Genomic DNA, 57,671 nt, shown 5'->3' on the forward strand with positions numbered 1-57,671 from the left:
CACCGCGGTGGGCGTCGACTGTGATCTGGCCTTGGGCGAGCAGACCGCGCACATCGTCGGAACCGTGGCCACCAGCGCCGTCCTGTCCGGCGGCCGCGTACTGCAATCCACCGCGTGCACCCGGGTGGTGCGCGCGGCAGGCCGGCGCAGACAGACCTGGTCGCACTACCTCAGTCAGAAGGGGATGACCGAGGTCATCAGCCGCATCCCCGAAAGAGCCACCGCCGGTGCGGCTCTGGCCGAGGGGTTCCTCACCGGCCGGGCCGACGTCGACACACTGGATCTGGCCTCGATCAGCGAACGCCTGCTGACACGCCTGCGCGCCGACCCCAGGCTCGACCAGACGCCGCCGGTGCGGGCGGGAACCACCCGGCTGCGCTGGACGGCCCGGATCGGGGGCAGCGCGGGCCCCGACGCCGCCCTGCACCTGGACGACGCCACCCTCCGCACCGTCCGGTTGATCGTGCGCGACGAGGCGGATCTGGACGCTGCGCAACGGTTCTGTGAGGATCTGGCCGCCCACGACTGGCTGCTGACCGTCGTCACCGCCGCGCTGGCGGAGGCGCAGCGCTTCCCCTCGCACAGCCGGGAACGCACCGACATCCTGGCCCCGGTGCTCGAGGATCTCGCCGGGCTGTGGATGCCCGGAGCCCACACCCCGGCGTCGATGCGCGCGTTGTGGCGCGAGCTCCAGGTCGATCCCGGATTGTCCCGTCAGTGGAACGCGCTCGTCGCCCAGCTACAGAACCGGATCGCCGTCGCGACACTGAACGCGTTGCGGCACAAGGAACTCGACACCGAATGGTAGCGATCGCTCCGGCTACATCCGGAACCATTTGCGCACCAGCAGCGCGAAGAACACCGACATCGATACCGTGCCCGCCCACGCTTCGACGGCGAACAGCGGCCGGGCGGCCGGGCGCAGATTCTCCGTGTCACCGGGTCCGAGCGGATTGATGAATCCGGTCACGCACGTGTAGACGGTGGCAGCCGGTGAGGAATTGCCACTCAGCAGCAGAGCGGCGACGGTGAACAGCACCAGCTGCACGGCCACCCAGCCTAGCAGCCAGAACGGCCGGTAACCGTAGCCGCACAGGACGTAGGACAGTCGCCCCGGCCAGCGCCGTGGGCCCCGCGGCAACGCGAGGGTGCGGGCCAGGGCCAACCGCAGACCGCAGCGGTCCTGCGCCTCGTCGTCCTCGTTCATCCGGTACAGCGCGGCCCCTCTCCGGTAGGCCAGCGCCGCATGAGCGGGCAATCCGGCCGCCGAGAGTTGGGCACCCAGCCGTTCGTACTCCTCGGCCAGCATGGTGTTCTGCCGGCTGCTCAGCCGCAACGGACCACGGAATTCGACCTCGGCGGCCAGCAGCGCCGCCGGGATCGCGCTCGGCACCCGCCAGTCCGCCTCGTCGGGCGCCGGTTGCCGCGCGGCCGTGTACAGGTGCCGGAAGACCAGCGAGTCGGAATGCCGCCGCGCACTGGGCGGGTCGTAGTCGGCGAGGATCGCCTCGGCATGCGCGGTGAACCGCTCCAGCTCGGCCTGCTCCGGGCGCTCACCCCGATCGATCTCGGCGGTGTATTCGTCCGCGCGCCTTGTGATCCGGGTCGAGACGGATGCGACGAAGGGCGAAATCTCCCCCATCTCACGAGTCTAGCGGGCGGCCCTTCAGCCGGTACTCGAAAACGTCTCGCGGCTCGCCCGGCCCGAAGTACCGGTCGTCGTGCTCGACGAATTCGAATCCCGCGCGCTGGAACAGGTTGCCGGCCAGCCGGTTGTCCGGCCGCACGGTCAGATACACCACCTCGGCGCCGATCTTCCGGCAGGTCTGCAAGGTGCGGGTCAGCAGGGCGTGGCCATATCCTTCGCCCTGGTACCTCTTGGCCACCGCGAAGGTGAACAGCAGTGCCCGGCCGGACTTCTCCAGCGTCAGCGCGTAACCGATCACAGCGCCCTCCACCTCGGCCACCAGCCATTCGGATCCGTGCAGGTCGAACAGCTGGCGCAGCATCAGGTACAGGTACGGCTCGGCGAACACCTCGGCCTCGATGGCCGCGATGTCCTCGATATCGGCGAAGCAGGCCTGCCGGTATTCCACCTGAGGCGCTTTGGCGATGTTCATCCGCTCCCTACTGCCAGGGCATAGGCCGTCGATTCCAGCTTAGAACACCCATTCCGCAGCGAATCCGCCACAAAAGTGGGTTCATAGTGCGTTACCCTACCGTGCCGGTCTCACCGGCCTTGCGCCATCCGCTGGACGACAGTGGGTGTCGCGTGCTGATGGGAAGCAGGGGGTGGGCTTCGCCGGTCAAGGCGACGAGCGCCTCGACGACGTCGAGCAGGCTGGCTTTGGTGTAGGTGAGGGTGGTAGGGCCTGACCCGGGCCTGTCTTGGTGGCCGGCGTAGGCGCTGGAGACCGCCATTCCGAACTCTCGTTCGACGAAAGTAAGCGTCGTGTGGCGGACCCAATGCGCGGAGACTCCAACCGACGAAGCCCACGGAAGGAATTTCCTGATGCGCTCGAAGAGGTTGTCGATGCGCGCTACTCCGACCGGTCTTCCGTCCCGGTACCGAAGGACATGCTGGTTCGCTTCCGCACCACCACGGGCTTCGATGTGCTCAAGAATCCTCTTCATCAAGGTTGGAGAGACGGGTTGCCATCTAACAGTTCCACCCTTCTCCCGAAGGCGGACAAGGCAGTCGTGCGAGTTGAGGTCATCGATGGTCAAGCCGAGGAGTCCTCCGCGGCGACACGCTGTTTCGATCAGGATGCGCACAATCAGCGCGTCCAGCGGTCGGTCATTGCCAGTCGTTGCGGCAACGTGGCCGATGTCGCGGATATGGTCGAGAGAAAGGGCGTGTCTGGGGCTTCTGGGCTGGCGTGCTCTTCTGACTCTCGCGGCCGGGTTGTCGAGTGGGTGGATCAACCTGTCGAGTTCGGCGTGGCGGTAGAGTTTGCGGATTGCTGATACCAAGGTCGCCGCGGCGCCGACGCCGCCGCGTGAATTCGATCGTCCGGCAGCTCCCGCGCGTACCCGGTGTTCGCTGACGAGTTGTTCGATCTCGGTGTACGTCGGCTCGGAGATGGGTCTATCACCCCACCTCTGCTCGAGGACCTTCCAATAGGATCCGTAGTTCTTGAGAGTTTGTTCTGATGCCGAAGCCGAGACCTGTGCAATGTACTGTGCGAAAGTTGGTGCGGGCCCATGTCGTGTCGACTCGTCGAGCAGGTCTTCGACTTTCAATCCCAGTCTGGAGATCAAGTGCAGCGCTGTACTGACGTCTTCGGAAGTCATTGAGGCTCCCATAGATTGGGCCGGAACTGTGAGATAGCGGTGGCCACCAGTGGCGTTGTGTACACGACGAGCCGCTGGAGAGTAAGGGACGCTACGAGTAGGAGCCGGTCACCAGGCTGCATGCCGCAGGCGTGACGGACGTTCGCCGGAAGGTGGATGTATCCGCTCGGGCCGACGGCCCAGCGACCGTCGCCGGCAGGGTCCACGACTGCGAGTTGGTCTTGGTGCTGGATTGTTACTGGCTGGCCGGGATGCCAGTCGAGCTTCCTGATGGCTGATCTGTCGCTGACGCGGCCGCGTTGGTCGATGGTCGCTGTTGCGCAGTGTGCCAGCCCGATCGGTGTCTCGATGATCGTGGTGGGGTAGTGAAAGGGGATGCCAGGAAACTGGACGATCCGCGGACGTGCACTGTAGAGGTCGTCGAAACCCACGACTGATTCATCGTGAGGCCGCAGCATCGGTCGACTATGTCTGGCCGAATTCAATGCTGGTTTCTCGCAATGCGGTGTCCGGGCGGTTGATGGGGCGGTTGCGGGATGCTCTGGCTGTGCTTGGCTCATCGGTCATCACTCGCTGGCGAGCTCGACTCCGTGCCTCATCGGTGCGAGTGGCGGCGCGCTTGGCCGCCATCGCGCATGCGGGGAGGAGCGGAGCAGGTTCCGATCGGATGACACTGAGAAGAGGCGAAGGTGGCTGGCGGGTCCAATAGGACCGATCCGGCCGTGGACGCGATCGGTTTCCTCTGGCAGTGTTCTGGCCTTCCCGCAACGCGGCACCATAAGGTGCGCCTGCGATGGCTGCATTCGCGTACGCAAAGTTTCGACCACCTCGATGTCAAAGGCGCAGCGCTATGTCCGTTCGACATGACATGCGTCAGGCTGCTTGAGGACGTTTGCCGGCAACGGCGATTCGCGGTGCTGGTGTTGTCGGGCAAACGGCTGATTGCTTCCCAAGCATTCATTCGTGGCTGGTGGGTAGTCAAGACTTTTAGCGTGTACACCGTGGGTGACTTTTTCGATATTCCACCCAGGGTGGGTGTATTTTTCGAACTATCAGGCGAACTCGGCGCATGACAGAGCCCCCCAGTAGCGAGTATTTGACTGGGGAGCGGTGCCGTGCTGGGTGGCTTCGGCTATGTGGTCATGAACGGAAGGCCCTCAGCTGTGGGCGGTCGGCTGGTGAACGAGCGATCCAGCGGTGCCCAGTAGGTCATTGCGTCTCGGTGTGGGCTGGTAGAGCGAGTAGGTCTTGAGTTGGCTGGGTGGGAAGTGGGCGTCGGTTTGTCTGGTTTCGTAGATGTCGTATTGGCCGGTTTCGGCGTTGTAGATTCCGACGGTTGTATCGCCGATGATCTCCGGCAGAGGATCGTTTTTCCATAGTCTTCTGAAGTGTGGTGATCTGGCGCAGGCTTCGTACACTTCAGCGAATCTGATGGGGTCGGCGAAGGGTCGGAGAATGCGTACGCCGAAGAGCAGTACCTGTATGCGCTCGAATCGCTTCCTGAATCTCTCGGAGTCGGGATGATTGAGCATCAGATCTATGATGTTGACTGCGCGTTTGGAGCCCCTGGGTGCCGGCTGCAGCATGGGGAACACTTCGCACCATTGCTGGTTCGCCCCGCCAGGCGGGATGTCGTATAGCAGCCCTTGGAAACACGCTGGACCTTTATGGTTTTCGAGGTAAGAGATGTCGTCGTCGGTCAGCTCCGGCCACTGCTCGGTGGAGACCGGGTAGAGATCCGGGGCGACCAACGCCCGCATGACGTCCGCGATGTACCAGGGGACGCTCAGTTGCTCTATGAGCAGGTCGATATAGGTGTCGGAGGGTGTACGTTCGTCGCGGATCCACTTCTGGACGGTATTGAGAGAGGAATCGAGCAATGCGCCCAGCTGTGTCAACGTAAGTCCGCGTTCATTGCCCCGGGGTGAGAGGTGTCGGACCTTCTCTGGCACGACGCTGGTCAATCGGACCCAGTTGATATATTCACCGAGCGTCGACGGTCTCGGGCCGGTGCCGAGTGGTTCTATTCGCTCGACCAACTTTCTCATTGTTGCCTTCGTCCTTCTGTGATGCGCTGCCTCGTCATGTACCCGTAGCCGCCGAGGTGGCTGACTCGTCACCGCGCCGTGGCTTGCTGAGCATCGGGTTGCTAGCTGCCGAAGCCGGTTCTGGACGATGCCTACGGCTCCTTCTCTGCGCTGATGGCTTTGGTTGTGCCGCGACCAGGGTTGGATCGACGTTGTGGGCACATGCTGGGTGGTCGAAACACTGATTGCGCCAACTCGGCGTGCCCACGGTGCCGCGTCGGGACTGCGAATAGACAGAGGTTTGCGATCATCGCGTTCATAGTCGTGGTCTCGGTCATGGCCGGTCTTCAGACGTCCTCAGCGCCGTGCGCGACCAGCGGAGGCTCAGCGGGAGCGTGGGTGCCGTTTATGTCAGGGGCCGCTATCAGTGCTGTCTGCAGCATGGCGAGTAGTGCGGATTTGTCGTTTCCGCGGCACCGCAGGCTGATATGTCCGTCTGGTCGCACCAAGCACAGCGAGTCCGTGGCGGAATCGCCGTACATGTCGAAAATTTCGTTGCTTTTGGCGACTACGGCATGGGTTGGTGCGGCCGCGCCAACCTCATGGGGCAATGCCGTGGCGCGCGAGAGCGCGCCCCGGTCGATCCTCCACGGCCACCAGCCCAGCCGCGACCGGCAGTGCCGGCGCTGTACCCTGCGCGATGGCCGCCGCCACCGCTTGGTGGAGTCGGTCGAGGCGATCGCTACTACTCGTAATCGTCGACCGTAGGGCTGCGCCGCGTGCACGGCCCATGCCGCCAGCGGGGACTGCGGATGCTGTTGCAGGGCCATCAGCGTGTAGCCCGGATGTCGCAGCAGGTCGTGAAGCCACAGTGTCGGTGTGATGGGCACGTCAGGGGCGCGGTCTCCGGCTCTGAGGCCCTCCATGGGCAGTATGCCGGGGGGCTGGGCTATGACCTCGCGGTAGGAGTATGACAGTCCTGAAATTTGCTTGGCGGCAGCTTGTTTGAAACCGGGTGCTCGGATGACCGCGCGGCGGTGCTCCATGGATTTGCCGTGCGCCATCATGAAGCTGTGCAGCCTATGGGTGCCGTCGATGACTTGCTCGGCGACCGGCCTGCGTTCCGCCTCGTAGGTGTCCAGTACGTCGTCCGGAGCTTCGCCTGCGGCGACGCCTGCGAGTTTGTATCCGAGGTTGAGCGCGTCCTGGATGGCGGCGTTCATGCCTTGGCCACCGGCAGGTGAATGAACGTGTGCAGCGTCGCCGCACAGAAAGATATTGCCTATGCGGTAGGCAGAGCTGACGCGTCGCCAGATCTCGAAGATGGTGGCCCACTTCGGCTCACCGAGCATGACGGTGCCGTCGAAGTGCCTGTCTATGGCCTGCTGGAACTCCACGCGAGCGGCATCAAGCTCGGGTTTCGCTTTGCGCGCGGGCGTGGGGTCGTGGATCAGGACCCGGTAGTTGGTAATAAGCTGCGCTTCGGTGGGCAGCGGTGCCGTGAGCAGCATTTCCCCCCGATGGATGTCGTAATGGATATCCGCGTCTTTGTGCGGAAGGCCGAACACCGGGACATCCATCATCCTCATGCTGCCGGTGTACTCATCGCCTTGAAAATCCAGGCCGAGAAGGGTGCGGACGGTGCTTCGCACTCCATCACATCCCACCAGCCAGTCAGGGTTCACGATCTCCTCTACCACTGGGGTGCCGGCATCCGTGTGTACAAGGGTCGCGGTGACGCGTCCACTGTCACTCGTGGTGAGAGCGCGAAGTTCGGTGTTCCATTCCACAAGCACGCCGCGCGCAGCAAGGTGAGCGCGCAGGACGGATTCCAAGCGGTCTTGCTCGAGCAGGAGGATGCCCGGATAACGGTGGCTCAATCGCTCGAAGGCAAGCCGCTCCGCCTCTTGCTCGTCCCCTTCGAAATGGAAGACCATCCCGCCGCTCCAAATGCCCATATCCAGCACGGACGAGACGATCCCCGCCCTGTCGTAGCCTTCCAAGGTTCGGATGTGGACGGTGAAGGATCTCGATGTCGTGGCAGGACCGGACCTTTTGTCGATCACGCGACATGGCACGCCCCAGCGCAGCAATTCGAGGGCGAGTGTCAAACCCGCTGGCCCAGCACCAACGATCAGAATCGCATCACGCGAGACAGCGGCTTGTGACATGGTGATCCTTCGTGCGGTGCCTGTGGCGTCCAGCGGTGAGAGAGCGCTGACCGGCTTCGGATGGCGCCCTTCCATCGCGGGAAAGCTGTGGTCGTCAAGCGCGACTCTCACATGCACACAACGAAGATGGAATGCGGAATAACCGGCAGATACCTACCGAGGCACTTACCTATGTTACATCGTCAGGATTCGGAGCTGAGGGCCGTTCTCGTGCTGCGGCGTCGATTCTTGGCGTGAGATGTGCGGGAATGCTCGCAGCTACCTCCCCTCGCGACTTGATCTTCAGCTTCTGGAATATAGCCGCGACTTGCGCGTCGATCGTCCGCCGGGAGACGCCTCGACGTGCGGCGATGGCACGATTCGTGTACTCGGCAGCAATCAGGATGGCGATCTCGAGCTGGGGTTCCGATAGAGTGCGCCACGGCTCGGGTGCAGGCAGCGGTGCGAAGTTCATACTCAGTTCGCGCAGAGCGACGCGGTGCACCTCGTTGTTCACAGGGTCGAGGCGGGCACCGCGTTTCTCGGCATCCGCGTAGGCGGCAGCACCGAGCACCTTGCGGGATGCGGCGCGAGCCTGGCGCGCCTGGTCAGCGAACGATCCCATCGATGCGATGTCGATGCCCAGGCGCGTTCGCACGGCGCCCATGCCCCCAGCGAGGTAGGCGATCTCCCTTGCCAGAGCCGGATTCTGCGGGTGGCTGCTGCCGTTCCTTATGGTGAGGGCTGCCAATGCCCAAATCCGCAGCTCGACCGCCCACGCCGCACCCCACTGATCACGAACGGACAGCTGATGACGCAAGGCGTCATCCAGGATCGCCAACGCCTCATTGGGATCGCCATGCTTGAGTAGGGCGACGGCACGGCTGAGCTCAGCCCACGAAGCCGCCCACCGTGCGCCCGATACTTGCGCTTGCTCGAGGCAACGCTCGGAAATGGCGTGAGCTTGTTCCGGTGATCCGAGCAGGGCCGCCGCGAAGCCGGCGAACATACCGGCCATCATTTCGCCGCCGCGATTGCCCAGATCATGGAACTTGTCACGGGCCCGCTCAAGCACTGCGATTGCTCTCGGATCCCGATCGCGCATCACCATTTCTGTGCCACGGGCCAACTCCAGTCGCGGAGGAAGGCCGAAGTCGATCTCAGGCTGCTTGCGCCAGCTGGCCATGTCGGTTTCGGGGATGCTGGCGGCGGCGTCCTCGATCAACCGATGGGCGTCTTGCCCTTGCCGCACGGCAAGCCACGCGATCACGGACTTGGCAGATACCTGCAGCGCAGTCGGCTGTGGACTGAGAGTCTCGGTGGCACGCAGACACCGCTCCGTCAATCGCCGGATATCGTGGATTCTCCCTTGTACGAAGGGGACACGGAGAGCAATCAGTCCGATACAGATCTCCAGACCCGCCTCGGCCGTGCTGGGCGAAGAGCGGGACGTTTCGATAGCTGTGAGGATGTTGTCCCAGGATGCGCGGGCCCAGTCCAGCAGGTCTCGCTCTTGTGGACTGAAGCAGCGGTCTGCGGCATCGGTGACTCGATCGCGGTAGTACCTCAGATGTCGATGAGCCAGGCAGACCGATTGATCTTCTCCGCTGCTATCCGAGCGTCGACTCAGCTGCTTCCACGCGAACAGCCGTAGGGTTTCGAGCAGGCTGTAGCGCACCGTCGACGTAGTGATGTGGATAGTGACCAGCGATTGATCGACGAGCCTGTCGAGTAGCTGCTGTATCTCATTGCGCGGCAGCGGGCGACGAACATCCCTGTTGTCGCCGGAATCGTCGACTTCGTCACCACACACGGCTTGGATCGCGTGCAGATCAGCTCCGACATCTGCCGCGGCGGCGTGCGTGTCGTCGGGATGGGTGTCGTATCCGGATGCGAAGACCGACATGCGGTCGAACAGCAGTCGTTCTTGGTCGGAACACAATTCGTACGACCATCGAATGACGTCAGTGACCTTCCTGTGGCGGGGTTCGACCCCCGCGCGGGGCCCGGCCGACCATTGCATCCGCTGGTCGTCGGCTCGGCCCGAGAGTTCATCTCTGATCCCTGCCAGCGACTGGTAGCGCCGCCGGGCGGCGGCCAACCGGATGTAGAGGGGATGGTGATGGACGTGTCGGCATATTTCAGCGGCGATTTCCGACTCTTCCTCGCCGATCACCTGGTGGCCGGTGAGCTCGACACGCTGCCGAAACAGCGCTGCGGCTTGTTCCCTGGTCAGCGGTGGAACATTCGTTACACGCTCATCGGCCCAGCCGAGGGAGATCCGGCTGGTGGCCAGGATGGTGAGATCCGGGAGCGTATCGAGGAGATCTGTGACGAAAAGTAGTATGGGGTCGAGCACGTGCTCGCAGTTGTCCAAGACAAGGATGGTGCGTTGGGGGCGGCCTGGCTCATCAGTGCCGGCGCTGTTCAATGCGTCGACTAGAGCTTCCCACCCGGTTCGTCCGGAGAACTCGCCCTGGAACACGATGCGGGTCGTCTCCCGCTCGACCGCGGCGTAGTCCGAGTCAGCTGGCAGCCGTGCGAGGGGTACCCAGTGGACCTGAGTGCCGCGGTCCTTAGCTTTGACTCGCCGGATCACCTCAGCAGCCAAGGCTGTTTTCCCGATCCCACCCGGACCTGCAAGCGTGACCAGTCGCTGGGTCAGTAGGTAGTCGTGGATCTGCTCCAGCTCTCGATCGCGTCCGACAAAGTTCTGAGTCGGCGTCGGTACACCTCCCACACGCCCCGCCCCTGGTTTATGCATATGCGGACTATAACCGAAAAGGATGGTCGGTCTTCGATGTCCTGCTGGCCGACCCAACTCATGGCTGTCAACACTCATGCCCGACTGGACGGAAACACCATTGCGACCTGGGCATCTTGATATGAGCCCTTCTCGTGTCGATCCGAACGCGCTGGCAACTGAGGATCGACGAGGGGCGGGCGTGCCAACCGTATTCGGTGAGGATGGGTAGGTATGTCCATAGGTAGCTACCTATCCTTTCGATACTTGGAAGTGTGAGGCTTTGCTGTCCGCAATCAGCGCGTCCACCTCGACGTGCCATTACTCCCGCCGACAATCGGTCACCAACGTTTGTCAGTGGTGTAGGTAGGTATAAGCGTAGGTAGTTCCCTATTCCGGCGAATCTTACGATGATGGCAATGTGTCACTGGTCTACATCGGGAAATACTCGATGCTCGAGCCGAGGTGGTAGTCGTCGCAGAGCGATTGGTGTGGCGACACGGCTGCGTTCGCCGGATGCTGACCGCGCGACTGGTGGTGTCTGAGCGTTGATCGTGCTGATGGCTCACGGCACCCGATCGGCGAGGTAGTCCAGCAATGAGAGGGTGAGGATGCAGACCGGACGCCCGAGCGCAACCGCGATGGCTGTGGCGCATTCGCGGGCCTACCACCAGCTCGCCGACGAGCCACGGGTGTTCACCGATCCTTTCGCTGTGAGGATTCTCGGTGAATCCGTCTTAGCTGAAACGGAGTTCGACCACGGCCTGGATCCGGACCTGGTTCGTCAGAGGAGGTTGTTCATCAATGCACGCAGTCGATTCGCAGACGACACCGTAGCGGCCGCAATCTCCAGGGGCACTGACCAGGTGGTGATCCTCGGTGCCGGACTCGACACGACCGCCTACCGCCACGGCAGCGCAAAGGCGCGAATCTTCGAAGTTGATCACCCCGCCACACAGGAGTGGAAGCGACGCCGCTTGTCCGGAGCGCGGATGGCGATTCCGAACTCGCTGACGTTCGTTCCAGTCGATTTCGAGAACACGACACTGGCCGCCGGGTTAGCAAGAGCGGGCCTCGACAGCAATCGCAGTGCCGTGTACGTCTGGCTCGGCGTTGCCGTCTACCTCACGAGAGCGTCGGTCGACGAGACGCTCCGGTACATCGCCAGCCACGCCAAGTCTGAGGTAGTTTTCGACTACTTCTACCCGGTCGCCGCAAGTCCCGACGATCTGACGGCTGCCCAGGTGCAAGCACGTGCTGATCGCGTCGCCGCAGCGGGCGAACCGTGGCTGACTTTCTTCACCGCAGAAGAGATACGTGACATCTTGCAGGACTTCGGCTACAGCCATGTCGACGACCGCTCCGCGATCGAGCTGCTTACCTCATACGGCGTCCCTGTCGGCTCTCGTGTCACGGATTCGGGACCCCATCTGGTGTATGCCTGTACGGCGTGACTGCCCCTCCGGTCGCTGGGGATCAGCTTCCCGCCATGGTAGGTGAGCAGCATATGGCGGGACGAGCTGCAGGTGAGGTGAGGTGAGGGCGGGGATGTCAGACTTCCGCGTCGATTTCATCGCGAGGAACGCGGTGCCGTTCTAGCGCGCGTGCGCCGGCTGTCGGTCATCTGTCGACGCGGACGCTGCCAGTAGATCAGGGAGTACGGACCCATCCAGTCGTGACATGAAGGATATCGGTTCTATCTGTCCGACTCTCGAACGGATCGATCGCGGCCGTTTCCGGTCTTTACCACTGTGCGGCCAACGCCAGGTGGCGTGGCGTTCCGTAGCGCACCGATATAGCAATGCGATAGGTGCCGCTTTCCGATGCCCCGCAACAGTGGCTGGCCTGAGGGATCGCAGGCAGAGCTGGCCAATTTTGCCGCGGGCGATGCGAGTGTAGAGCAGTCCCGTGTGATCGCCCCAATGCAGTCAATAACCGACGGGAAATGCACCCAGCGTGGGTGAAATTGCCGATATATGTCGGTGGTGCTGACGGTCCGGGGGCCTTTCTGCAAAATGTGTACAAAGTGGGTACCCAAAGAGCGTTGACACGTACATCTTCCTGCCGGAAGACTGCTTGTAGCCCGAACATTCGGTACTCGATCGGACATCCCGGCAGCAACTGCCGTGGGGCTCCGCTCGTTTATGGATGGATGAGGCTGACAATTCGCCGGGGGCGGTGGGCAATTCGCGTGCGCCGTAGCTGCGCTGTGCGCTGCACGTGTACGAGATGTCCTTCCATTCGCTGTCGGGCGAACGCTGAAGCTCGGTGTGAAATGTGATCAGTTCATATCGAGCGGCCACCATTTCGATGTACGGACAACGTGCGTCAGCAATGAAAGGAATACCTAACTCATGGACATTCTCGCTCTGGCCTACGAAGTTTCGAATCTCGCCTCGAGCGTTCTGTCGATCCTGGCGAACGGGATCTCGCTTCTGCACTCGTTCGGCGTGATCTAGCGCTGCGGGCGTGAGCCATCCCACACGTTGCGGGCCGGCTCCTGGAAGTCTCCACGGTTTCCCGGGCTCATCGCAGAGCCCGGGAAACCGCGAAGACTTCACCGTCAGCTGCTGCGCTGTCTACCTCCGATGCTTCTCGATCGTTGAAAGAGGAATTCCATTGCGACATTCCATTACTCGCTTCGTGACCGAGGCCAGTGTGGCCCTCGGCGGCGTGCAGGTCGCTGCGCGAGAAGCCCTTGTTCATGCAGTTGTGGAGGTCAGTGCATGAGAAGGCATCGCCGCTGCCCTAGGAGTACACGAGCCGGTGCGTGGGGAGCGGTGGCCGTGACCACCGCCGCTGTGATGGCGACAGGCGCCGGCTCCGCAGCCGCAGACGAAGGGCCCGTCCCGCTGCCCGGCTGTCCGGCGCTGCTGGTGTTGGGCGTGCAGGGTACCTCCGAGTCGTCGCCGACCGCCTCTCCTACGGCGGATTCGGGAATGCTCGGCCGGGTGTTCGCGCCGATGCTCGCTGAAGGAGCCAGCGTGGACCGCGTCTACATTCCCTACCCGGCATCATTCGGTGGTGCGCTGGGCACCGGACCGGGTACCGACCCGTTCGCCTCCTCGACCGATCAGGCGCGCGCTCGACTGGACGCCACTGCAGCCGAGGTCATGGACCGTTGCCCGCACACACAGATCGCGGCGGCGGGATATTCCGGTGGCGCCGCGGTAGTGTCCGGCTTCGCACAGGACATCGGCGCGGGTATCGGTCCGGTGCCTGCAGATCGAGTGGCCGCGATCGCGCTGCTGAGTGATCCCACGCGACCGGCCGGGACAGGGCCGATACCGGGTCTGGCGGGCCAGTCGTCGCCGAGTGCCCCGCCGGGCACCGACGGCACGCACACCGGACAGGTGCGGCTGTCGCCGGTCCCGGGCAGCGGCGGCATCGCCGATCGCGGCACCGACTTCGGTGTCCTTGCCGGGCGAGTAGGCGAGTTCTGCGCGGCGGGTGACTTGGCATGCGATGCGCCCGGTCATGCCGCAGCGCTGCGCACGGCAGCCGGACTCGCGGCGCAGGCCGACCTACGTGACCCGATCACTGCGGCAGGCAGCTTGGCAGGGGCATGGGGTCAGACGGTGACCGAGACGAGTAATGCGGTGTTGCTGTCGGATGTCACCGTTGATCCAGCTGGCCAGGCGAATTACGTCCCAACGCAGACCGTCTCGCAGCGGCTGGCGGAGGCGGCGGATCCCCGCACTCCCGCGGCGACCGCGGAGCAAACCCAGGCTGCAGCGGACAAAGTCGGTCAAATCGTCGGCGCGATCGTCGCCGACCCGCTGGAACAGATTCCGAGGCTGGTCAATCAGATCGGCGCGGCGGTCGGCGCGGAGATCGCGGCGAACGCCGACCTGCTGAATCCCGCAACCCTGTTGCACTACGCGACGGTCACTGTCGCACACACCGGGTACGGCGCCAACGGCCAGACCGACGAGGCAGCCGACTGGTTCGCCGCAGCCTCACATGATCTCTTGGGGAACGGGCAATGAGTGCCGAAGCGCAAGGCCACACCCGATATGTCCTGAGCTCGAGCCTCATCGCCGCACCGACGACCGCAGCCGATGTCGTTGCGTCACCAAAGCGCATTCCGGGAGGGCTGCCGGACCAGCCCCGCGCGGCCCGATCGTCGGTTTCCCCGGCGTCGATCTCCGCTGCTACGAGGGCGTGCGCACACAGCAGGGACGGGTACTCACATGCGGCCTCCGCGCCACTGGCCCGCGGGCGAAGAGATGTGCACGGGCGCCACGATCGAGCGGCGGAACCACGATGAGCTCCTACGAGGACGACCAGCCGCGCCACCACGATGATGGTCGTTGCAGACCAGACCGGTTAGAGCTCTATGGGTTAGTGCCCGCAGACGGTCTTCTCGCGTCGGGTCCGCTCGGCGCGGAGCATGAACTCGCGCAGGTCGAACGCCGCGATGCCGACCCGGCGACCGAATTCGATCTGCTGCGCAGGATCGTGCGGGCCGCGGCGGTCGCCAGCGTAAGCGAGGGAGAGTTCGTCCGTCGGCTGCGCACGCCGCGCATGATGCTGCAGCCACGCTTCAGCGCGAACGATTCGACTGTCGCCGGTTTCTCGCTGCGCGATCCGCGCACAACGCTTCTGCGACCGGAGGTATCGGACGCGGAACTCGGTGGCGATTGCCTGCTGCCGGTGCTGCGCCTGGATTGGGACTCCAGCGAACAGGCGCGGTTGGAAGCGGCGGCGGAGTGGCGACACGTGCGCATCATGGGCCGCTGGGAGCGGGAATCAATCCTGTTGACCTCCCCGGCGATGTGGCAGCGAGCGCTGGTAGACGCCACGCAGTTCAATCACCGCCTGCAACTTTCCGAGGCTGCGGATCGCCACAGCTGGCAGTGGGCGGCCACCCGAGTCGCCGGAGTTCTCGCGATCTGGTCGCTGCGCACCGAACCCGCCTCCGGTGGGCCGTTGGCCACGGCATCCGAGCAGGTTGCCCGATCCGGCATGGCCCGGGGCAGCGGTCCGGGCCCGAAGACGGACGTGGCCCCTTCGGCCAGTCTTGCGCGGACGGCGTATGTGCTGGCTCAACAATCGGCCACAGCCCACGACGCGGCGCGCGAGACGCTGTTACTCGCGCAGTTGTCCGCGTCGGTGATGCTCATCGCGAAGGCCCATCGCCGACGCGGCGAGCTACCGGCCGCGATGCGGCTGGCAGAGCGCGCATTGTCCCCACTGGCGGAGGTCGAAAGGCAGATGCGCGAACGCATCGATCGGCTCCCGCCCAACGACGATGCGGTAGGCGAGTAGATGCCGCAACAGCCGAATACCGACACGATCTCGGCCGCCCTGCACGCTGCGCGCGCCGTCATCGACGACAACGACACTGAAGCAGCCGGTCTCATCATCATTCTGCTGCGTGAGGGGCATCCGGTGACCGTGCTGCGACAGCCGCGGGGCGAGATCGACCTGGCGACGATCACCGCAGCGGCACGGTCGGCGAGCGCCGCGGTGGTGATCGTCCTCGGTGCACCGGCAGCCCGGGGGATCGGACCGATACTGATGCGTCTGGACGAGCTGGTGGCGCAGCTGTCAGCGGCAGGAATCAGCGATCCGGTCGCAGTGCACGTTCCCAGCCTCGACGGTGTCCAGGACACCGTCGTGACGGCCTTGACCAACACCGGCGACCGGGTCGTGCCCGCCCTGGGTTCGCACCGCCGTGCCCGCCGAAGAGGCAGGATCGCTGCGCTCCTCGGCGGCCGCCGCCCAAGTCGCGAGAGCAGGAGAGCGTGATGCATTGCGACACAAAGAATCCGGATGACGACACCTTGCCGAGGCGGTGGCAGACGCTGAGCAGTGTGGTCACAGCCCACGCCGCGGTTGTCGTCGCGGCCGCCGTCGGATGGGCGACGATCTGGTCGCCGAACCCCGAACCGTCGCATCCGCCGAGCAGCACCAACACGGTGATCCTCGTGCCCGCCCACTCGGGCGACAGGGGCTGTGAAGGCGCGGCTGACGGCGTGATCCGCCTGGCCGTGCGGGTCATAGACACTGGGGTGCCGCAATGAGCGCGGATCTGTTGATCCTGACCGCCTTCGCAGTCGCGGCGGTGAGCATCAATGCCGCGATCGGCTTGACAGCCCCACCGCCACGACGCACGGTCCACCACACCGACACCGGTGCGCCACCGGAGCACAGCGGGAGCTGATCGTGCTGAACTTCGAGTCGGTCTATCCGGTCGTCATCGCGCTGGGCACGGTTATAGCGAACGTCGCGCTCACGATCGGCGGGCATTACCCCCGGTGTGCACGTCAGCGCTGCCGCGACTGCCCGCGCAGCTGTGCGAGGAGCCGTCGATGACTCCCTCCGGCCCTCAGAGCTCACGGCTCGAACAGAAATCAGCCGCGGCACCGGCCGTGGGGAGCGATAGTCCTCGCCCACTGAAAGAGACGGCGTGGGTGCTGGTGCAGACATTCCTGCCCGGCTTGCCGCGATCGGTGGTGGCCGAAGGCGCCTATCCCCGGCGATTCTCGCGAGTCGCGCGGACACGGGCGGCGGGCAGTTCTACAGCGGCGCAGCACATTCCCGCGATCATCGAGCAGACCGTCACCACCGGTGAGCCGCAGGTGCGCGCACTTCACCCACCCTCGGGTGGAGCGATGCGGGTGTTCGCCGTCCCGGTCCTCGGCCCGAATGATCACGTGTGGGCAGTGCAGCTGTGGGCCGGCCCGCGCGATGCCGCAGTGCCGCTGCGACCGGAGGTCGGCGCCATGCTGTGGACCGCGTCCGGTAGCGGACTCGTCCACACCACCAGCGCACTCGAACGGATACTGGACAGCGACTCGATGCGGTCGACTGACCGCACGCTGCCGGACCTCATGCGACATTTCGAACGCATCGAGGACCGCACCGCATTTCTGCGCCTCTTCGGCGACACCCCCACCCCGAAATTGTGGTCGGGCACCGCCATCACCGCAGGGGTAATGAGCCAAGCGCGGCTGCATGTTTCCATTGCCGCCTGCGGCAGCGGAGCTGGACGCACCCGCACCGTCCAAGCCCTGGTCCACGACATCAGCGACGCGAATCCCGTTCCTGCTCCCGGAATGACGACGCGGCTGATCCGAGCGGTGCCAATTCCTGCCCAGCACGCCGTGGGCGTGGTGGACCTACGCACCGGCCTGCTGCACGAGTGGGTCTCCCAAGGGCCGCCGCCCCTGGACCGGTGGCTGCACCAGATGCCCACGATCCACCCAGAGGACATCACCAGGCTGGCCGCCCTACGGGCGGAGTTGCTATCCGGGACCGAGCACGCCCGCAATCACTGGCGGATGCGCTGGGACGACGAGGAGGACTGGGTCGTCGTCGCGGCCCGCTGGACAGTCCTGACCCGCGGGGACGCACCTCAGGCAATGGTCGATGTGCGGCTGTCCGCGCCACGGCGCACACGACCCACGCCACGGCCTGACCCCGAGCAGCAAGCAAGCAACCCACCCGGCTCGAATCCTGACCACGCAGAGCGGGCCCTATGAGCACTGATCACGCCGCAGCCCAAATACCACCACCAGCGCGTGCCGAAGCGGCCCTCGCACTGGCCCCGACTGGCCCACGGGCGCGGCATGTCCTGACCGACAGCCGCATCAGCGTGGCCACCGGCGCACGCCGCCATCAGCACCCTCCATGATGCGGCCGCCGGGTCGCGCCGACACAGAACAAAACGGCGACAAACGAAGCCACGGGGGCGAGCAGCGACAAACGACCTGTCGCACCAAACATCGGAAAACGGCTGGAGCGGGTATCGACAGCTGAGACAAGTGAGGCAACAACTATGAACTCACCGGATTCGCGACAGACCATGGCGAAAGTCGCGATCATCGGCGCCGGTTTCGGCGGACTCGCGGCAGGAATCGCGCTACGCGAGAACGGGATCGACGACTTCCTGATCTTCGAGGAGGCCGACGATGTCGGAGGCGTCTGGCGCGAGAACACCTACCCCGGATGCAACTGCGACGTACCGTCACATCTGTATTCGCTGACCGCACAACCCTATCGCGGCGAAGTCCGCTACCCGGGTCAGCGGGATATCCTGGACTATCTGCGCCAGGTCGTCTGCGACCACGGACTGCGCCCGCATCTGCGTCTGCGCACCGCCATCGCCCAGGCGACTCTCGATGAGGACACAGGCCGCTGGCGGCTCACCACCGCCCAAGGACATATCGTCCACGCCGAGACCGTGATCTTCGCCGTGGGGATGCTGCACCGCCGCCATCTGCCCGACATCCCCGGCCGCGACACCTTCTGCGGAGACTGGTTTCACTCCGCGCAATGGGACCACACCCGAGACCTCCGGGGCCAACGTGTCGCGGTCGTCGGCACCGGCGCCAGCGCCGTGCAGCTAATCCCCGAACTAGCGGCTATCGCCGAGCAGGTGCGCGTGTTCCAACGAACTCCGACCTGGGTGCTGCCCAAACCCCGCCCCGAGTTCGGGGGGCTCACCCGCACACTAATGCGGAAGATCCCGATCACCCACGAGCTGTATCGCGCACTGGTGTACTACGCGGCCGATCTGGTGCTGGCACCAGTGATGACCGGCGGATGGTCGGCGCGCCCTGCCGAATGGGCCGCTCGCGCCTACCTGCGCTGGCAAGTCCGCGACCCGCGGCTTCGTGACGCGCTGACCCCACAGCACCGTATCGGCGCCAAACGCATACTGCTGTCACGCAGCTACTATCGAGCGCTCGCCCGCGACAACGTCGAGCTCATCACCACCCCGATTCACAGCGTCACCCCGACCGGCGTCCGCACCGAAGACGGTGTCGTGCACGAGGTCGACACGATCGTCTACGCCACCGGGTTCCGGGCCACCGAGTTCCTGGAACCGATCCGAGTCGTGGGCCGCGGCGGCATGCTGCTGCACGAATACTGGAAGAACGGCGGCGGAACATTCCTCGGCCTGGCTGCGCCGAAGTTTCCGAACGCCTACTTTCTGGCCGGCCCGAACACCTTCAACGCCGCCGGCTCCAACATCGGTATGAAGGAGTCCCAGCTGCGCTACATCATGGCCGCGATCCGGCTGCGCGAAACCTCCGGCGCGGCCGCGCTCGAGGTCAGCGCCCACGCCATGGCCAGCTACGACCGGTGGCTGCAGGCGGCGATCGCCCACACCGTCTGGCCCACCGGAGGACCCAGTTGGTACAAGACCGCCTCCGGCCGGGTCGTCACGCCGTGGCCGTCGACCGCCCGGGCGTACGCGCGGATGACCGCGCGTGATCCCGCTCTGGACCTCGTCCCGCTACCGCTGCGCGGACACGCAACGCCCTACCGGTCCAGCGATCGCTTCCCGACGCGCGCACACCCTCCCACGCCCATCACACACCGCCACGTCGTAACCGGCATCAGCCAGCAGCGACGCACATCCACCCACTCTTTCACCGAGGACCTGTCATGACCACTTCCGCTGCGGCCGATGGCCGCGCCTACTGGCATTCCATCCACTCCACCCGCACCCACAGCCCGGCCCCCGCCGCGCTGCGGCACACCCTCGCCGGTACCGGCACCCTCGAGCAGCGCCGCGTCCGCGACATCATCGCCGCACTCGACGACGACCCCGCCCCGGGCCGCAGCTACACCGATACCGCCCACCACGGCTACGAGCTGATGGCCCAGCTCGTAGCCGCGCTCGGCGGCTCAGCCATCGACATCGCCCGCAATTTCCCACTCCTGTGCGCCATCTACGACTCCGCCGCGATCCACGCCCCGCGGCTGCTGACCGTGCTGCATTCGTTCAACTTGGGCATCGCGCCCATCCTGCGCCTGGGTAGCGGAGCCGACTACCAGCGATCCCTACTGCAAGCGCTCGACGACGGCACCGCCAGCGGCGCGTTCGCCGGCACCGAACTCGGCCACGGCACAAACCTGCTCGGGTTACAGACCCAAGCGATCTGGCAACCTCAGCAGCGTCGATTCCTGCTGCACACACCGAGCGCGGCGGCGATCAAGTGGATGCCGAATATCGCCGATCCCACCGTCGCCAAGATCGGGGTCGTTCTGGCCCGCTTGGTCGTCGCCGGAATCGACGAAGGGGTATGGCCGTTTCTGGTCGTGCTGCGCGACGGCGACGGCCAGCTCACCGAGGGCATCGAATTGTGCCCGCTCCCGCCATCGGTAGGTGGACCAGAGATGGACCACGCCGGTTTTCGGTTCAACGCGAAGCCGCTGCCCGCGGACGCGCTGCTGTGCGGGCAGTTGGCCCATTTCGATGATGAGGGCCGCTTTCACTGCGCTTTGAGTCGACACCGGCGATTCCACGCGGCCATCGGCACCATCGATTCCGGCCGCGCTCTCTACGCCGGCGCGGCGCTGGCCAGCGCCCGAGCGGGATGGAGCATCACCACCCGCTACGCCCGCCAACGGCTCACCGCAGGCGGTGTCCTGCTCGGTGACCGCGACGGCATCCAACGCGACCTGGTCTCCGCGGCCGCGCGCATCACCGCCGCCACCGCATTGAGCAACGTCACCCGCGGCCGGTTCACCACTGGAGAAGGCGGCGAACCGGATCCGACTGCCGCACCGATGGCGATGCTGGCCAAACCCCTGGCCACCTACACCGCACGCGACGTACTGACAACGTGCCGTGAAATCGTTGGTGCGCAGGGTCTATCGAGCATGAATTACTTCGGTGACTACATTTCCCGGGTGGCCGGGACGGTCACCGCCGAGGGCGCCAACAGCGCGTTGTTGGTGGCGGCCGGTCGCAGTATCGAACTCGTCGCCACCGGTCGCGCACCCCGATACACCGACATCTCCCAACTGCGGGTCGTCGACGAGCGCGCACCACTGCCGTGGTGGAACGCGATGCTGCGCGAGCGGGAGGAGGCGATCGTCGCCGCTGCCCGAGAAGGCGCACTCACCGGGGGCGGCGTCGTCGGAGCCGACACCGCCGCCACCGAGGTGGCGATCGCCGTGACCGACCGACTGGCCTCCGATGCTGTGATCGCCGCCGCCACCGCCACCGACGACCCCGAAGCCGAGGCCATCCTGCGGGATCTGGGTGCGGTGTTCGCGCTCGAGCGCATCAACGCCCACGCCGCCTGGTATGCCACCCACCGGCAGCTTCCGGCCAAACGTGCCAGTGAGGTCCAGCGGCAGCTGACCGACCGCTACGCCGCGCTCGCAGCGCACCTGCACACCACCGTGCTCGATGCCTTCGGTGTCCCGCCCCTGCCCGCGCTCATCGACCAGCCCGACTACATCGCCGCCTGGAGCGAGCAGTTGGGTTGGCGCACCGAGGATTTCAGCGAGGTCACCGCCGAGCGGGCCAGCAGCGCGTCCGGTCCTCGCAATGCCTGACCGCTTCGGGTTTCGGTACGCCGAATAGGGGAGGTTGGCAAGTGTGGAGCTGGAGCCGCGCTGTCGTCGAGCGCGCCGAAGCGGCGTCGTTCACCGCTTGGAGATATCCACCCCATCTGTACGGAACACACGACTGCTTGCCGGACTGCAACTCGGCGCGGTTATCGACACCTCGCCGTGGGCGGCGGGTGCGGATGCGGGATGGGTGGAGGCGGCTTCTCCGGCACGGACGGCGCGAGGTCCAGAACGACGAGCGTGTCGACGTCGATGAGTTCGGTCCTGCTGCGTGAGGAGACGGCCAGTTCGGGATGTCCCCGTCGCTGGGATCGCGCCGGGACTGGCCAGAACAAGTCGATGGGGCGATCGAAGGGCGCCCGACGCGCGTGCGTGCGAGCCGTTCCGGCCCACGAGGCCGGGGCGGCTGGACCCGTCAACGCGAGCGAACCCGACTTCGGCGGCGCGATCACCTCTGTTGCCGACTGTGGTTCACAGGCGCGCCTACACGGCCGCGGTCTTAGAGGTGTGGTGGCCTAAGCCTGTGACACAGTGCGCAACACCTCGCAGTCTGGCCGTTCGGGCGGAGAGGAGAACGCAGAAGCTGAAAACCTCAGTGTGTCGAGCCGCCGAAGCCGAAGTTCGCACGACATGGCCCGCTTGGAACCAATTCTGAAAGAGCGAGGAGTGAAGACCGAAGTCGAGCACTGGCTATCTCGCTCCGCTTCGAGGGAAGTCGGTGGTGTCTCCGGATACGCCGGATGCCCGATCCAGGGCTAGCCAGTATCTCAGACCTCGGTGGCCTCGCCCTGATGACTGATCTGATGCTGCTGGAGGATGAGACTCAGCGCGAGAGTCGATCACGCACGCCCACATCATGTCTCGCGACAGGTGATGTTGTGCACTGACCTCCCGGCCGAACTGGAGTCCGAATGGTCCAGCGGATGCCACTTTCTGGAAAGGCCAGGGAAGTCAGCCCACGCGGATCCGGTGCTGCCTCCTCGGGGGCAGGAGGCAGCACCGGCAGGAACTCGTCGGTGGGGGTATCGGCCGGGTAGGCCCGGCGTAAGTGAGTTCCCGTCTTCTTATGCGCAGCAGAATTGTTTCTGCCGAATTCCACGATACTCGCTTCCGATCGTGATTTGTCAATGCCGTTAACACACCCACTGTGGGTGACTTTTCACGCTGCGCTATAAGCAGATAGCGAAATGTACCCAGCCTGGGTGCATTTCCTGGAAGCGGCACGCGGGTAGGCCGCCGAAGGTCTGGAGATGCTGCCCAAAGCTATGGTTAGCAGCGCAACCCGTCGTTCAGCGGTTCAGTGGTCGATGCTGTTGGTGCGCACGTTGCCCCACCGGTTGTGATCTGGAATCTTTTGTCGTTGCGGTTATCGCCTCGGCGACTTACAGTACGAATGCGCCCCTTTGGATGGGGGTTTCCCGGTATCTCGCTGGTGGCGGAACCGGATGTGGCGTCGTTTTCCGTGTGTCGGCAGTGGCCGACACGTGAGCGGCTTTCGGAATCGCGTGTATTCCAGCGTGCATGTATTGGTCGTATTCGATCATCGGCTGTGTCTTCGTTGCGGGTGATCTTGCCCGCCCATCCGGGGCAGCACGCTCGCTGTGGTGCTCGCGCGCACTCATCGAACGAGGGGTATCGAAGAATGGACACACCCAGGCGACGGCATCTCGCCCGAGCGATGTCGCTGAGCGCACTGCCGGTGGCCATGGCGGTCGCAGTCGCCGGAATTGGCGCTGCTGATCCGGGGCAGGGCCTGGCGCCGGTGAATCAGGAGAGCCTGCTCGCTGTCGACGCGGGCGTCACTGCGCCGCCTACGGCGGCAAGGTTTTCCACCGGAGTCGAGGCAGTGCCTATCCCGGCGCCGATGCCTGATCCGGTGCCCGACATCACCCACCAGGTCCTCGACGCGATCACCTCGCTGACGGAGGAACTGGTGGGCGCCCTCGCCGAGGCGCTGCCGCGGCCTCTGTGGCTGGGATCCGGACGATGAGGCTTCCCGTCCGGGCTGCAAACAGGCGATGCCCTCTGGCATCAGGGAGAAAGTCGCGGCGAGAGATCGCTGCGGACGTGGCGTTCACCGCCGTCTCGCGGCAGACAGCGGGATCCGATCACGGGTTCAGGCCAGCGCGTTGGGTGCCTTTCGAGTCGGGTTTGAGGATCTGAGGACGATATGACTGTTCGACGTCAGCCGATGCTGGCTTTCGCGGCGACAGCAGTGGCCGCCGCGCTGGCTGCGGGGCCTGCGTATGCCGCGCAGCCAGGGCTGGAATCACCGGGCCAAGGACAGCCCGGGTTGAGCACGACACCTCCGGCACCGGCACCGGCGCCTGCGCCGCCGGAGGACTCACCCACTGTTGTGGATCTCCTGCCCAAGCCTGCGCGACCGCGCCCGAGCCAGCAGACGCAACCGGCGGTCACCATCCGTCCGCCGGCTGCAGCACCGGCACCCGAGCCCGAAGCGGACTCTGGTGAGGTAGAGACTCAGCAGGCGCAGCAAGCACCCGCGCCTGAGCCGGTCGCGCCTGGTATGCAGCCGCGCACGCTGCGGTTCGGGACGGAGACGGTGGCGGTGCCGGAGTGGGTGCCGCCGGAAGCTCAAGCAGTCGCGCAGGATCTCGCTGATACCGCTGAGTGGTGGATCGCGGCGGGTTTCGACGCGGCGGGGCTGCCGATCGATCAGTCCGATCGGCGCGCGGCCGCGACCATGGTCGGTGGCGTCGCAGGCTGGAGTGTCGGGGCCAACGCGGGCGGGTTCGTCGGCGGCTTGACCGGCTGCGCTGCGGGCATGGCGGTCGGTGGTGTCGCAGGCGGAGTGATCGGCGGCGCTGTATCCGGTGGTGCCTTGGCGCCGTTCGGTGCGTTCGCTGGCGGCTTGGCCGGGTGCATGGCCGGCGCGGCGATCGTGGGCATCCCCGCCACAGTCGCCGGAGGAGTCGTCGGCGCCAGCGTCGGCGCAGCGGCAGCCGCGGCCCTCGGGTCCGACACCCACCTCGACCCCGCCGAGCCGCCCTCCGACCAGACCACCGACACCCCTGCCGCACAGCAGGATCCGGACACGCCGACCGTCGACGAAGACGTCGATGCTTCCGCCGGGGCTGACGAGGACTGCTCGTGATCACGCCGCTGCGGCGGCTGCTGGCGGCAGCCGCGATCACCGCGACAACGACGGCGGCCGCCGTGGCGGCGGCGCCGGGCACGTGGGCGCAGCCAGTCACCGGCCAGAACTGCCCGGCGCTGTTGGTGATCGGCATTCAGGGGGAGGGCCAGGCCGCGGCCGACGCTGCCCCCGACACCGACTCCGGAGTGCTGGGTCAGGTGTTTCGTCCGATGCTGTCGGCTGCCGCGCCGGGGTCGGTGCGCCGGGTCTATGTGCCCTGGCACGACGCCTCCGTCCCAGCTGTCGCGGGCACTACAGGCGGTGGCGGGTTTGCAGCCAGTGTGGACGCCGGGGTCGCGGCGGTGTCGCAGGCTGCCTCTGAGTTCACGTCGCGATGCCCGAGCGGGCAGGTTGCGGTAGCGGGCGCGGCGCAGGGCGCGCAAGTCGCCTCGCAGTTCGCGCAATCGGTGGCGCGCGGAGCGGGCGCTGTCGCCGCTGAGCGTGTGGCGGGGGTGGCGCTGTTCGGTGATCCGAGCCGCACCCCCTCGGCGGCGTTGTTTCCCGGTCAGCCGGGCAAGACGGTGCCCGATCCGGCGCCGGGCACCAGCGGCGGCGCGGTGGCCCGGCTTCAGGCGTTGCCGCAGCAGCCGTTGACCGGCGGCGGCATCGGGCCGCAACGCGGCGCGGTGGCCGACTTCGGGCCTTTGGCCGGGCGGGTGGCAAGTTTCTGCGTCGCTGGCGATTTGGCGTGTGACACCCCGGCGCAGGCCCCGATCTTGCGGGTGGTGTCCAACATCGTCGCTGCGGCCGATCAGTCCGGCGGTGATCCGCTGCGCGCGTTGGCGTCGGTCACGCAGGCGTTGGCGTTCACCGCCATCAAGACCGCGACCAGCGTGGTGAACAACGACGTGCAGGGCACGTCGTTGGCGTCGCTGTCGCTGTCCTCGCGCACGTCTCTGTCGGCGCGCATGGCCGAGGCGTCGGATCCGCGCACCCCCTTGGAGATCAACGACGTGTTCAAGGCGCTGCTGAAAGTGGGCACGATCGCGTTGAATTCGGTGATCACGGTGGCCAAGGCGGTCATCACGCCGGGAAACATCGCCGAGATCGCCGCCGCGGGGCTGGCGAACCCTGTCGCGGGGTTGGCTGTTCTGGGGCAGAAGCTGTTGGGAGCTTTGCCGCAGTTGGTGCCGCCGACGACGGTGTCGCGGTTGGTCAACCAGGCGTTCGAGGCGGTGGTCGCCAACGTCACCGACAACACCGGCCTGGTGGACACCACCACCGGGGTGAAATACAGCGACGCGATCAGCAGCCGCGGCGCCTACACCGCCAACCCCGTCGCCGCCGACGGCGCGGCACCTGTGCAGTTCACCGCCGACTGGTTTAGCGCCCTCGCCCGTGATCTCACCGCTCGCCCGACACCCACTACGGCGACCTCGACAACTACCGCGACGCCGAGCAGCGGCTGGTCGATCGGCGGCGCGCCCTCGACGACCGCGCCGACGACCAGCAGCCGACCGGGCGGTGGGGGACTGTTCGATTCCTGGCCGTCTTCGACCAGCCCCACTCCGTGATGTCTGGTCGGGCCGGTGGCGTGCGGGCGCACAGGAGAGGAGGACCGTTGTCCGATCCGCGTGGTGAATTCATCGTCCCTGGCTTGTCCTCGCCGCTGCCACCGAGCTGGCCGGAGTCCGACGAGCTGGACATGCTCCCACCCGAGGCGCTGTTGTTACCGGACGTCACCGAGGTGGACTACACCACATGGCTGCCCCAGCCCGCGCCCATCACCTCGACCACGGAGGCCTCCAAGCCGCCTGAGCAGATCGCTCGGACGACTACTGACCGCACCCGGCCGCGGTCGCGGAGCCGGTTGGTGGTCGCGCTGTTGTCGATCTGCGGTCCGGCCGTGATCATCGGTCTCGGGATCTGGGGGTGGCCCGCCGCTACCGCACCGCAATCCCGGTCACCGCTCACCGGTGCGGCGTCCCCGCCCTTGGCTGCGCCTCCGGCTTCCTCGGCCGCGCCTGAGCAGTGGTGCGTGCAACGCACCGGCGCGGATAGGGTCAGCGGCAGCGGGGCGGGATCGACCGCGTCGGGGCCGGAAGTGATTCTGGCGCTGGAGTACTCGTACTACACCCGCCGTGACGCCACGGTCGTGCGGACACTGCTGGCGCCTGAGGGCCGGTTCGGCAGCGACGCGGAGATCCAAGCCGGCATCGACGCCGTGCCGACCGGCACCACCCACTGCGTGGACATCACCCCGGCCGGGCCGGACCGGTGGGCGGTCACCGTGACCGAACGCTGGCCCAACGACTCCCGAACCGTGCACCGGCAAACGATCTCGACCACCACCCGCGATAACCGCACGCTGGTGGTGGCGGTGGAACCGGCATGAGGTCAGCCGCCATGGACATCACCACATCCACCAGCGACCGCGTACGCACCCCCCTCAACCGGGCTCGTGCGAAAGCGTCTACCCGCGCGGTGGTGGCGCCGCCGCCCGCCCAGCGGGCTCCGGTGTGGGATCGCCCGGTGCCGGTGGGCCGCGGTGCTATACCTGGCGGCAGACCGCCGCTGGTGTGGCTGCTGGGCGCCCACGGCGGCGCGGGAGTCACCACGCTGGAGCGGTTGCTGGCTCCCGCGGCGGACTGTCACCGCCGCTGGCCGGCCCCTATCGGCCGTGAGTCGCCGTATGTGCTGGTCGTGGCCCGCGCCACCGTCATCGGGTTGGCGGCCGCGGACGCTCTGCTGCGCCAGCACCACGCCGGGCTGGCCGGAGCCAGCACCGTCGTGGGGCTGGTCACCGTCGCCGCGCGACCCGGCCGCGTCCCGGCGGCGATCCGCCGCGACCGCGACCTCTACAGCGGGCTGGTCGAGCACCTGTGGCATGTCGACTGGCACGAAGGCTGGACGCTGGCCGGACACGACGCACTCCCGGTCTGGACCCCCGGACAACCGACCCCGCAGGGTGCACGCCGCGACGACGAGTTGTCCACGCCGCCACCGGATGTGCGCGCGCTCGGGGCAGCAGTCACCGAGACCGTCGCCGCACTGCATCACGCGACCATCACCGACATCGGAGAGACATCATGAGCTGGATCCTGTCCGCCGCCGAGCACACCAGCATGCTCGCGCAGGTCAACAACTTCACCCCCGAAGCGCCGCCGGGCACGAGAGGGCTGACGAAGTTGGTGCAGTGGCTGATGTGGTTTGTGCTGCTGTCGGGGGTGAGCGCGATCATCTTCGCTGGTGGCCGCTTCGCGTGGGAGAAGTGGCATGGCGGCATGCTCGAGTCCCCCAAAATGGTCGTCGGCGCTTTGATCGGCGGCATCGTCGCCACCAGCGCCGGATCGATCATGAACGCCATCCTCGACGTGTAAGGGGTTGGGGCGGCCTGATGATCGAAACGGTTGTGGCGTACAAGCAGTTGCCGCCGGAGATCACCGACCAACTGCGCCAGATATTCCAGTGGCTGCTGTGGGGTGTGGAAGTCGGGCTGATCATGCGGCTGGCGTGGGTCGGCGGCCGCGCCGGCTGGGAATACTTCCGCCCACCCCCCGGCCCACCCGCCGCACCCGCGGAGGTGATGCGGGTCCTGCTGTCGTGGGTATTCGCCACCGTCGCCTGGCCGATTGCCGCCTCCCTGCTCATGGACCTCGCCTTCTGACCCATGCGCACGCGAAAAGGACTGCACATGAACCCTTTTAGAAACCAGCGTTGCGCTGTGGCCGCTGTCGCGGCGGCCCTGGTGACGATGGGTGTGGCAGTGGGCGGCTGCGGCCGCGACGATCACCAGGCACCGGCCTCGGTGCATGCCGATGATCTGACCGCGGTTCCTGCGGCCGTGCACTGGGTGGACTATCAAGGTGTGCGGCTGCCGGTCGGCGCCGACGGACCCGGGCAGCTCAGCGCGGAGGCCGCGACAGGATTCACGCACACTCCGCAGGGGGCGGCGCTGGCGGCGATCGTGCACACGGTGCGGATGTCGCTGGCCCCCGACGAGCACTGGGCCAGCGTCGCGGCACACGAAATCGCCGCAGGCGCGGGCAAAGACGCCTGGGCCAGCTCTCGGGTGCTGCTGTCGATCCAGGGCCGCGCCGATCCCGCCACCGCGCCTCGCGTGCGCGGCTACACCATCGCCGACTACAACCGCGCGATCGCCCACCTACAGATCTACACGTCGTTCCCGGACAATTCGGTCGCGGTGAACACCGCGACGGTGGTGTGGGTGGCCGAGGACTGGCGACTACAGCTGCCCGACCCGTCGGCCACCGACCCGGTGGTGCGCGAGGCCGCCACGGTGGACGCCCAGGTGAGACTGGAAGCCCCCCAATGACCACCGAGCGGCGGAACACCACCCCAGAGGTACGGCAGGTCAGTGGGTGGACTGTGGCGTCGGTGGCGCTGCTGGCGCTGATCCTGATCGCCGCCGCGATCGCCTTCGCCGCCCACCGCACCCACACCTCCACCACGGGCCGGGATCCCGTGGCCGCCACGACCAGTGCGCCGCCGGCGACGGGGGAGAGCTTCGATGTGCCGACGGTCGATGCGTTCGGCCGCCGCGTGGACATCCCCCGCAACCCGGCCGGGCAGCTGCGCGCGCAGACCGGCCCCGTACGCCAGCCCAGCGACCCGGACTGGCTGACCGCGCCGCCCTCGGGTTTGGCCGAGCCCGGCGGGTGGCAACGTGTGCACGGCGCGGTCGTGCCGTTCTCCACCTCCGACGGCCCCACCCGCGTGCGGGACGGGATCGCCGCCGGCTACGCCCACACACCCCAGGGCGCGGCCGTGGCCGCGGCTGCGAGCATCAACCAGGTCGCCGCCCGCCCCGGAGACCGGGCCCTGGTCGCCGCCCGCATGGTGCTGACCGCCGCCGACCAGGCAGCCTTCGACGCCGGGATCGCCGCCGGGAAACTACCTGTGCAGCAACCGGAGTCGGTGACCCGCGCGTTGGTGGCGCCCGATGCGTACCGCATCGACAGCTACGCCACCGATCTGGCGGTACTGCGACTGGCCGCCCGCACCCCGACCGAGCCCACCGGCACACGTTCGTGGGTGACGGTGACAGTGGGCATGGTCTGGCATGAGGGGGACTGGCGCCTGCGCGGCAACGGCCAACAGCTACCCACCACCACAACAACCGATCTGACGGGGTGGACACGATGGTCCTGAACCTCGCCCGCCGTCTCGCCCTCACCGCCGCCGCGGTGATCGCCGTGCTGATCAGCGCCGGGGGCGCGGCCGCGGCACAGCCGCTCACGCCGTCACCGACGCCCGCACCGGTCCCGGCCGAATCCGGCACCTCGACCACCTACGGGTTCGACCACACCTGCAACGAGATACACGACGCGCTGTCGTCGATCCCCGGGCTGGGCACATGGACCGGGGATGTGGCCTCGGCGGTGTGCAAGGCGGGCAACGCCGCCTCCCACCCGGGCAGCGCGATCGAGGCCACGAAATCCAAGCTGTGGGATTCCACGTTCGGGCAGGTGACCGAAATCCTGCTCGACGGGCTGGGTGACGCGCTCACCTTGAGCACGGCATGGGCACAGTTTTTACCCAACGACCGCATCCTCGACGACCCCGCCACTGGCGGGGAGACACTGTGGCAGCGGGTGGATTCCTACACCCGGCAGGTGCAGACGTGGCTGCTGGCGTTCTCGATTCTCCTCTCGGCGTTGCGGATCGGGATCGCCCGCCAGCACATGGCCGCCGAGCACGCCGAAGAAGCCTTCCGCACCTTGGTGCGCTCGACCGCGACGACCTGGATCGCCGGTTTCGCCATCTTGGCCGGTGCCCGGCTGAGTGACGCGTTCTCGATGTGGATCATCAACGACTCCACCGGCGGCAACGCCCGCGGCGCGGCGGAGCTGCTGGTGCGCACCGACCGCTTCGGCGTGTACGGGCCGGGACTGGTGTTCATCGTCGCCCTGGTCGGGATCCTCGGCGCGGTGGCGATGGTCGCGTTGACCATCATCCGCCAAGCCCTGCTCGTGGTCGCCGTCGGCATCTACCCGCTGACCGCGGCGGCGTCGGGGATGAGCGGCGGACGCGCGTCCTTCCAGCGCCTGGGTGCGTGGATCGTGGCGTTCCTGCTGTTCAAACCGGTCGCGTCGCTGGTGTACATGATCGCCTACCTCACCGCCGACACCACCAACACCACCCTCGACCAGCAGCCGCCCGCGGGATCGGCGGATTCGGCGCACCGCGCGCTGGTCGGCATGGTCTTGCTGTGCAGCGTGGCGTTCGTGCTTCCGGCGCTGGTGCGGTTGGTCGCCCCCGCTATGAGCGTGATCGGCTCCGGCGGCAGCGGCGCGGCAGCCACCGGCGCCGCAGTCGGCGCAGGCATCATCGCCGCCACCGGAGGCAAAGCGCTGTTGGCCCGCGGCGCAGCGTCCGGAGGTGCAGGCTCTGCCGGATTCGTCTCCAACACCGGCAGCGGCCCGACGAGCAGCGGGCATTCCGGCCCGGCCCGCCCCACCGGCGGAGGTGGCGGCGGCGGTGGGGGTGGGTCGCCGAAGCCGCTGCCGGGCCCGGGCGGTTCTCGAGGACCTGCGAAACCGTCTGCGGTGCAGGCTAATCCCTCAGGTTCAGGGGCCCTGGTGCGGCGTGCGGTGCACCCGTCGACGGTCGCGACCGGCGCGGGCCAGGCAGTCGACCGCGTGAGCGACGACGTCACCGGCGGGGCCCCGCCTGCGTCGGGGGTGGCGCGCTATCGCGGGCCGGATCTGGGGCCTCATGACATCCCCCGCTGAACAAGTGGTGCCGCAGCGGGTTTCGTTCAGGAAGGAGTCGCGGTGAGCGTGGAGTATGTGGAGCGCACCTACAGTGCGGGCTCACGGCCGCGCACCGAGGGCTTGTTCGGGCTGTCGTGGGTGGCGATGATCACCGCTGGTGCGGTGATCATCGCGGTCGTGCTCACCCAAGCGGTCTTCGGGCTGCTGGCCGCGGGCGTCGTCGCCGCCACGGGGACGGTGGTGACCGCGCCGCTGGTGATCCAGATCGGCGGCCGCACCGGGTACGCGCGGGCGCTGCTGCTGTGGCAGTGGTGGCGCGGGGCCCGCCGCGGCGAGCACGTCTACCGGTCCGGGTCGTTCTCGGCGATGCCCGGCGGCGCGACCCGGCTACCCGGCCTGCTGGCGCCCTCACGCATGTATGAGGGCCAGGCCGTCGACGGCCACCGCTTCGGCATGATCCACCTGCCACGCTTCGACGAATACACCGTGGTGCTTCGGGCGTGGCCGCAAGGCGGCGAAGCCGTCGACCAGGACCTGGTGGATCAATGGGTTGCGGCCTGGGGAGCGTTCCTGGCGTCGGTCGGTTCGGCGCCGGATGTGAAAGCGATCGTGCCGGTGATCGACACCATCCCCGAAACCGGCAACCGGCTGATGGGGGAGGTCTCCGCGCTCACCCACCGCGACGCGCCGGCGCTGGCGTCGAACGTGATGTGGGAGCTGGCCTCCCAGCTGGCCAGCCAACGCGTCCAATTGGAACCACGCATCGCGATCACCTTCGAAGCCACCACCCCCGAACGCCGCAAAGTCCCCGCCGAACAAGCCCTGGAGATCGGGCGCCGCTTGCCGGGCATTCTCGTCGCCCTCGCCGAAGCGGGGGTGCGAGCGGAGCCGATGACCGCCGCTCAGATCACCGCGTTCGTGCGCCGCGCCTACGACCCGGCCTCTCAAGCCGACCTGGAAGCCGCCGCGACCGAACCGGATGGTCACGGCGTCACCTGGGACATGGCCGGCCCGCAAGACGAACAGCAACGCTATGACCGCCTCCAGCACGCTGGTGCGGTCAGCATCACCTGGGAGATGACCGAAGCACCCCGCGGCGTGGTGACCGAGCGGGTGCTGCAACGGCTGCTGGAACCCAACCCCGACCTGCCCCGCAAACGCGTCGCCATCGTCTACCGGCCACATTCGGCGGCCGAAGCCACCCGCCTGGTCGACGACGACTACCGCAACGCCCGCGTCGCCGAACAGAACACCCGCGGCGGGCTGGTCTCCGCGTCCGCGAGCATCCGCGTCGCCGGAGCCGAACAAGCCCGACAAGAACAAGCCCGCGGCCACGGGTTGACCCGCTACGGCATCCTCATCACCCTCACCGCGCCCCGCGGCGAAGACATCCCCCGCATCGAAGCACTCGTGCGCGACCTGTCCACCCAAGCCCGGCTGAGCATCCGCCGCTGCAACACCTACCACTCCGCAGCCTTCGCCGCCTCCCTCGGCGTCGGCGTCATCCTGCCCGAACACGCCACCATCCCCGAAGCACTCGAAGGGTAGAACGATGGCGAAAACCTCCAGATCGCAGACGGAAACGCCGCAGCGTGCCTCTGGCGCGCCGGCGTCCAGTCGGCGTGGGCCCCAGGTGTTGACCGACGAGCGGCGCGCCGCGCTGCAGGCGCGGCAGCGGCGCGGGGGAGTGCGCGGGGCGTGGGCGGGCGTGCTGCTCTCGCGCGATGACCACCGACGCCGCAACCTCGGCGTCCTCGAACGCTCCGCGGTCGAGGATTTCGACCGTCCCGTGCTGCGGTTGACCGACACCGGGTACGCCGGGCCGACCGGCGGACGGGTATCGGCGGTCGGGCGGCCCGCGGAGTGGCGCGGCACCACCGCCCAGGTCGTCGGACTGTGGCCGTGGTCGGTCGGGGCGGGTGCGCCGCTGGTCGGCACCCCGCTGGGTCCGCATCTGCGCACCGGCGCACCGGTGTGCTTCGACCCGATGAACTGGTTTCTGCGCGGAGGATTCATCACCGCGCCCAGCCTGTTCGTGCTCGGCTTGAACGGATTCGGCAAATCGTCGCTGGTGCGCCGCATCGTGCTCGGCGGCATCGCCCAAGGCATCACCCCGCTGGTGCTGGCGGATGTGAAACCCGACTACCGGGCGCTGGTGGAACTGGTCGGCGGCCAAGTCATCGACCTCGGCTACGGCTACGGGCAACTCAACCCCCTCGATGTCGGGGTCATGGGCAAAGTCCTCGCCCGCCTCGAAGCCGCCGAGATGTTCGAACGCGCCCAAACACTGGCCCAAGAACTACGCGCACGCCAGATCGCGTTGATCTGCGCGCTGGTCGAACTCGTGCGCGGGCGCCGCGTCGCCGATTTCGAAGAAACCGTCATCGCCACTGCCCTCACCAGCCTCTACCGGCCCGTCAGCGAAGGCGGACGCGGATTCACCGCCACCCGCCAGCCCATCCTCGACGACCTGCTGGAGGTGATCGTCGCCGGTGGCCCGGACCTGCAACTGGACGCGGCCGCCGACAGCGAACAGCGCTATCAGGCCGCGGTGGTTCCGCTGCGGCAATCGTTGCGTGCGCTGACCCGCGGACCGTTCGGGCAAGTGTTCAACGGCCCCACCACCGTCGGCATCGACCTCGACTCCACCGCGGTATGCATCGACGTCTCCCACATCCCCACCGGCGACCGCAAACTCAAAGCCGCAGTGATGCTGGCCTGCTGGGGCGCGGGATTCAGCGCTGTGGAGGCACTGAACATGCTCGCCGACGCCGGGTTGGCACCGCAACGCTACTTCCAGGTCGTGATGGACGAGCTGTGGCAGGTACTCAGCCTCGGCGACTTCATGGTCGAACGCGTCGACGAACTCACCCGCCTGCAACGCCAGATCGCCACCGCGCTGATCATGATCAGCCACACCATCAAAGATCTCCAGGCCCTCGGCAGCGACGCCGCCATCTCCCGTGCGCTCGGGTTCCTCGAACGCGCACGCGCGAAGATCTTCGGCGCCCTGCCCGGCGAGGAAGTCAACCGGCTCTCGACGTTCATCCCCTTCACCGCCGCCGAACGCGCGATGGTCACCAACTGGTCAGCGCCACAAGCGTTGACCGGCGAAGCCATCCGCCCCGGCGCACCACGCCCCACCCCACCCGGCACCGGCAAATTCCTGCTCAAAGTCGGCGAAGGCCGCCAACCCGGCATCCCGTTCCTCGTCGAACTCACCGACACCGAACGCGCCACCGGCATCCACGACACCAACACCCGCTTCGCCGGATTCGACACCAACGGCGACACCGCACCAGCGGCGGCCGTAGGAAAGGAAACACCGTGAATATTCCAGACGAGACGAGCGGGCTGCCTGAATGGAAAGCGCGGTTGCTCGCGCGATTACAGGACACCACCGCCGACTACGAACGAATGTTGCACGAGGGTAGTTCTTACCCAAGGTATGGCCGGCGAGGCGGCGAGGCGGTCGATGCCTGGCGCTCGGCGGCGGCCGAGGTGGACCGCAGCCGCCATGACCTTGAGTTCCGCATCAGGGCAGCCGGAATCCGCGAGGCTGACATCACAGCCGCAGCGCAGGCGGGGCGTCGCGGGATCCGAAGCGACATCCTGAATAGTCGTCCGGCAGCACCGGATGGAAACAGCGCGGTCCGCGTCGAGGCGGTCGACGCGATCGCCGACGATGTTTGGGACCTGGAACACATGGCCGCCATCGCGGTGGACCGCGAATGGCGCCACAACGACCGCCCACTGCCAACGGACCCGGACGCACAGCGGCAATACGAATGCAACATGGCCGCGCTCTGGGAGCGGGCCGCGACCACAGCATTGGCAGCTGGGCTCAGTGACACGGAGCGAACCGAGCTATGGGATCGCGACCAAGCCGGCTGGATCCGTCTCCTCAAGGCGACCGTCTACGGCTACGACGCTGCCAACCTTGAACAGCGCTGGCGTGAGTACGCCCGCCCGGGAGCGGCCATAGACATCGCCCGGACGACGGACCCCCCGGCGCCTCATGCATCACAGCGCATATTGTCCGGCGCGGTGCCACCAGCACCCTCCGTAATGCTCGGCCGGGCCAGCGAGGCACTGAACGCCGACCACAGCGCCGTCGAAGCCGCTGGCGAGGACGTGCACGAGTACAGGTTCGACAGTTACATCTACGGACCCGTCACTGAGACGGTCGACCGGCAAGCGGGTGTGTACGGCGGATTCGGCCTGATCGAGGCAGCTGGCCTCGACAACAGACTAGATCGAGTAGTTCATCAACCCGAAGCCGGTGACGTCGGCTTGTCGGCCTCGATCGAGGCGGCGATCCATCCCGCCACGACCCTGGAATGGGCACCAGGCGAAGTTCCCGCCCCAGCCGCCGAGGCACCTGACTCACGGGGTCCCGGGTTGTCGCTATGACCATCCGCGCCGACGAAGCCCAGGCCCGCGCGCTCCCCGCCGAGAAATCCGTAACGCGCAGAAAGCAACACATGCCGTGAACGAGAGTCGTCACCAGAGCTCGGTTCCTTCAACCCGGCATCCCGTTCCTCGTCGAACTCACCGACACCGAACGCGCCACCGGCATCCACGACACCAACACCCGCTTCGCAGGATTCGACACCAACGGAGACGCCGGATGAGTAGTAGTAGCAGTGTAGGTTCCCATGACTGAGTTTGCTTGTCCCGAAATTTATTCGCTCAACGTACGTTTCCGAACAATTGGAGAGAATCGAGTTCGGTGTGTCGACGGCCCGACCGTGCACTGGCGGTGTTCGGTGCCCGCCACGATTGATGAGGGAAGTGGCCGGATTTGGTCTGGTATGGCAGTTCGCGGCTCGGAAGCTAGTGTGGCCGTCGGCTTTCAAGTGACTCAAGTGGATTTTCTTCGACACGGCGCTGCGGCCGGTTCCCCATCGACAAAGGGTTGCCCGGTGCGCGAATTTCCCTGGTGGAAACCCGGCAACAAGTGAGAAAGTGAGGAGTTCTGATGAATGAATTCCGCTGCGGCAGAGTCGGTCCGACCTGCCGTCGACTCTGGCGGTTCGATGAGACCTCGGGTCGGCGTGCCGGCGGCCGGGCTGTGCGCACCGGGGGTTGAGGCGAATGGCGACCGGCGACGACCGAGGCTGGATGTTGTTGCAGCGTGTGGGCGACCTGGCGTCCTGGATCCAAGCCGACTGGCTAAGGATCCGTGGGTGTCCGCGTGAGGGTGCACTGACGCGTGAACTGTTCGACGACCTGGCGGCGTTGGAGACAATGCGGGCGGACACCGAAGCGATGGCCCAGGCAGCTGGTGTTGGCGGTGCCGACCTCGATCAGGTGCGCACTGCCGGATTTCTGAGTCACCGATGGAGCAGCCTGCGCACGGAGTCCGATCTTGTCGGGGCGGCGAGGGAGGATCTGTTGGCCATCGCCGAGAGCCGGGCCCACACGGTCCTGCACATGGCTGCGGTCGAGGTGTTTTGCTTTCACCGTGATTCGGGCGCAACGGCCGCAGCGGTGCCGGATCCGGAGATTGCGCTGCGATATCGACACAACATGGACGGCGAGATTGCCACCGTCACGACCATCGCCAAGCTGATCGCCATGACCAGCGCCGAGAAGGCTCTCATCCAGTCGGCTGCGAATGGATACTGGCAGCGAGTGTTCGACGCAATGGGAAGCGATTGGGGCGGGGTCGGGGCCGCTCGGGAGGAATGGAATCAGTACGCGCTACCCGGCGTCGCCGAGGACACCTTATGGCTGGTCAGCGCATTGCGGCGCCGTCCCCCTGTCGCTCGCGGAGATCTGTTGCCTTCGTCACAGGATCTGATCACCCTTGCCACCCGGGAACTGGCTGGCTGGCAGCCCGCACCGAAGTCGTTGATCGACATGGCAATGCCGTCCGACATCCAGATGCGACGCGGGCAGAACGAGCAGCTAGACCCCGACCCGGCACCGAGTCCGCTACAGGACCCCAACGTCGGGCCGGCCGGTGAGCCCGCACAGCGTGCAGAATTCGGCACCGTCGATGCCGACGAGCCGCCGCCCGCGCAGCAGGGACCGGGCTTTGATTACGGATTCGACCTATGAACGGGGAGAAGGAACGGGTGGTGGCAACTGATGGTTCGAATCCGTTCAGCGACTGAAGGAAGCGAAATTTCGACGAGGGAAAGTTGGCGACAAGAGGATGCGAAAGCTGCACGACCCCACAGGTCGCCACAGCACGCGACGAAAAGTACGGCGGGAACCTACACAGCAGCAGCAGCGTAGATCTCAGATCGTGTCGCTCGTTCAGCAATCCGCCCCCAGGATCTGTCGTTCCGAAGCTCCGATGAAAGTCCAGTCCGGCGTGTCAGCGCCCGAAAATCAACGGAAGGAAACACTCCGATGACTTGGCACACCGATTCCGACCCAACCGAATGCAAAGATCTGGCGGAATTTGTCGAAACAATTCTTTTGCCGCTGTACCCGCGACTTCTGATCGAGGTGTCGGACCTGCCTTCGTTGCAGCGTACCTATCCCGACCTCTGCGACACCGTGTTCCTTGTCCGCGCCTGGTGCGCCGAATGGTGGAAACACTCTGATGCGGTGGTCCGGCTGGACAGCCTCTGGCAAGAGTGGGAGTTCGAGCGCCGCAGAAGCGAGGATCCGAGTCTTTCCCATTGGATCATCCACCACGCGGATCCCCACATGGCAGTTCTGATGTCGCCGTTTGGAACGTTCGCTGGCTGCTCGACCACCGACGGACACGACCGCGGTCAAACACTCCACCCCCGGCAGCGCTGGCCTCGCCAATTGCCCTCGGTCCCGATACCACCGGATGTGCTGGCCGCATTCGACCGCGACATTCCGCCTCCCGAGATCGAGCCGCCAGCCGAAACCAACCCCGAGAGGAGCGACCTGTGACGGTCCGCGGTCCAGCCACCCGTGAAGGGCCCATGCCCACACCGAGACACCCCAGGAGACATGATGAGCCACCCCACAAATGATCCGGACGCGACCGCCTCCTCCGAGGCCGTGGCCGCTCGGCGCGCCTTGCTACGAGAGGTCGGCGACCGGGCGGCAGCTAGTCGGCAGCCACAACAGCCCGCCACGGCCGATACCTTTCTCGCTCAGCGTGAAGCGGAACAGAACGCACACGCGGCCGGGATCGCGTGGAAAGACATCGACAGCGCCCGCGTCACCGGACTGCTCAACCGAAACTGGCCCGACATCCGCGATGCACCCGACCTCGATGACAAGATCCGCGACTATCTGCTGACCTGCGTACAGACCGAAATCGGGTTGTTGCGCGACATGATCGCCGTCGATGCTCTTCTCGACCAGACACGTCGCGGCGAGGTCGTCACCTTCGAGCAGATCGCGGAATTCGAGCAGCACCAGCGAAACCTCGGGGTCGTGCACGGCCATATCGAGAACCTTGCCGCTCTCATTGGGCCGACCGGCGCGCAGGTCGCGGCGATTCGCGGGCGCCTGCTCGAGGGCTGGGACAGCACAATCGCAGCCACCGTGCGCATTGTCGGGACCGGCGCAGGCCTCGACGAGGCATGGTGGCGCCACGCCGCCCCCTGGCACGAAACCCGCACCAATCAGGTCGCCAGCACACTGCGCCACCGGCCCGCGGCGGCGCAGCCGCTGCTGCCGCCGCTGGAGCACGCAGTCACCGCAGCCAGAAACGCCGCGCACGCGCACCTGAATCCGGTCCCCCCGCAAACCGCCGGATCGGCACCGGCCGCTGCCTCCACGACCTCAGTGGGTGACGCAGTCACCGCCGTGCTGCCCGCACACGGCACCGCGGCCCTGGAAACCGAACTCGGACAAGAGGTATCCGCGCCTGGGCAGTCACCCGCGATAGCACCCGAGGGCGGGACGCAACTGTGAGCCCAGCAGCACCGAAGACTCAACGCGACGCTGCCGCTTCACCAAGCCGGCTACCGCAGCGCGCCGAGCATTCCGTAACGCGCAGAAAGCGACACATGCCGTGAACGAGTCTTCACCAGAGCTCGATTCCTTGCCCAGTTGGAAGTTGCGGCTGCTCGGCCGCATCCAGGACATCTCCGCCGAGCACACGCATATTCTCTCGGCGGGCTACCCCACCTTCGATTCCCGCGACGGCCTCGAGTCGGTACCGATCCGCATCTGGCGAGACCGCCTGCGTTCCCTGGCATCCGATCGCGCCGAGATCGAGTTCTACGCCGCCGCAGTCGGTCTGCCCGCCTCCGCGATCGACGAGGCACGGCAGGCTGGGCACCGCGGCGTGCGCTGGTATGACAGCACGCTCACCACCGGCAGCCTGCCCGGGAGCAAGGACCGGGTACATGCCTACATGGTCGACGGTATCGCCACGGATGTGTGGCAGCTCGAGCACATGGCCGCGATCGCCGCCGAACAGCGGTTCGGCAGAGCACCGGATCAAGCTTCCCACCGTCGCGAACTCGACGAAGTCGACCAGTTCGGCCGCAACATGGCCGCATTGTGGAATCGGGCCAACGTGGTCGCCCACGCGATCGGTCTGTCCGCACAGGAACGTACACAGATATGGGGTCGCGACACCGCTGGCTGGCAGCGGCTGGCCGGACTGGTCGCCACCTACGACGATGGTGAACTGCACGAGCGCTGGCGCGCCTACGCATGGCGCGGCGTCGAGCACGAAATCCTCCGCGACCTCGACAGACTCCCCACCTACCAGCTGCCCGATACCGAGCCGGGTGAAGCGCCACCTCTCCCGCACCTACTGATCGAACGCGCCGCCAACGCGGTCGCCGGCCTCAGAAGCAGTGAAGCCTCTGGCCCCGACCTGCTGATCGACGCCGCATTTCTGCCGCATACCGCCCCAATAGTGGACACGGAGAACTCCGCAGATCCCCACGCGGCCCCCGGCGGCATGACCGGGATGGCCCCAGGACAGGACCTCGGGCCGTGACAGTTCCGCCACGCCCACCCGCCTCGCATCACCCGAGGACCATCGTGCTGGCAGCCACCTGCGCAATGAACATCAGCACCATCAAGCGGTCGTTGAGCCTCGCCGCAATAGATGTGCCCGCTGCCGTAGGGGCGTGGGCTGCCCATCGCGTCTTCCGTGCGATCAGTACACGGAGTGGGCCATGAGGCTGGCCAGCATCATCGCGGTGGCGGGGCTGGTGTGGGTGTCGGCGATTCTGATGGTGCTGTTACTGATGCTCGACTCCGACGGCGATGGAAACAATTGCACCGCAACGCATCTCGGCGCTGCGGGCCGATTGTCGCCGGGGACGCGGGTGGCGCCGATGAAGTCGGGCACCTACCAGATCACCTCCGGGTTCGGATACCGGGAGGGCGGGGAGTTCCATCGCGGGATCGATTTCGCTGCCGCCGCGGGCACACCGATCTACGCCGCCGCCGACGGCATCGTCACCCGCTCCGGCCCTGCCGACGGGTTCGGCACCTGGATCGTCATCGACCACAACATCGACGGCCACATCATCTCCACCGTCTACGGGCACATGTTCGACTCCGACCTGCGAGTACACACCGGTGACCAGGTCGCCGCCGGTCAGCAGATCGCCCTCGTCGGCTACAACGGGCAAGTCGTCCCGAAAGGTCCAGGCGGCGCGCACCTGCACTTCGAAACCTGGCCCGGTGGCCGCTTCACCGGCGGTCAGGCCACCGACCCCCAAACATGGCTCGACGGCGCCGCCGAACCCGGCAGCACCCCGACTGTCCCGGCACCGGCTCCCGGGCCCGGCACGCCGCCGGGCGCGGACCGCGCCGCCGCCGCGGCGGGGCCGGGGGCGGAGTTGCCGCCGTTGCCCGCGAGTGTGGAAGCCCACTTGCAGGTCGACGCGGTTCGGGTTGCTCGCGCGGTCGCGGTGACGTTTCCGCAGATCACCACGATCGGTGGATGGCGCGAATCCGATCCCTACCCCGACCATCCCTCCGGGCGGGCGATCGACGTGATGATTCCCGACTACGCCACTGGTGAGGGAAAAGCGTTGGGCGACAGCATCGCCGACTACGTTATGGCGCACGCCGCGGACTTCCACGTCGACTACATCATCTGGCGGCAGGTGTACCGGTCGCCGGACGGCACGTCGAATTTGATGGACGACCGCGGCGGCGACACGGCCAACCACTTCGACCACGTACACATCAGCGTGACAGGCGGCGGGTACCCCGACGGTTCGGCCCTCACCGGCCCCACACAATCCCCCGGCCGCGCCGCAAGCGCCGGGTGTGAAGCCGCAGCGACCACCAGCGACGGGCAGCTCGCGCCTGGTTCGGTGCCGCCGGAATTCGAGCCCTGGTATCGCCGCGCCGGGGGATTGTGCCCGCAGATCAGCGCGGCGCTGCTGGCCGCTCAAGGCAAAGCCGAAAGCGGCTTCCAACCCCGCGTAACCTCCGGAGCCGGAGCCCAAGGTCCCGCGCAGTTCATGCCCGGCACCTGGGCCGTCTACGGCGCCGACGACGACGGCAACGGCCAAGCCTCCCCGTTCGACATCGGTGACGCGATCATGGCCCAAGGCCGCTACATGTGCGCGATCGCCGCCACGGTCGACACCTGGATCGACGAAGGAAAAGTCCACGCCCCCCACGGACGCGCCGAACTGTATCTGGCCGCCTACAACGCCGGGGAAGGCGCGGTCCTGGCCTCCGGCGGATTCCCCACCGGCGCAGCGGACTACCTCACCCAGACCCGCCCGTACGTCGACAAGATCCTGGCCACCACCCCCGAGTTCAGCACCACGCTGAGCTGATGACACCGACAGGAGAACCCACTGATGACCAGTGCGATGATCACCGACCTGCGACTACCGCGTCTGCTCGCCGCGCGACCCGACCCCGCCACGACACTGACACGGGCGCGGTTCGCGGTGAACCTGCTGCGCTGGCGCGCGACACTCTCAGCGCTGTTGCGCGACTACGACCGGGTCAAAGCCGATCGACACCTCACCGACAGGACTCGGGAGCTGGCGTTGGCGCGCCTGCTGGACTCCATCAACGCCGTTGTCGTTCAGGAGCCGCTACACACCGACCAGCTCCACCTGCCCAGCCGCGAACCACCCGCCGTCGTCGATACCGCCCAGCACTACCTCGAAGCGCTGATCCTGGCAGCCAACCGCACGCGTGCCCGCGGCCGCCTGCTCGTCGAAGACCTGGTGCGCCGCTGGTTGTCGCAACCGACCTCCATCGAGGCGATCGCCGCCCTCGACGGCGACCGGCACGTCCAACTGCTCTACACCCTCGACACCGGGCCCGCCTCGTTCCGCGAGGCCGTCACCACGCTGGCATCGGCCTGGTTGTTCGACCGCGTCGATGCCCCCTCACTCCGATGACACCGCGCCGGACGATGCTGAGTGTGCTGTGTTGTGTCGCGGCTGCGGTCCTGGCCACACTAGTGCTGACTGGCCCGAACCGTAGTGACCACAGTGAAACCACGGCGGCGGGGGACGCCGACCACACCATTCACGGCCCCGCCCCCGATACTGCCGGTCCAGCTGAGGCGGCACAACAGGCTCTGACGGCGCTGTTCACCTGGCAGCCGGTCATCGACGCCACCACCGGGTCGGCGTTGTCACGCGCGCAGCCCTGGCTGACCGGCGAACTCGCCCGCACCTCGCAACGCCCACCGGCGACCGGAGTGCGTGAACTACCGCAGTGGGCGGCGTGGCGGCGATCCGGCGACATCGTCACCGCCCGCGCCGCCGCACAGGCCATCACCGGCTGCGACCGCCACCACTGTGCCGTGACCGCGGTCGTCACCCAAATCGTGCTGCACCGCGACGGAACCTCGACTCCCTATCAGGTTCTACACGTCCACGCAGCCACCGAGCACACCGCCGACGGATGGAAGCTCAGCGACTTCCGCATCCAGCAGTAGCTGCCCAGACCGCCCCTCAGGGCACCGATCAAGAGCAGGAGCGCACACCAACGTTGAACGACACCTTTCGATCAGACACTCCACCCGAGGCGGACAGTCGATCGCTCGACCACGACATGAGCTCCGGCGCCGGGTTTCGCCGCTCGATGTCCGCAACCCACCGCGCGGACCTCACGCCTCCAGCGTTGGGATCGTATCTGCGTCAGGTCCGCGAATCCATCCGTCGACCCGGCGCCAGCAAACACCTCTCCAGAGAGAAGGCCGCGACCCGAGTCGGTCTGAGCGCCGCTTACCTTCAACAGGTCGAAAACGGCGTCCGGGTCCCCACACAGCAAGCGCTGCAGCTACTCGCCTCGGGCTACTCGCTGACCGCAGCGCAGATCCGCCACATCCGTGAACTGCGCGAGCCTGCCGTGCCGCTGGTCGGGGTGGAGACGCTGCGTGCGCGGGTGGCGCATACACCTGCTCTTGTCGAACGTCTCGACGACCTCGACCGAGTCGATATGCTCGCCGGCTACTTCTCCCCGCTGTGGCATGTGCTCGCGATCAACAAGACTCTCGACCGGGCATTGCCCGGCCTGGAAGAAGCCGGGAACCTTGCGCTGTGGTACTTCACTCCGATCGCGCGCGAGGTGCTGGTCGACTGGGACGAGGAGGCCACGCAGATGGTGCGCTGGCTCAAACCCATACTCGGCCAACACCGCAGCGCACCCGCCACCCGCCAGCTGCTGACCCGCTTACAAGCCGACGAGCAGTTCTACACGCGCTGGAACGACAGCACCGATATCGCCTACCGCCGCGATATCGATCGGCCGCTGGTCCTGCGCACCGCGCAAGGCGAGCACCTCGCCGTGAACGTCGAAACCAGCACCGTCACCGACACCCACGGATACATCCGCCTATTCCTCGGCGTCCGCAAACCACCCGCCGAAGACACTGAGAGAATCCGGTGACAACGTCGGATGGCTGCCTTCATCCGCCCCCCTTCGCCCCGTCTGGCCCCGCACCCCGGACTGCAGCTGGACGATAGGGAGGAAAGTAGGCTCGCCGAAATGATCTTCAGGGTGGGGATTGTGTTGTCGGCGCTTGTGTTGGCGACGACGTTGCTGAGCGGATGTGGGCGCGACATCGCCGGTGCCGCAGTGCCTCAAATCGTCGACAACGGTCCATCGAGCTACCGGCGCGCGTTGAGTGCCCAGGAGCAGGCGCGGCTGGCGGTGTCCGACCGCGTCCGTGGACTAGACGCGTGCGGCTTCGTCAATCAGGCAGCGATCGCGACCCTCGGCGCACCCATCTACTTCGGGCAGGGCCAGGATTTCGACAGTTGCATCCTGCGGTTCCAACCGAGTATCGGCCCCAGCAGGATCTACGCAGTCGAGATCAACACTGGTCAGCGGGACACCGAGACGCCTCCCACGATGATCGACGGGGTGCCGGTGCGTCTTCGCCCGGCCGATGGCTGCATGGCCACGGTGCCTTACCCGGTGCGGGATTTCATGTTCTGGGTCAAAGGACGAGATAACTCCAACACCTGCTCGGAAGCTACCGCTTTCGTGCGGGCCGCACTGCCGATGCTGAAGAGCAAGCCGCTTCGCGCGGGTTCGCAGCGTGTACTCGACACGCCTTTGGCCCGGCTGGATCCCTGCGCCGCCCTGTCGGTCATCGGCAAGAACAAGCCGCGGCTGCAGGTCGATACCGGGCTGCGTCCGTACTACTGCAAATTCGCCCTCGACAGCAGCGACGAGACGACCAGCCAGAACATCGCCTACACCCAGAAAACTGTCGAGATGCTCGAGTGGGCCCGCAAAGACGGGAAGGTCTACGGCGTGAGGTCTGGGCAGATGCAGATCAACCGTGGATCGCACAACAGCCCTACCGGGTACTGTTCAGCGGACTTCTACCCCAACGTCGGTTCCTCGCACATCCGAAACTTCACCGGCGATGCCGACAGCCACGGCCCCGAGCATTGGGTGGACGTTGTCTCCATGACCACACTGGCAGGATGCGCTGCGCTGCAGCGAACCGCGGAAGCGATCCTCGAGTTCTACGGCAAGTAGACCCGAAGGACTTGTCCCGCCGCGAGGTGGTCAGCTGCCCATGCGGACTTCCGCAGCTCCATACGTCACCCTCCCGCGACCTCCGATCGCCATCGGCGCCGGGTGCTTCCTGACTTCGCGCGGGAGTCAGTTCTGGTATGCCTTGACTGCGGCGACGGCGAGGTTGCGGGTTTCGGTGCAGCTGGGTCCGCTGACCTTGACTGCTTCGATGCGGTCTTCGGGCGTGCCGTCCCATCCTCGGGTCGGGAACGGCTGCGCTACCCCGACGTAGGCGCGGATGGTGCAGTAGCCGCCGCTGATGTTCTCCTCCACCGAGTCCACGCCGGCGAGCAGCAATTTGCGTGCGTTCGAAGGGACGTAGGTGGCTTGGGATTTCGCGACGTTGAACACTGCGATGGCGAATCTGTTGCTGTCGTTGGGGGTGTAGTCGCCCAGCCATGCGTCGCATTCGTAGGGTGAGAACGCGCGCAGGTAGAACTTCTGCTTCGCATCGAACGCCGTGTCCAAGGCCGCGCAAGGGTCTTTCGCGGCGCCTGTGGTTTTCGGGATCCGGGTCGAGTTCGCGCGTAACGCGTTGCGCTCGAGCAGCGGGGCTGAGGCAATGACGATGGCCCGCAGCGGTGCGCACGGGTCGGTGCCGGGGCGTGCGGTGGCGGAATAGTGGAACGCGCGGCGCTCGTTGTATTGCAGTGCGATGAAACACGTGTCGTCCGAGCGCAGCGTCGAGGCCCGCCGATTCCCGACCTGGAATGGGGTGCCGCTGAAGCCCGGCATGACCGACAAGGACACACCGACAGTGGTGACGCCCTGGGTGAGGGTGGCCCGATCGATTCGGACCACACATTCGTCCAGGTCCTGCCCGACCCCGAAGTACAACGCGCGCCCGAGCGCGTTGACGGACGGCTCGTCGAGCATCCCGCACGGGTCCAGCAGCCGTGCGCTGTCGCGTTCGGCGAGGTCATCCAGCGAAGAGCCGCCAGTGAGGTTACTTCGGTAGCGCATCCCCAGCGGGGTGGCAGCGCCGTCGACGGTCGTGCTACAGCCGCACACGGCGAACACGACCAGCACAAGACTCGCCAGGGCGAGCATAGGTTTTCTCATCCGTTGGCCCCGAACAGGGTCAACGCCGCAGGTGTCACGGCATCGGTGACGCGGCACGGTGCCTGCAGCGACACCATCGGCTGCCAGCGCGCGGCGTTCTTCGTCGACGCGGTGGCCGGAGCGCCCGGGCGGTAGGTGTCGACCACCGCGCCCGCGGCGAACCACACCGAGCAACGCGGCTCACCGACCGCGGTGTCGCGGTCGATCAGCACCGGTTTACCGCCAACCTGGGCGGCCACGAATGTGGAGGACGGCTTCATCGCGGTGTCGGCGGAGTTCAGCAGGAAGGTGACGCTGATCATGTCTGTGAGGTACTGGCTGCCACCGGGCTTGCGCAGCTGGAAGCGGCACTCATACGGTTCGGCTTCGGCGTCGAGCTTGGCCACGGACAGGCCCGCGGGCAGGTGCTGCATCAATTCGCAGGGGCTGCGACGGGTCAACGGCACATCGACCTGGGTGTTGTCGCGGCGCGGGAGCTTGTTGTCCCGGAACGCGGTCACGATGTTGGTGACGGTTTCCTCGACCAGTTGGCATCCCAGCGTGTCCGGGGTGAACCCTGCCGAGCTGACTGTCGCATAGGCAACGGTCGGCACTTCCACGATGTCGGGCACGGCCGCGCCGCTCGCAGCGCGGACCGCCGGGAACCGCATCGGCACCTTGTAGGCGCAGTTGCCGTAAGAGTTGCGGACACCGTCGACGGTGACCGTTTCACCCGCGATCTGCTTGTTCACCTCGTCGTTTGTCGGCGGATAGCTGGCCATGTCGATCGTCACCTGCGACAAGACCTGCTTGCGGTTGAACTGCAACAACCCGACCTCGCAGGTACTGATCCTCGCATCCGGACCCAGCGTAGAGATCTGCCCGTAACCAGCGGATATCTTCTCCTGATCGAAGAAACCACACGGATCCACCGACCGGATCTGCTCGGCGAGGTCGAGCTTCTGCCGATCCCCCGCCGGCACACTCACCCCGAATGTCGGGGACGCACCCGCCGGCTTCGAATCCGAATCCGGCTTTCCCGCGACCTGCTGCGAACACCCTGACACGATCAGCGCCAACACTACTGGCGCACACCACCACGCGAGTTTCATCCCGCCCCTCTTTCTCCACCCGAGCCACGACTGCGCCGGGCATGCGAACACAACCATCCAGACCACCAGGGCCACAGGGGCAGACGTGCGGCTGCCCGTCCCGGACGGTAAGTCACTGTTGCCGGTGTACTCCGTATAGGCGAACGCGCGCACTGCATCCCCGCGCTCGCCATCCTGTCACAGCCGACCCGTCCGGCCCGGTACCGGCGCGACAGCTGGTCGGGGCGGTGATCGCGACCATGAGCGGACTGAAGACGTGCTGCGGCTGCTCTGCGACTTCACCCGACCCGCAGGTCATCGCCGATATCGCGGGCGTCTGCGCCCGCGGGCTGTGGTTGCCTGTGGCCGCGTCGAATTCAATTGAGGCAAACGAGCATTAATGCAGAGTGCATCTTTTAGACCGCTGGTGGCGCAAGTGTCGATCGTTGTGTCATAGAGGAGCGCTCACCCGCAATTGCACATTCCTTGCGGGGTTCGCATCGGGAACACATTCGCCACTTCGGTCCCCTGCGGGTGTGTTCCCGATAGTCGCGCATCGAATTCGATGAGGAGACGCTGTGGTGATCGTAGATCTGTCGCCGAGCACGCACGGATGGATACCGCCATTCTGCCGTTCATCGCACAAACGCGAAGTCTGGTGGTTGCGTTGAGCGAGCCGGTCGACGAGGTCAGCCGCTCCTTCGGCTTCGGAATCATGAACGGACTCAACCTCGCCCGCACCGTCACCGACCTCGTGCGGGGGATGAATGCCGAGGACCGCTCCCGGCTGGAAAGCGAGTTACGGATCCGGCAAAGCAGTGAACTGCATGCAGCGCGGATGGACAGTATCACTGCGGAAGAGGACCGAAATCAGCAGCGTCACCAGATCGGAATGCGGCAGCGGCAACGTGAGATCGCCATCGCAGACGAGGATGTCGAACGCCGCAACCGCGACAGCGTCCACCGAAACGCCCGTGAGGAACGCGAAACCGCCGCCAGGGTCGGCAGCACGTATCTGCAGAACCAGATACGTGTCGCCGAGTTCGGTCTGAAAAGCCGCGACAGTACTGCCGAGAACGCTCGCCGGGAGCGAGCGACGAACGCCCAGGTCGACGCCTCCAAAGCGCGAGAGAACACCGCGCGCACCGAAGAGCAGATCAAACGAGAAGACCAGAGCAGACGCATCGGCCGAGAAAGCAAGGCGGAGCAGCGAGAAGACCAGCTCCACGCCAACCGGCTCGCCGCTCACAACAACCGCGAAACCCGAGCGGACGAACTGCACGAACTGGAGAAGGCGGCTATCCAGCAGCAGATGGCTCTGCGCGCGCGCACCGCCGGACTCACCCAGACATTGACCGGCAACCAGCAGGGTTTCGACAAAGCGATGGCTGCGGCGGGCCGGTTCGCTGCCGCGAACAGCACCGCCGACCCCACTGCCGGCGACGCGTTCAGTGAACGATTTCGCGACGACACCGGTCTGGATCCCAGCCAGTTCGATGCCGCCCTCAACGACCTCGGTGATCTCGGCGCCGATCCGGTCGAGGCGTTGGCGAAGCTGCTGGAGAACGCGCAGAACCCCGATGCGGACCCAGCCACGATCCTCGCGGCCCGGTACCTGACGAACCTACTGACCACCGAGACCGATCCCGGTCTGGGCGAGGGAGCTCCGATCGGCGAAGCGGTCGCCGCGGCGAACGCAGCCGCGCAACCGGCAGCAGACGCCGAACTCGGCGCTGACCCCGCCGACAGGACCAGCGGAACAGAGCAGGTTGCCGCCAGCGAGGTGGGGCCATGACCCGCCACCGCCGCACCGACGCAGCGCAAGCGGCCACGGTGCCGGCGAAACACGACTTTCGCCCGCACCGCAGCCTCACCGCGGCGGGCGTGCTGTCGATCCCAGCTCCGCCCCACCACAGGCCAGGTGTGATCGCCATGGCCCTACCACAGGAGGGTGCGCGATGAAGCACGCCATCGACGGGCCCGGGCGCCCGAGACCGGTCGGCCCGCCGGCGGTAGGCCCGTATCAGAGGTTGGGGTGTCTGCTTGTCGTTGTCGCGCTGCACCGCGCGGCGACCGCGCGAGCCGGGCAGCGCGACCCGGACTACAGCCAGGCGCAACGCGGCCGCGACCGCGTCGACGCCGAACGCAGGATCGCCGCGACCGACCTCGCCGCGCCGCCGGAGGATCTTGCCGCAGCGTTGACCGATGCCGTGGTGTGGAGCGAAGAATCCGCCGTGGCCCGCCAGCAGCTGGCGAGGCTGGTACAGCACTTCCGCCGCGCCTATGGGCTGGTGATCGACCCTGTGGCAGCGACGGTCGCCGTCGACCCCGGCTTCGACGCCCTCGACACTCAACGGCGCATGGAAACCGCGGCACGCGACCGGCAATCACACTCCGCGCGGCGGGCAGCGACCGCGCTGATCGCCGCGTCCGGGTTGACCTCCGAGGAGCAGGCACGCGCGGTGGGGGCGGTGTCCGATCCTCGCCGCGGCACGGTCCGCGGTTGGCTGGATGCCGCGCTCGCCACGGCAGGAGTCGGCCGGCTCGACCGGCAGCGGGTGGCCTTCGTGCTGGCCTACCTTTCCGACACCACAGCAGAGTTGGATCTGCTCACCGAAGCACCGGTGCTCGTCGACGCCCGTGCGGAGTTGACCGGGATGCTGCGGCGGGAGATGGAAGAAGCCCGCGATCCGCACCGCGGTGTGTTCTTCGGCCCCGGGGAGTATGTGACCGGCCCCTGGTTCGAGGCGGCGGTGCTGTCGATGCCGGAGCCGGACCGAGAGTTCGCCCGCCAGCTGCGCGTGGCGGTGAGCGAGGGCAGCCGGATGCCGCAGCTGACGTGGCCGCGTCAAGCCCACCGCGCGGAACTGGAACAACTGGTGTGGGACTACGTTGCCGCCACACGGGATGTGCACCAGGCCGCCGAGCGGCTCGCGGTCGACCCGGACGCCTTCACCGGCCGCGTCCTCAACCAGGTCCAAAACCTCCTGCACGACGTCGGCGCCACCCGCGACAGGATCCTCGAGCAGATCGATCGCGGCGAAGGGCTGCTCGGGATCGAACGCCTCCGGGTGCGGGAGGTCCTCGACGGGTTCGCGATCGGCCCGGCGCACATGCCGGGATTGCTGTTCGTCAGCGAGCGGCACAAGCAAGCACAAGATCTGTCCGAACGTTTCAGCGCGGTAACGGTTCTCGCTCAGCGGGCCGCGTCGGTGATCGACGAAGCGCTCAACCGAGCGGGGGTCGTGGTGTTGGAGATGGATCCCGCCGCAGAAGTCGCCGGCGCGATCAGCGACATCGTCGGCTCGTCGGTGCAAGACCACATCTACGACCTCGCGAGCGGACGCGACGTCTACGACGACGACAGACGCGGACGCGTCAGTTTCACCCGTGCAGTGGACACCCTCGACCAGACGCTATCGGGCGCCGGGTTCGCGGCACAGCAGCGGCGGGAACTGCGCGCCACGCTCGATCAGCTCGCCACCGCCGCCCACCAGTTGAGCGCTCCGCTTCTCGCGCGCCGTCACGCCTGGCACGAGCGTGTCGCCGAGCTGACCTCCTCGCCGGGTATCGACTCGGCGTTGCTGCAGACGGCCGACCCGCTGACCCGCGCACTGTTCGTCGAGACAGCGCCACCGCAGCAAACCGCGCCCGGCACACAGACCGCCATCGACGCTGTCCTTCCGCCCGCCATCCAGCGCACCACCACCGTGACCCCCGCAGACGGTCAGCCCACCACAGCCACTGCGGTCGAAAGGGGCGCCGCACCCCAGCTGTGACCCGGCAACCCCGCGCACCCAGCGCGGGCAGGCCGCCAACACGCCACACCGGGCGCTCCTCCGTCGACAGCGCCCGTGTCCAGGCACGCCCGTATCCCCGCCAGGACACCGCCCAGCCCGACATCGCCGATCACGCGTCCGGAAGGAGACACCCGATGAGCAGGCGGCAGCCGCGAAACGCCGATCAACGCTCGAACTGCGGACTCGGCCACCACCGACTGCAGGCAATACAGGTCACCGCCACGACGCCGCGGCAGACCCTCCGGCGGTGGCGCCGCCCGGCCTGCCTTGCCGACGCCAACTCCGGGATGGACACCACGACAGCCTCCGACTGCGGCGGCGTGATCGCGAGTGGGGAGCGTGCATGCGGAGGCAGGCGATGAGCCGCACGTCTGCGGCGGCGCGCGCCGGGGATCTGCCTGCCGAGCAGGCAGCGGTGCTGCGCACGATCCAGCAGTCGGCCGCGCGCACCGCGCGCCTGCGCACAAGCATGCTCAGCGCAGACCCCGACATCGCGACCGCCATCACAATTCTCGGCCACATCGAACAATCCACTCACCAGCGCAAGCGCGCTGAAGCCAGTGCCGCCAGCCTCGGCATACCCACCCAATGGATCAAACACGCCCGCGAGTTGGGGCACGCCGGCCACGAGTGGAGTGAGGATCAACTGTTCGCCCGGCCGGTCCCGGCCAGAGGTCGCAGTCCCACCAGCCGCCTGACCCAGCACACCCGTCAGTTGACCGAGATGGCCGCGATCGCCGCCGCGCGCACGCATCGCCTCACCGTCGAGGGCATCGAATGGGAGCCAGCCCCCGCCGCGGTACGCCAGTTCCACGCCAACATGCAGGCCATATGGGCATGTGCCGCCCTCAGAGTGGATGTAATTCGACTACGAGGGCGCGACCCCGGCCGTCCGTGGGAGATCAGCGACGCTGGCTGGCGGCAGCTTGTCGGCCGCCACGCCGACGCCGCGCTGCCGAGCATCGAGGAAGCGTGGCGCCGTTACGCCGATCCGCATATCGCCGAGCAAGCACACAACTCGCTCACGGAGTTGCGCCGAGGGTTGAACAGCACCGCCATGCCCCACTCGGCTGCCGACTGGGAGAAGCCACCAAGCCCGGATGCACTGATCGTGCGAGCGCAGAACGCGTTGCACATGGTGTTGCGTGAGCGCCTCTATGACGAGGGATCTCGCACGCGCCCAGCGCGTGGCGCCGTCCCGCCCATCCGGTCTGCGATCACCGACATCATGCCCGCGACAGGCAACCACGCCTGGTATGCCGCACCCCACCTCAGCACCTCGCCTGCCCCGGCAGCCGAACCCCAGCGCGATCTCGGTGTCGACCGATGACCCGCCGACCACCGACCAACGAGTCGAGGAATATCCATGTGCATTCGACCACCGGGCCAACCAGTAGCCCATCTTCACCAGCATCACGGCGAGCGCGCCGACCTCCGGGCAGTACCGCGTGTTCGAGCAGTGCCCGTCGCGCATCCGTCGTCTGTCCACTCTGACCGCAGTCCGGTGGCCGCGATCGCCCGCGACACCGCAGACGCCGGTCGGCGGGACAGCGCGGCATACGAAATCACTGCAGCGCAACGATTCCGCGCGGCGGGGCGGCCAGCGACCGAAACGAGTGCCCATGCGACGGCGTCGTCTCCGATCCGTGAGGTCGGCGAGCGATGACCGACCCATCCACCCACGGTTCGGTCGGCAGCGACCGTTTCGCCCAGTACGGGCTCATCCCGACAGAACTGCAGCAAGCACCCATCGAGCACGACTTCTCCGCCGACGCCGCGCGTGACGACCTGCATACGAGACACCTTCGGGGATTACAGAATCTGGCCGTCGAAGCGAGCCGGGAACACAACCCTCCTGGGCAAACCCCCACTGCGCCGCCGTGGCTGGCGGCCACCCCGCGCTACGCGGCGCTGGAGACCGCGCTGCGCGCCGCCACCCGCGACGCGGCCGCCGACGGCGTGCCCGCCGAGAAGATCCAACGCGCTGTCGATCTCGGCCGCACCGGCGTGTACTGGCATCAGCAACCCTCCGACCGCACGTTGGGCCGTCTCGAACAGATGAACGCCGCCCTGGCCGCAGCCGAGATGGACGCGGCGGCGCTGCGCGCACTCCTCGACCAAGTACCCCAATTCGTCCTCCAAGCGTGGAGCCAAAAGGTCGCCCACGACCTGTCACCGACGCAGTCGGCCAGCACCACTGCCGCACAACCCTCCCTGGCCAGCAGCATCACCACCGACCCCACAGTCGAACACAGCGCAGCCAACACACCCAGCACGATCGGCTCCGCCATCACCGACACGATGCCCGACAGAAGCGGCATACCGACGTGGACGCATGAGACGTCGCCGACGCCAGCAAGCACCGAGCGCGGCATCAGCAGCCCGGGAGCAGAGCTGTGAACCGCCCGGCACCGCACCCATACGCGTTCGCGGCTGTCGCGGGTCGGCGTGGGCGGGGAAGGAAGCAACGATGAGCCCGGCCCGCGAATCCCGCCGCCGCACCACCGCGGGCATCGGCGAGGAACTCAGCGCACTGCTTGTGCTGTTGGCAGTCGTCGCGGTCGCTGTCCTGCTGTGGGCAGCGTTGAGCCTGGGCAGCGCCGCCGCGGGGTTGCCTATCCAATGGAACCCGACCGCGGCGCTGCTCGAGGTAGCAGTCGGCGACCGCGCCTGGCCATGGCAGTCCACCGCGATCACCGTCGCGTTCGCCGTCCTCGCCGCATCCGCCCTCACGCCCTGGCTGCTGCGGCGGCACACCGGTGATCGCTTGGAAATCGATGCCGCCGCGCGCACGATGCAGCGTCCCGGGCAATTGAGCATCGGCACGCTGCGCGCGAACAGCGAAGCCGCCCGGCGGCTGCTGAAAGACGCACCCGAGCACGTGCGGGCCCGTCCGGGCCCGCCGCTGGGATTCACCGTCGCCGGGGATCTCGCTTTGCACGTCCCGGCGGAGATGTGTGTGTTCATCGAGGCCGGTGCACGCACCGGCAAAACCATGGCCTGGGCCATCCCCGCCATGATGTCGGCGTGGGGGCCGGTGCTGGCGACCTCCAACCGGCCAGACCTCTACCGCCACACCGTCCTCGGTCGCCGCAAGCAGGGTCGCGAGTGGCTGCTGGATCCGCAAGGGGTCACCGGCAGCGTGCAGGTCGGGTTCTGGGTGAACCTGCTGCGGCAGGTCACGACACTGGCGGCTGCCCGCAAGCTGGCCTCGTTCTTCGTCTCGGCATCCAAAGAGAAAGACGCCCGCGTCGACAGCTACTTCGACGGCGGCGCGCAAGACCTGCTGGCGTGCTATCTGCTGGCCGCTGCTTGCGCCGGAGGCGACCTGCTGCATGTCGCCGAATGGCTCGGCCACGACCAAGACACCACCCCGGCACTGATCCTGAAGAAGATGCGCAAACGGCGTCCCGCGCAACGGATCCTGGAATATCAAGCGCTGTACTCACGCCAGCGTGACGGCCTGTTCGACATGGCTCGCAGATTCCTCAACGTCCTGTCCGATGAGGTCTATGCGCAGATGGTGTGCCCACCGATCCGGCGCACCATCACCGCCCACGAACGCAGCGAACACGACATCGACATCGAACTCGGCACCGACCTCCACAGCCCGCGCCACGACCTGCCCGAGTTCGACCCCCGGGAGTTCGTCACCAGCAACGACACCCTCTACGCGTTGAGCATCGAAGGCCCCGACTCCGCGGCGCCGTTGACCGCCGCACTGGTCGGGCAAGTACTCGAATCGGCGTTCACCGCCGCGCGGGCCCGCCCCGACGGACGGCTGGCGGTGCCGCTGCTGGCGGTGCTCGATGAAGCCGCCAACTGCTGCCCCATCTCACTGCTACCCAGCTACTACACCTACGCCGGCGGGCACGGCGTCATCCTCATGACCTTCCTGCAGGTCCTCGAACAAGGCAAAGACCTGTGGGGCGAAAACGGGTTGAAAACCATGCGAGCCCAAGCGATCGAGGTCTATGGCGGCGGCATCAGCGACACCGAATTCCTCCAGCAACTCTCCACCGTCACCGACGAGCACGACGTCGCCGACCGCTCCCACAGCGTCGGACCCGGCGGCGCCAACCGCACCCTGACCTGGCGCGCCGAACCCATCCTCAACGTCGCCGCCCTGGCAGCGCTACCCAAACAGCGGGCCTTGGTGCGGCTACCCGGCCACCGCCCGATCCTGGTGCGCAAACCCTGGTGGCAGGCCAGCGAACACGCCGACCTGATCACCGCCTCCCTCGCCCAGTTCGACGAAACACCCAAACACACGGTGTTTCTCGACCCGGACTCCGACAACGAAGACGACGACGAGGACGAGCTGTGACCGGCAAGAAACGCAACGCCACCGCCACGCCCGCACCACCGCCGCCGCAACGGTTTACGGATTTCGTGGCCTTCGCCGAATCCTGGCTGCTGCCGTTGCAGAGCGTGCGGCTGGCCGAAGCCAACCGCGAAGGCACCTACACCTGGTGCACCAAATGGTGGGCTCACCGCGCGGTCGCCGTGCGCATCGCGCACCTGCACACCGCGTTCGAAACCTTCCGCGCCCGCGAAGACGCCGCAGCGGTCAGCTCGTACCTGCTAGGGCATGTCGACCGCCACTTCCAGATCATCTTCGACGCCGCCAACGGCCCCCTGCACCGCTGCACCCGCACCAAACACGTCGCGGTGCCCTCGCTGCCGTTCGACCCCGTCCCCCCGGAATGGTTCGGTCCCGCCGTCGCGGCCCCGCCGCCCCCGACCGGCGACGGGGCAGAAGACCAGCCGCCGCCGCTGCGGTTTCCCACCTTCGTGGAGTTCACCGAGCAATGGTTGCTGCCGGTGATCTCGGTGCGACTGATCGGGCAGGGCCGCGAAGGTATGTACACCTGGTGCCGGCAGTGGTGGCGACACCGCACGGTCGCCGTCCGATTCGCTGCCATGCACGCGATCTTCGAAGCCGCGCGCCGCAGCGAGGACCGCAGCCAGATGAGCAGCCTGTTCGTCGGCCACATCGACCCCCACATGCGCCTCATCCTCGACGCCGCCAACGGGCCACTGCACCGCTGCACACCCGAGCATCACACCGACAGCCACGGCCTGCCGTTCGCCGACGTGCCGCACGACTGGTTCAACCCGCCCGGTGTTCTCACCGCGGTCGAGGATGCGGGTTTCGGGCCAGATTTCCGCATCCTCAGCGACTTCCGCATCTCCTGAACAAGGGTGCCGGGAAGATCCTGTGTCACCGGTGCATGAGCCCAGCGGACCCCGACCGGGCGCCCGACACCCCATCACCCGATCCCACCACATACCAGCACTCACCTTCCTTCCCCTGTGGAGGGGGCAGCGGCCGACGTGGCCGCTGAAAGTTCTCGGTCCTGGGCTGTTCATGGTCGGATCGACCACCCGCACACGTGACCAGAACGACAAGATCAGGCCGCAGCTCGTCCTCGGCGGTGAGCGGCCCGCGCCGACGCGCTGAAGTTGGCTTCGGGCCGAGCGCGGCGAAGTCGCGCACCGCGACCGCGCCACCGAGCAGCCGCACACTCCGGACAGCGACTGTTATGGCGCGTCACCGCAGCGACAAGGTTCTGGCACCGAGAAAGAGCCCGCGATGCGGGCTCGCTGATGACCGTTTCTGGCCTGCGCCGCCATCCCCATAGCGAGCTACCCTGAAGTCCTTGCGCTGGAGAGTAATCGACTAGAACTGATGCGGTGACAGGACCATTGGCGGGGTACCGGCGCGCCGCGGTATGTATCGGCGTCGATCGTGTGGCTGGGCTGCAACCACTCCGGGCGGCTGCAGCCGGGGCAACGGCAGTAGCGGACTGGGCGCGGTCGCAGGGGTGCGATGTCACGCTTCTGACCGACGGCGCTGGGAGTTCGGTGAGTCGTCGTGATGTTTTCGAATCCGTTCGCGCGGTGGTCGAACAGCGAATCTACGACCAGCTGATCGTCTACTTCGCTGGGCATGGGTTGCTCATGTCGCCGGGCGCGGAGGTCTGGTTGCTGTCCGATGCCGCCTCTGACAGTACGGAGGCGGTCAATATGCTCCTCACCGCCGAGCACGCGCGATTGGCGGGTATCCCGCATGTGGTGCTGATCTCCGACGCATGCCGCACCTACGTCAGTGGACCACCGTTCTATGGGCTGACCGGGGCAAGCGTTTTCCCGCTTCCTGCCCACGAAGTCGGTGTCGCCGAACTCGACATCTACTTCGGCACCGCGCCGGGCAACCCCGCCTACGAGGTGCGCTCTGCCTCGCGACCGGGGTACGGGATCTTCACGCATTGTCTGCTCGATGTCCTCGGCGCGCCGCCGCGTGACATCGTCGAATATGTCTCCGCCAGTGCCCATCCAGCGTTTGGTGCTGCGTCTGCCAATCACGGCTCCTCGGCCGCGGGCGTTGCCGTGGTGACCTCGCGTGCCCTGAAGCCGCCGCTGATCACAGCTGTCAT

48 protein-coding genes (2 of these 48 running past the window's edge) are annotated in these 57,671 nt (G+C 66.8%); 40 read left to right on the forward strand and 8 right to left on the reverse strand.

Translation table 11 applies throughout. The annotated features are described in order from the left end of the window. On the forward strand, positions 1 to 808 hold the 3' portion of the coding sequence (locus ABZ803_RS24525; RefSeq protein WP_357042443.1) for an SCO2521 family protein. 164 nt of this gene lie to the left of the window's left edge; 808 of the gene's 972 nt are visible here — the last part of the coding sequence; the start codon falls outside the window, past its left edge; the stop codon is at positions 806 to 808. 12 nt (positions 809 to 820) lie between these two features. Here the strand turns inward: ABZ803_RS24525 and ABZ803_RS24530 are convergent, their stop codons facing one another. The 3 genes from ABZ803_RS24530 to ABZ803_RS24540 all read right to left on the reverse strand — a co-directional run bounded on the left by ABZ803_RS24530 (position 821) and on the right by ABZ803_RS24540 (position 3,294). Continuing rightward, the gene (locus tag ABZ803_RS24530; protein WP_357042445.1) at positions 821 to 1,642 is read right to left on the reverse strand and encodes a hypothetical protein; all 822 of its coding nucleotides are present in this window, start codon (positions 1,640 to 1,642) and stop codon (positions 821 to 823) included. A 1-nt stretch (position 1,643) separates the two neighbouring features. Next, positions 1,644 to 2,120 (reverse strand): GNAT family N-acetyltransferase, encoded by a 477-nt coding sequence (locus tag ABZ803_RS24535; RefSeq protein WP_357042448.1) that lies wholly within the window; start codon positions 2,118 to 2,120, stop codon positions 1,644 to 1,646. A gap of 91 nt (positions 2,121 to 2,211) precedes the next feature. Next, positions 2,212 to 3,294 (reverse strand): tyrosine-type recombinase/integrase, encoded by a 1,083-nt coding sequence (locus ABZ803_RS24540; protein ID WP_357042451.1) that lies wholly within the window; start codon positions 3,292 to 3,294, stop codon positions 2,212 to 2,214. 722 nt (positions 3,295 to 4,016) lie between these two features. Here ABZ803_RS24540 and ABZ803_RS24545 point away from each other — a divergent pair. Then, positions 4,017 to 4,367 carry a hypothetical protein gene (locus ABZ803_RS24545; protein ID WP_357042454.1) on the forward strand — a complete coding sequence of 117 codons (351 nt, stop codon included), beginning with the start codon at positions 4,017 to 4,019 and terminating at the stop codon, positions 4,365 to 4,367. An 84-nt stretch (positions 4,368 to 4,451) separates the two neighbouring features. On the opposite strand, the gene ABZ803_RS24550 is transcribed toward ABZ803_RS24545, so the two are convergent. The 3 genes from ABZ803_RS24550 to ABZ803_RS24560 all read right to left on the reverse strand — a co-directional run bounded on the left by ABZ803_RS24550 (position 4,452) and on the right by ABZ803_RS24560 (position 10,235). After that, entirely contained in the window at positions 4,452 to 5,342 is an 891-nt protein-coding gene (locus ABZ803_RS24550) for a helix-turn-helix transcriptional regulator (protein ID WP_357042457.1), read from the reverse strand. Between the two features lie 326 nt (positions 5,343 to 5,668). Beyond that, complete coding sequence (locus tag ABZ803_RS24555) at positions 5,669 to 7,609, reverse strand: FAD-dependent monooxygenase (RefSeq protein ID WP_357042460.1); 1,941 nt, start codon at positions 7,607 to 7,609, stop codon at positions 5,669 to 5,671. 52 nt (positions 7,610 to 7,661) lie between these two features. After that, positions 7,662 to 10,235 (reverse strand): AAA family ATPase, encoded by a 2,574-nt coding sequence (locus ABZ803_RS24560; RefSeq protein ID WP_357042462.1) that lies wholly within the window; start codon positions 10,233 to 10,235, stop codon positions 7,662 to 7,664. Positions 10,236 to 10,825: 590 nt separating this feature from the next. On the opposite strand from ABZ803_RS24560, the gene ABZ803_RS24565 reads away from it, so the two are divergent. The 31 genes from ABZ803_RS24565 to ABZ803_RS24715 all read left to right on the forward strand — a co-directional run bounded on the left by ABZ803_RS24565 (position 10,826) and on the right by ABZ803_RS24715 (position 45,260). Further along, entirely contained in the window at positions 10,826 to 11,668 is an 843-nt protein-coding gene (locus ABZ803_RS24565) for a class I SAM-dependent methyltransferase (RefSeq protein WP_357042464.1), read from the forward strand. Positions 11,669 to 13,000: 1,332 nt separating this feature from the next. Beyond that, a complete protein-coding gene (locus ABZ803_RS24570; protein WP_357042467.1) occupies positions 13,001 to 14,203 on the forward strand; it encodes a cutinase family protein in 1,203 nt (400 codons plus the stop codon). Between the two features lie 277 nt (positions 14,204 to 14,480). Further along, positions 14,481 to 15,485, forward strand: coding sequence for a hypothetical protein (locus ABZ803_RS24575; protein ID WP_357042470.1), 1,005 nt, complete (start codon positions 14,481 to 14,483; stop codon positions 15,483 to 15,485). After that, the gene (locus ABZ803_RS24580) at positions 15,486 to 15,968 is read left to right on the forward strand and encodes a hypothetical protein (protein ID WP_357042473.1); all 483 of its coding nucleotides are present in this window, start codon (positions 15,486 to 15,488) and stop codon (positions 15,966 to 15,968) included. Between the two features lie 65 nt (positions 15,969 to 16,033). After that, positions 16,034 to 16,243 carry a hypothetical protein gene (locus ABZ803_RS24585; protein WP_357042476.1) on the forward strand — a complete coding sequence of 70 codons (210 nt, stop codon included), beginning with the start codon at positions 16,034 to 16,036 and terminating at the stop codon, positions 16,241 to 16,243. Then, complete coding sequence (locus ABZ803_RS24590; protein WP_357042479.1) at positions 16,240 to 16,383, forward strand: hypothetical protein; 144 nt, start codon at positions 16,240 to 16,242, stop codon at positions 16,381 to 16,383. Before ABZ803_RS24585 ends, ABZ803_RS24590 begins: the two co-directional genes overlap by 4 nt. 250 nt (positions 16,384 to 16,633) lie before the next feature. Next, positions 16,634 to 17,704 carry a GAF domain-containing protein gene (locus ABZ803_RS24595; RefSeq protein WP_357042482.1) on the forward strand — a complete coding sequence of 357 codons (1,071 nt, stop codon included), beginning with the start codon at positions 16,634 to 16,636 and terminating at the stop codon, positions 17,702 to 17,704. 296 nt (positions 17,705 to 18,000) lie between these two features. Next, a complete protein-coding gene (locus ABZ803_RS24600; protein ID WP_357042485.1) occupies positions 18,001 to 19,620 on the forward strand; it encodes an NAD(P)/FAD-dependent oxidoreductase in 1,620 nt (539 codons plus the stop codon). Continuing rightward, the gene (locus tag ABZ803_RS24605) at positions 19,617 to 21,521 is read left to right on the forward strand and encodes an acyl-CoA dehydrogenase family protein (RefSeq protein WP_357042488.1); all 1,905 of its coding nucleotides are present in this window, start codon (positions 19,617 to 19,619) and stop codon (positions 21,519 to 21,521) included. The genes ABZ803_RS24600 and ABZ803_RS24605 overlap by 4 nt, the downstream gene beginning before the upstream one ends. A gap of 1,657 nt (positions 21,522 to 23,178) precedes the next feature. Continuing rightward, positions 23,179 to 23,526 (forward strand): hypothetical protein, encoded by a 348-nt coding sequence (locus ABZ803_RS24610; RefSeq protein WP_357042491.1) that lies wholly within the window; start codon positions 23,179 to 23,181, stop codon positions 23,524 to 23,526. Between the two features lie 537 nt (positions 23,527 to 24,063). Beyond that, positions 24,064 to 24,651 carry a hypothetical protein gene (locus ABZ803_RS24615; protein ID WP_357042494.1) on the forward strand — a complete coding sequence of 196 codons (588 nt, stop codon included), beginning with the start codon at positions 24,064 to 24,066 and terminating at the stop codon, positions 24,649 to 24,651. Then, positions 24,648 to 26,207, forward strand: a complete 1,560-nt coding sequence (locus tag ABZ803_RS24620) for a cutinase family protein (protein WP_357042497.1) — start codon at positions 24,648 to 24,650, stop codon at positions 26,205 to 26,207. Before ABZ803_RS24615 ends, ABZ803_RS24620 begins: the two co-directional genes overlap by 4 nt. 47 nt (positions 26,208 to 26,254) lie before the next feature. Continuing rightward, positions 26,255 to 27,028: a hypothetical protein gene (locus ABZ803_RS24625; RefSeq protein ID WP_357042500.1), complete on the forward strand. Its 774-nt coding sequence runs from the start codon at positions 26,255 to 26,257 to the stop codon at positions 27,026 to 27,028. An 11-nt stretch (positions 27,029 to 27,039) separates the two neighbouring features. Then, the gene (locus ABZ803_RS24630) at positions 27,040 to 27,726 is read left to right on the forward strand and encodes a DUF6668 family protein (protein ID WP_357042503.1); all 687 of its coding nucleotides are present in this window, start codon (positions 27,040 to 27,042) and stop codon (positions 27,724 to 27,726) included. Next, the gene (locus ABZ803_RS24635) at positions 27,723 to 28,013 is read left to right on the forward strand and encodes a hypothetical protein (RefSeq protein ID WP_357042505.1); all 291 of its coding nucleotides are present in this window, start codon (positions 27,723 to 27,725) and stop codon (positions 28,011 to 28,013) included. The genes ABZ803_RS24630 and ABZ803_RS24635 overlap by 4 nt, the downstream gene beginning before the upstream one ends. Before the next feature lie 17 nt (positions 28,014 to 28,030). After that, positions 28,031 to 28,300: a hypothetical protein gene (locus ABZ803_RS24640; RefSeq protein WP_357042508.1), complete on the forward strand. Its 270-nt coding sequence runs from the start codon at positions 28,031 to 28,033 to the stop codon at positions 28,298 to 28,300. 27 nt (positions 28,301 to 28,327) lie between these two features. Further along, on the forward strand, positions 28,328 to 28,969 hold the full coding sequence (locus tag ABZ803_RS24645; protein WP_357042511.1) for a hypothetical protein: 642 nt from the start codon (positions 28,328 to 28,330) through the stop codon (positions 28,967 to 28,969). Next, positions 28,966 to 29,805 carry a hypothetical protein gene (locus ABZ803_RS24650; RefSeq protein WP_357042514.1) on the forward strand — a complete coding sequence of 280 codons (840 nt, stop codon included), beginning with the start codon at positions 28,966 to 28,968 and terminating at the stop codon, positions 29,803 to 29,805. Before ABZ803_RS24645 ends, ABZ803_RS24650 begins: the two co-directional genes overlap by 4 nt. Then, positions 29,796 to 31,388, forward strand: a complete 1,593-nt coding sequence (locus ABZ803_RS24655; protein WP_357042517.1) for a hypothetical protein — start codon at positions 29,796 to 29,798, stop codon at positions 31,386 to 31,388. The genes ABZ803_RS24650 and ABZ803_RS24655 overlap by 10 nt, the downstream gene beginning before the upstream one ends. Before the next feature lie 42 nt (positions 31,389 to 31,430). After that, positions 31,431 to 32,918, forward strand: a complete 1,488-nt coding sequence (locus ABZ803_RS24660; protein WP_357042520.1) for an SCO6880 family protein — start codon at positions 31,431 to 31,433, stop codon at positions 32,916 to 32,918. Between the two features lie 85 nt (positions 32,919 to 33,003). Continuing rightward, positions 33,004 to 34,701, forward strand: coding sequence for a hypothetical protein (locus tag ABZ803_RS24665; RefSeq protein WP_357042523.1), 1,698 nt, complete (start codon positions 33,004 to 33,006; stop codon positions 34,699 to 34,701). Next, positions 34,698 to 35,783: a hypothetical protein gene (locus ABZ803_RS24670; RefSeq protein WP_357042526.1), complete on the forward strand. Its 1,086-nt coding sequence runs from the start codon at positions 34,698 to 34,700 to the stop codon at positions 35,781 to 35,783. Before ABZ803_RS24665 ends, ABZ803_RS24670 begins: the two co-directional genes overlap by 4 nt. Positions 35,784 to 36,467: 684 nt before the next feature. Next, positions 36,468 to 37,436 carry a hypothetical protein gene (locus tag ABZ803_RS24675; RefSeq protein ID WP_357042529.1) on the forward strand — a complete coding sequence of 323 codons (969 nt, stop codon included), beginning with the start codon at positions 36,468 to 36,470 and terminating at the stop codon, positions 37,434 to 37,436. Between the two features lie 297 nt (positions 37,437 to 37,733). Continuing rightward, entirely contained in the window at positions 37,734 to 38,252 is a 519-nt protein-coding gene (locus ABZ803_RS24680; RefSeq protein ID WP_357042532.1) for a DUF4913 domain-containing protein, read from the forward strand. A gap of 111 nt (positions 38,253 to 38,363) precedes the next feature. Beyond that, on the forward strand, positions 38,364 to 39,227 hold the full coding sequence (locus ABZ803_RS24685) for a hypothetical protein (RefSeq protein ID WP_357042535.1): 864 nt from the start codon (positions 38,364 to 38,366) through the stop codon (positions 39,225 to 39,227). Positions 39,228 to 39,357: 130 nt separating this feature from the next. After that, positions 39,358 to 40,269: a hypothetical protein gene (locus tag ABZ803_RS24690; protein ID WP_357042537.1), complete on the forward strand. Its 912-nt coding sequence runs from the start codon at positions 39,358 to 39,360 to the stop codon at positions 40,267 to 40,269. A 181-nt stretch (positions 40,270 to 40,450) separates the two neighbouring features. After that, the gene (locus tag ABZ803_RS24695; RefSeq protein WP_357042540.1) at positions 40,451 to 42,079 is read left to right on the forward strand and encodes a M23 family metallopeptidase; all 1,629 of its coding nucleotides are present in this window, start codon (positions 40,451 to 40,453) and stop codon (positions 42,077 to 42,079) included. 24 nt (positions 42,080 to 42,103) lie between these two features. Next, entirely contained in the window at positions 42,104 to 42,658 is a 555-nt protein-coding gene (locus ABZ803_RS24700; RefSeq protein ID WP_357042543.1) for a hypothetical protein, read from the forward strand. Then, on the forward strand, positions 42,655 to 43,203 hold the full coding sequence (locus ABZ803_RS24705) for a hypothetical protein (protein WP_357042546.1): 549 nt from the start codon (positions 42,655 to 42,657) through the stop codon (positions 43,201 to 43,203). The genes ABZ803_RS24700 and ABZ803_RS24705 overlap by 4 nt, the downstream gene beginning before the upstream one ends. Before the next feature lie 116 nt (positions 43,204 to 43,319). After that, the gene (locus ABZ803_RS24710; RefSeq protein WP_357042549.1) at positions 43,320 to 44,156 is read left to right on the forward strand and encodes a helix-turn-helix domain-containing protein; all 837 of its coding nucleotides are present in this window, start codon (positions 43,320 to 43,322) and stop codon (positions 44,154 to 44,156) included. A gap of 99 nt (positions 44,157 to 44,255) precedes the next feature. Next, positions 44,256 to 45,260 (forward strand): hypothetical protein, encoded by a 1,005-nt coding sequence (locus ABZ803_RS24715; RefSeq protein WP_357042552.1) that lies wholly within the window; start codon positions 44,256 to 44,258, stop codon positions 45,258 to 45,260. Between the two features lie 126 nt (positions 45,261 to 45,386). Here the strand turns inward: ABZ803_RS24715 and ABZ803_RS24720 are convergent, their stop codons facing one another. Together ABZ803_RS24720 and ABZ803_RS24725 are read right to left on the reverse strand one after the other, a co-directional pair. Then, on the reverse strand, positions 45,387 to 46,361 hold the full coding sequence (locus ABZ803_RS24720) for a hypothetical protein (protein WP_357042555.1): 975 nt from the start codon (positions 46,359 to 46,361) through the stop codon (positions 45,387 to 45,389). Continuing rightward, entirely contained in the window at positions 46,358 to 47,527 is a 1,170-nt protein-coding gene (locus ABZ803_RS24725) for a hypothetical protein (RefSeq protein WP_357042557.1), read from the reverse strand. Before ABZ803_RS24725 ends, ABZ803_RS24720 begins: the two co-directional genes overlap by 4 nt. 517 nt (positions 47,528 to 48,044) lie before the next feature. Here ABZ803_RS24725 and ABZ803_RS24730 point away from each other — a divergent pair. The 7 genes from ABZ803_RS24730 to ABZ803_RS24760 form a co-directional block, all read left to right on the forward strand. Then, positions 48,045 to 49,226, forward strand: coding sequence for a hypothetical protein (locus tag ABZ803_RS24730; RefSeq protein ID WP_357042560.1), 1,182 nt, complete (start codon positions 48,045 to 48,047; stop codon positions 49,224 to 49,226). A 163-nt stretch (positions 49,227 to 49,389) separates the two neighbouring features. Then, positions 49,390 to 51,210, forward strand: coding sequence for a hypothetical protein (locus ABZ803_RS24735; RefSeq protein WP_357042563.1), 1,821 nt, complete (start codon positions 49,390 to 49,392; stop codon positions 51,208 to 51,210). A 379-nt stretch (positions 51,211 to 51,589) separates the two neighbouring features. Continuing rightward, the gene (locus tag ABZ803_RS24740; protein WP_357042566.1) at positions 51,590 to 52,561 is read left to right on the forward strand and encodes a hypothetical protein; all 972 of its coding nucleotides are present in this window, start codon (positions 51,590 to 51,592) and stop codon (positions 52,559 to 52,561) included. Positions 52,562 to 52,893: 332 nt separating this feature from the next. After that, entirely contained in the window at positions 52,894 to 53,631 is a 738-nt protein-coding gene (locus tag ABZ803_RS24745; RefSeq protein ID WP_357042569.1) for a hypothetical protein, read from the forward strand. A 70-nt stretch (positions 53,632 to 53,701) separates the two neighbouring features. Beyond that, positions 53,702 to 55,558 (forward strand): TraM recognition domain-containing protein, encoded by a 1,857-nt coding sequence (locus ABZ803_RS24750; protein ID WP_357042572.1) that lies wholly within the window; start codon positions 53,702 to 53,704, stop codon positions 55,556 to 55,558. Beyond that, positions 55,555 to 56,430, forward strand: a complete 876-nt coding sequence (locus ABZ803_RS24755; protein ID WP_357042575.1) for a DUF4913 domain-containing protein — start codon at positions 55,555 to 55,557, stop codon at positions 56,428 to 56,430. Before ABZ803_RS24750 ends, ABZ803_RS24755 begins: the two co-directional genes overlap by 4 nt. A gap of 498 nt (positions 56,431 to 56,928) precedes the next feature. Further along, positions 56,929 to 57,671 carry the start of a caspase family protein gene (locus tag ABZ803_RS24760; protein WP_357042578.1) on the forward strand. 1,090 nt of this gene lie beyond the right edge of the window, so the window shows 743 of its 1,833 coding nt (coding positions 1-743); its start codon is at positions 56,929 to 56,931; its stop codon lies beyond the right edge, outside the window.

Origin of the sequence: Nocardia sp. NPDC047648, assembly GCF_040642815.1 — a bacterium.
In the GTDB taxonomy this organism is placed as follows: Bacteria; Actinomycetota; Actinomycetes; order Mycobacteriales; family Mycobacteriaceae; genus Nocardia; species Nocardia gamkensis.

Excerpts from the sequence above, each read along its gene's own strand:
- ABZ803_RS24590 (WP_357042479.1), top strand. The coding sequence starts at position 16,240 with ATGAGCGCGGATCTGTTGATCCTGACCGCCTTCGCAGTCGCGGCGGTG.
- ABZ803_RS24695 (WP_357042540.1), top strand. The coding sequence starts at position 40,451 with ATGAGGCTGGCCAGCATCATCGCGGTGGCGGGGCTGGTGTGGGTGTCG.
- ABZ803_RS24750 (WP_357042572.1), top strand. The coding sequence starts at position 53,702 with ATGAGCCCGGCCCGCGAATCCCGCCGCCGCACCACCGCGGGCATCGGC.
- ABZ803_RS24700 (WP_357042543.1), top strand. The coding sequence starts at position 42,104 with ATGACCAGTGCGATGATCACCGACCTGCGACTACCGCGTCTGCTCGCC.
- ABZ803_RS24745 (WP_357042569.1), top strand. The coding sequence starts at position 52,894 with ATGACCGACCCATCCACCCACGGTTCGGTCGGCAGCGACCGTTTCGCC.
- ABZ803_RS24735 (WP_357042563.1), top strand. The coding sequence starts at position 49,390 with ATGAAGCACGCCATCGACGGGCCCGGGCGCCCGAGACCGGTCGGCCCG.
- ABZ803_RS24540 (WP_357042451.1), bottom strand. The coding sequence starts at position 3,294 with ATGACTTCCGAAGACGTCAGTACAGCGCTGCACTTGATCTCCAGACTG.
- ABZ803_RS24715 (WP_357042552.1), top strand. The coding sequence starts at position 44,256 with ATGATCTTCAGGGTGGGGATTGTGTTGTCGGCGCTTGTGTTGGCGACG.
- ABZ803_RS24635 (WP_357042505.1), top strand. The coding sequence starts at position 27,723 with ATGAGCTGGATCCTGTCCGCCGCCGAGCACACCAGCATGCTCGCGCAG.
- ABZ803_RS24535 (WP_357042448.1), bottom strand. The coding sequence starts at position 2,120 with ATGAACATCGCCAAAGCGCCTCAGGTGGAATACCGGCAGGCCTGCTTC.
- ABZ803_RS24740 (WP_357042566.1), top strand. The coding sequence starts at position 51,590 with ATGAGCCGCACGTCTGCGGCGGCGCGCGCCGGGGATCTGCCTGCCGAG.
- ABZ803_RS24530 (WP_357042445.1), bottom strand. The coding sequence starts at position 1,642 with ATGGGGGAGATTTCGCCCTTCGTCGCATCCGTCTCGACCCGGATCACA.
- ABZ803_RS24630 (WP_357042503.1), top strand. The coding sequence starts at position 27,040 with ATGGACATCACCACATCCACCAGCGACCGCGTACGCACCCCCCTCAAC.
- ABZ803_RS24565 (WP_357042464.1), top strand. The coding sequence starts at position 10,826 with ATGCAGACCGGACGCCCGAGCGCAACCGCGATGGCTGTGGCGCATTCG.
- ABZ803_RS24650 (WP_357042514.1), top strand. The coding sequence starts at position 28,966 with ATGACCACCGAGCGGCGGAACACCACCCCAGAGGTACGGCAGGTCAGT.
- ABZ803_RS24580 (WP_357042473.1), top strand. The coding sequence starts at position 15,486 with ATGCCGCAACAGCCGAATACCGACACGATCTCGGCCGCCCTGCACGCT.
- ABZ803_RS24705 (WP_357042546.1), top strand. The coding sequence starts at position 42,655 with ATGACACCGCGCCGGACGATGCTGAGTGTGCTGTGTTGTGTCGCGGCT.
- ABZ803_RS24575 (WP_357042470.1), top strand. The coding sequence starts at position 14,481 with ATGAGCTCCTACGAGGACGACCAGCCGCGCCACCACGATGATGGTCGT.
- ABZ803_RS24610 (WP_357042491.1), top strand. The coding sequence starts at position 23,179 with ATGGACACACCCAGGCGACGGCATCTCGCCCGAGCGATGTCGCTGAGC.
- ABZ803_RS24640 (WP_357042508.1), top strand. The coding sequence starts at position 28,031 with ATGATCGAAACGGTTGTGGCGTACAAGCAGTTGCCGCCGGAGATCACC.
- ABZ803_RS24550 (WP_357042457.1), bottom strand. The coding sequence starts at position 5,342 with ATGAGAAAGTTGGTCGAGCGAATAGAACCACTCGGCACCGGCCCGAGA.
- ABZ803_RS24615 (WP_357042494.1), top strand. The coding sequence starts at position 24,064 with ATGCAGCCGCGCACGCTGCGGTTCGGGACGGAGACGGTGGCGGTGCCG.
- ABZ803_RS24675 (WP_357042529.1), top strand. The coding sequence starts at position 36,468 with ATGGCGACCGGCGACGACCGAGGCTGGATGTTGTTGCAGCGTGTGGGC.
- ABZ803_RS24730 (WP_357042560.1), top strand. The coding sequence starts at position 48,045 with ATGGATACCGCCATTCTGCCGTTCATCGCACAAACGCGAAGTCTGGTG.
- ABZ803_RS24605 (WP_357042488.1), top strand. The coding sequence starts at position 19,617 with ATGACCACTTCCGCTGCGGCCGATGGCCGCGCCTACTGGCATTCCATC.
- ABZ803_RS24720 (WP_357042555.1), bottom strand. The coding sequence starts at position 46,361 with ATGAGAAAACCTATGCTCGCCCTGGCGAGTCTTGTGCTGGTCGTGTTC.
- ABZ803_RS24680 (WP_357042532.1), top strand. The coding sequence starts at position 37,734 with ATGACTTGGCACACCGATTCCGACCCAACCGAATGCAAAGATCTGGCG.
- ABZ803_RS24655 (WP_357042517.1), top strand. The coding sequence starts at position 29,796 with ATGGTCCTGAACCTCGCCCGCCGTCTCGCCCTCACCGCCGCCGCGGTG.
- ABZ803_RS24710 (WP_357042549.1), top strand. The coding sequence starts at position 43,320 with ATGAGCTCCGGCGCCGGGTTTCGCCGCTCGATGTCCGCAACCCACCGC.
- ABZ803_RS24645 (WP_357042511.1), top strand. The coding sequence starts at position 28,328 with ATGAACCCTTTTAGAAACCAGCGTTGCGCTGTGGCCGCTGTCGCGGCG.
- ABZ803_RS24560 (WP_357042462.1), bottom strand. The coding sequence starts at position 10,235 with ATGCATAAACCAGGGGCGGGGCGTGTGGGAGGTGTACCGACGCCGACT.
- ABZ803_RS24600 (WP_357042485.1), top strand. The coding sequence starts at position 18,001 with ATGAACTCACCGGATTCGCGACAGACCATGGCGAAAGTCGCGATCATC.